Genomic DNA, 56,117 nt, shown 5'->3' with positions numbered 1-56,117 from the left:
CGCCGCCGCACTCAAGCGAAACGAATTACGGGTCGAATTTGCGCGCTTGCCGGTCGAGTATTTCCGCACTGTGTCTTGTCTAGCCTGTCAGTCGTTTGTCACTGGCCACCCTTGCCATTCGGGGGACCTCCCAAAGCGCGGACGGCGGCCTCGCGGGCCGCCGTTCTTCACGCCTTACCGATACGCTGCAACGCTCAAGCGTCGAGCAGGATCCGCAGCATGCGACGCAGCGGTTCGGCCGCGCCCCACAACAGTTGATCGCCCACCGTGAATGCCGACAGGTACTCCGGACCCATCGACATCTTGCGCAAGCGACCCACCGGGATCGTCATCGTGCCGGTCACGGCCGCAGGCGTCAAATCGGTCATCGACGCTTCGCGCGTGTTCGGCACCACCTTCACCCAGTCGTTCGCCTGGCCGATGATGTCGGTCAGTTCGTCTAACGGCACATCTTTCGTAAGCTTGATGGTCAGCGCCTGGCTATGGCAACGCATCGCACCGATACGCACGCACAGACCGTCGACCGGAATGGCGCGCGTGCCCGGGAAACCGTCGCCCAGGCCCAGAATCTTGTTGGTCTCGGCGCCGCCCTTCCACTCTTCCTTCGACTGGCCGTTGCCCAGATCCTTGTCGATCCAGGGGATCAGGTTGCCGCCCAGCGGCACGCCGAACTGCTTCGTTTCGTCAGCCGTGAGCGCGTGCTGTTTGGCGAGCACCTTGCGGTCGATCTCGAGAATGGCCGAATGCGGATCGTCCAGCAGCGCCTTGACTTCGGCGTTGATCGTGCCGAACTGCGTGAGCAGTTCACGCATGTGCTGCGCACCGCCGCCCGAGGCCGCCTGATAGGTCATCGACGTGAGCCAGTCGACCAGACCGTGCTGGAACAGGCCGCCCAGGCCCATCAGCATGCAACTGACCGTGCAGTTGCCGCCGACGAAGTTCTTCGTGCCCTTGGTGAGGGCGTTCTTGATCACGTCGAGGTTGACCGGGTCCAGAACGATGATCGCGTCATCCTTCATGCGCAGCGTCGAAGCCGCGTCGACCCAGTAACCGTTCCAACCCGCAGCGCGAAGCTTCGGGAAGATTTCCGTTGTGTAGTCACCGCCCTGGCAGGTAATGATGATGTCGCATTTTTTCAGCTCGTTGACATCATTGGCGTCTTTCAGCGAAGTTTCGTTCTTCGCCATCGACGGGGCTTTGCCGCCCGCGTTGCTGGTGCTGAAAAACACCGGCTCGATCAAAGCAAAGTCGTTCTCCTGCTGCATACGCTGCATCAGAACCGAACCGACCATGCCCCGCCAACCTACCAGACCTACGGTTTTCATTTATCCACTCTCTTATCGTTGCAATTGCGCCGAGGGGCGTCTCACGACGCCCCGTCAACGTTATAGTGCGGCCACCACTGCCGCACCCATTTCGCGCGTACCGACCTTGGTCGCGCCTTCCTGCCAGATGTCAGGCGTGCGCAGACCCTGCGCCAGCACCTTCTTCACTGCGTTCTCGATACGGTCGGCCTGTTCGGCACGACCCAGCGTGTAACGCAGCATCATGGCAGCCGACAGGATCGTCGCCAACGGATTGGCCACGCCCTTACCGGCGATATCGGGGGCCGAACCGTGCGACGGTTCGTACAACCCCTTGTTATTGGCATCCAGCGATGCCGACGGCAGCATGCCGATCGACCCCGTGAGCATGGCGGCCTCGTCCGACAGGATATCGCCGAACATGTTACCCGTCACCACCACGTCGAAGTTCTTCGGCGCCTTGACCAGTTGCATCGCGGCGTTGTCGACGTACATATGCGACAGTTCGACTTCCGGATACTGCTTGGCGACCTCGATCATCGTGTCGCGCCACAGTTGCGAAGTCTCCAGCACATTGGCCTTGTCGACCGAGCAAAGACGCTTGTCGCGCTTGGCTGCCGCCTGGAATGCCACATGCGCGATACGCTCCACTTCGGGCACGCTATAGCGCATGGTATCAAAACCTTCGCGCGCCCCTTCGAAAGCGCCGTCCGGCGACTGACGGAAGCCCTTCGGCTGACCGAAATAAATGTCGCCATTGAGCTCGCGAATGATGAGGATATCAAGCCCTGCCACGATCTCCGGCTTGAGGCTCGACGCATCCGCCAGTTCCTTGTAGAGGATGGCGGGACGGAAGTTGGCAAACAGCTGCAAATGTTTGCGCAGCCCCAGGATGGCTTGCTCGGGACGCAATGCCCGCTCGAGCGAATCGTACTTCCAGTCGCCCACGGCGCCGAACAGGATCGCATCGGCTTCCTTGGCCAGCTTCAGCGTGGCTTCCGGCAGCGGATGGCCCGAGGCCTCGTAACCTGCACCGCCGACGGGCGCCTCTTCCAGCTCGAACGTCTCGCCAAGTGCATTGAGCACGTTAACGGCTTCCGTCACGATTTCGGGACCAATGCCGTCACCCGGCAACACAGCGATTTTCATGCAATCTCCTTGGATGTGCCTTGCGCGCGCGGGCTCAGCCCGGCAAACGCGTTGCGAGCCACGGCTGCTTGGCGAGCCGCTCGGCCTCGTAGGCGCGAATTTTGTCGGCGTGACGCAGCGTGAGGCCGATGTCGTCGAAGCCGTTCAACAGGCAGTACTTGCGAAACGGTGCGATGTCGAATTCGTAAGCGCGGCCGTCCGCCGTGATCACCGCCTGCTTGTCCAGATCGATGGTCAGCTGGTAGCCATTGAATGCGGCCGTCTCGTTGAACAGATGATCCACCTGCATCTCGGAGAGCGCGATCGGCAGCAGTCCGTTCTTGTAGCAGTTGTTGAAGAAGATGTCGGCGAAGCTCGGCGCAATGACGGCACGAAAGCCATACTGCTGAAGCGCCCAGGGTGCGTGCTCACGCGAGCTGCCACAGCCGAAATTCTTGCGTGCGAGCAACACCGTCGCGCCCTGATACCGCGGCTGATTCAGCACGAAGTTCGGGTTGAGCGGACGCGTGCTGCAATCCTGGCCCGGCTGCCCCACGTCGAGATAACGCCATTCGTCGAACAGGTTGGGGCCAAAGCCCGTGCGCTTGATCGACTTCAGGAATTGCTTGGGGATGATCGCGTCGGTATCGACGTTTTCGCGATCCAGCGGCGCCACCAACCCCGTATGGACGGTAAATTTTTCCATCACGAACCACCTGATCAAAACAGTTCGGCCACGGCCTGCTGCATTCGCAACAACACGGCAACAGCGCCATGAAACCGGAAACCTCAAAGTTGCGCGAGCGAGGTTCTGGCCCCGTCACGCGCATCGTCGCCTCACTTCTTCGCGGCGTTCTCGAGCGCCGAGCCTGCGGCTTGGGTATCCCTGCCGAGGCCGGCCATCGTGTTGCAACCTGCCACGCCCAACAGCAGCACCGCACCGATTAGCATCCACAGTTTCTTCATGGTCTTGTCTCTATCAAAGAAATTGTCAAACGACGGATAAATCGATGCCTGCGCGTCAGACGAGACGGCGCACGTCCACGAAATGACCTTCGATGGCCGCCGCAGCCGCCATCGCCGGGCTCACCAGATGAGTACGCCCACCCGCGCCCTGACGGCCTTCGAAGTTACGGTTCGAGGTCGACGCGCAACGCTCGCCCGACTCCAGACGGTCAGCGTTCATCGCCAGACACATCGAGCAACCCGGCTCGCGCCATTCAAAGCCCGCCGCCTTGAAGACCTGATCCAGACCTTCCTGCTCCGCCTGCTGCTTCACGAGCCCCGAGCCCGGCACCACCATCGCCAGACGCACGTTCGACGCGACGCGTCGGCCAAGCTTCTTCACGACGTACGCCGCAGCACGGATGTCTTCGATACGTGAGTTCGTGCACGACCCGATGAACACCTTGTCGACGTTGATGCTCGCCATCGGCGTATCCGGCGTGAGCGCCATGTATTCGAGCGCGCGCTCCATGGCGCTGCGCTTGACCGGGTCCTTTTCCTTCTCGGGATCCGGCACGCGGTCTTCGATGCTGACCACCATTTCCGGCGACGTGCCCCAGCTCACTTGCGGGCGCAACGTGTTGGCGTCGATTTCGACCACGTGATCGAACGTCGCACCGGGGTCGGTATGGAACGTGCGCCAATAGGCTTCAGCCTGCTGGAACTCCACACCGCTCGGCGCGAACGGGCGCCCCTTCACGTAGTTGATCGTGGTGTCATCCACCGCGACGAGACCGGCGCGTGCGCCCGCTTCGATCGCCATGTTGCACACCGTCATGCGACCTTCCATCGTCAGCGAGCGGATCGCCGAGCCGGCGAACTCGATCGTGTAACCCGTACCGCCCGCCGTACCGATCTTGCCAATGACGGCCAGCACGATGTCCTTCGCGGAGCAACCGCGCGGCAACGTGCCTTCGACCTTCACGAGCATGTTCTTGCTCTTCTTCATGAGCAAGGTCTGCGTGGCGAGCGTGTGCTCGACTTCCGAGGTGCCAATGCCGAACGCCAACGCGCCGAAAGCTCCGTGCGTGGACGTGTGCGAGTCACCGCAAACCACCGTCATACCCGGCAGCGTGGCGCCCTGCTCAGGCCCGATCACGTGCACGATGCCCTGACGGACGTCGTTCATCTTGAATTGCGTAATGCCGAAGCTGTCGCAGTTCTCGTCGAGCGTATCGACTTGCAGACGCGACACCGGATCGGCAATGCCTTGCGTGCGGTCCGTGGTCGGCACGTTGTGGTCCGACACGGCAAGGTTGGCAGAGAGTCGCCAGACCGGACGCTGCGCGAGTTTTAGGCCCTCAAACGCCTGCGGACTGGTCACCTCGTGCAACAGATGACGGTCGATGTAAAGCACGGTCGTGCCATCGTCCTCGGTATGCACGACGTGTGCATCCCACAACTTGTCATACAGCGTCTTGGCCATGATAAAAACGCGGGGGCGAAATGTCGTTCTGAGAACGCGGAATATCGTTCTGTGAACTTTTGATTATGCCATAGCGCTTTCGCGCGGGCGGAATACGAAATCCCCGGAAAACCGGGCGATAAACGCACGATGAACCGGGGATTTGTGCGAATCACGGCAGCTTGTGCCGTGGATTCGAATATAACGCAACGAGGGCTCGTTGCGGGCCGCACCGCCTTGCCGTTTCGGCAAGGTTGCGGTGCCGGCACGGCAAGCGGGGGCCGCGCCGGACGCCTCGACGGCGCTTAGCGCTTGTCGATCGACACCACTTCGCGCGGCGTGTGGCCGATGAACAGCTGACGCGGACGACCGATCTTCTGATCCGGCTCGCCGATCATCTCGTTCCACTGCGCGATCCAACCCACGGTACGGGCCAGCGCGAAGATGCAGGTAAACATCGACGTCGGGATACCCAGTGCGCGCTGAACGATACCCGAGTAGAAGTCGACGTTCGGGTACAGCTTGCGCGACACGAAGTATTCGTCTTCCAGGGCGATCTTTTCGAGCTGCATGGCGAGCTTGAACAGCGGATCGTCGTGCAGGCCCAGTTCGTTGAGCACTTCGTAGCACGTCTCGCGCATCAGCTTGGCACGCGGGTCGTAGTTCTTGTACACGCGGTGACCGAAGCCCATGAGCTTCACGCCCGAGTTCTTGTCCTTCACCTGCTTGATGAATTCGGGGATCTTGTCCGGCGAACCGATCTGCTCGAGCATGTTCAGGGCAGCTTCGTTCGCACCGCCGTGCGCCGGGCCCCACAGACAGGCGATACCGGCAGCGATACAAGCGAACGGGTTGGCGCCCGACGAGCCGGCCAGACGCACGGTCGACGTCGAAGCGTTCTGCTCGTGATCGGCGTGCAGAATCAGAATACGGTCCAGCGCGCGCACCAGCACGTCGTTGACCTTGTACTCTTCGCACGGGTTGGCGAACATCATGCGCATGAAGTTCGCGCTGTACGACAGGTCGTTGCTCGGGTACACGAACGGCTGACCGATGCTGTACTTGTACGCCATGGCGACAAGCGTCGGCAGCTTGGCGATCAGACGAATCGCCGAGACTTCACGGTGATTCGGGTTATTGATGTCCAGCGAGTCGTGGTAGAACGCCGACAGGGCGCCGACCGAACCGGTCAGCACAGCCATCGGGTGCGCGTCGCGACGGAAGCCACGGAAGAAGAAGTTCATCTGCTCGTGAACCATCGTGTGACGGGTCACCGTGTCGACGAATTCCTTCTTCTGCTGCGCGTTCGGCAGTTCGCCCTTGAGCAGCAGGTAAGAGGTTTCGAGGAAGTCGCAGTGGGTCGCCAGCTGCTCGATCGGGTAGCCGCGGTACAGCAGCTCACCCTTGTCGCCATCGATGTAGGTGATGGCGGAATTGCACGATGCCGTCGACATAAAGCCGGGGTCATACGTGAATTTGCCGGTCTGGCCGTACAGCTTGCGGATGTCAATCACATCCGGGCCCATCGTGCCCTGATAAATCGGCAGCTCTACGCTGGGCGAATCGTCAGAGAAAGATAGGGTGGCTTTAACATCAGACGGAGTCATATCGCTTCCTCAAAAAAATTCCAAAACCCCTACACGGCACGCAAAAGCACCAGCAGGCGCTGCACGTCCGGCCCGTCCAGATCCGCCTCGGGCTCTTTACGCGCTAGCAGCAGATCCATCAAATCGTTATCGCTCAAATCGAGCAGCTTCGTGAGGGCGCCCACATCCTCGTCGGTCAGCGAGGCTTCGTACTTGGCGAAGAATCGTTCGAGAATGAGGTCGTTTTCCAGCAAACCGCGGCGTGCCCGCCAGCGCAGGCGGGCACGTTTTACCGGATCGGACTGGTGAGTGGTATCCGGCATGATCGTCGAATCAGACGGCGCGACGCACCATCAGCTCCTTGATCTTGCCGATGGCCTTCGTCGGGTTCAGACCCTTCGGGCACACATCCACACAGTTCATGATCGTGTGGCAACGGAACAGACGGTACGGGTCTTCCAGGTTGTCCAGACGCTCGTTGGTTGCCGTGTCACGGCTATCCGCGATGAAGCGGTAAGCCTGGAGCAGACCAGCCGGGCCGACGAACTTGTCCGGGTTCCACCAGAAGCTCGGGCACGACGTCGAGCACGATGCGCAAAGAATACACTCGTACAGACCGTCGAGCTCGTCACGTTGCTCGGGCGACTGCAGACGCTCCTTCTCCGGTGCCGGCTCGGGGTTGATCAGGTACGGCTTGATCGAGTGGTACTGGTTGAAGAAGTGCGTCATGTCGACGATCAGGTCGCGAATGACGGGCAGGCCCGGCAGCGGCTTGAGCACGATCTTGTTCGGCAGATCGTTCATGTTGGTCAGGCAGGCCAGACCATTCTTGCCGTTGATGTTCATCGCGTCCGAACCGCACACGCCTTCGCGGCACGAGCGGCGGAAAGCGATGCCTTCGTCGATCTTCTTGAGCTTGACCAGGGCGTCGAGCAGCATGCGCTCGTGACCGTCGAGTTCGACCTCGTAGGTCTGCATGTACGGTGCAGCGTCCTTGTCCGGATCGTAGCGGTAGACTTCGAAAATGCGTTTCATGATCTTGCGAATCCCTTAGAACGTACGCGCCTTGGGCGGCACGGAGTCGACGGTCAGCGGCTTCATCTGCACCGGCTTGTATTCCAGACGATTGCCTTCGCTGAAGAACAGCGAGTGGCGCATCCAGTTGGCGTCGTCGCGCTCCGGATAGTCGCTGTGTGCGTGCGCACCACGGCTTTCCTTACGGGCTTCCGCTGCAATCATGGTGGCCTTCGCCACTTCGATCAGGTTGTCAACTTCCAGCGCTTCCATACGCGCCGTGTTGAACACCTTCGACTTGTCCTTCAGGTGGACGTGCGACACGCGCTCGGCCACTTGCTTGATCTCGTCCACGCCTTCCTTGAGCAGGTCGGACGTACGGAACACGCCAGCGTGCTTCTGCATCGTCGCGCGAATGTCGTTCGCGATGTCCTGTGCATACTCGCCCGAGCTCGAACCTTCCAGACGACCCAGACGCGCCAGCGCGTTTTCGCCAGCGTCGGCGGGCAGCGGCTTGTGCTCGCCATGGTTCTTGACGAAGTCGACGATGTGGTTACCGGCAGCGCGGCCGAACACCACGAGGTCGAGCAGCGAGTTCGTGCCCAGACGGTTCGCACCGTGCACCGACACGCACGAGCACTCGCCCACGGCGTAGAAGCCGTTGACGGGCACCGACGAGCCGTCCTTTTGCAAGACAACCTGACCGTTGTAGTTCGTCGGAATACCACCCATCTGGTAGTGGATGGTCGGCACGACGGGGATCGGTTCCTTGATGGCGTCGACGTTGGCGAACTTCAAGGCGATTTCGCGAATCGACGGCAGGCGCTTCATGATCGTCTCGGCACCGATGTGCGAGAGGTCGAGCAGCACGTAGTCGCCGTTCGGGCCGCAACCACGGCCTTCCTTGATTTCCTGGTCCATCGAACGCGACACGAAGTCACGCGGCGCCAGGTCCTTCAGCGTCGGGGCATAGCGCTCCATGAAGCGCTCGCCGTTCGAGTTACGCAGAATCCCGCCTTCGCCGCGCACACCCTCGGTAATCAGCACGCCCGCACCGGCCACGCCGGTCGGGTGGAATTGCCAGAATTCCATGTCTTCGAGCGGAATGCCTGCACGCGCAGCCATGCCCAGACCGTCGCCGGTGTTGATGAACGCGTTGGTCGATGCCGCGTACACACGGCCGGCACCGCCGGTTGCGAACAACGTGCACTTGCCTTCGAGCAGGTAGACTTCGCCGGTCTCGAGCTCCAGCGCCGACACGCCGAGGACATCGCCCTCTTCGTTACGGATCAGGTCGAGCGCCATCCACTCCACGAAGAAGTGGGTCTTGGCAGCGACGTTTTGCTGGTACAGCGTGTGCAGCAGCGCGTGACCGGTACGGTCGGCAGCCGCGCAGGCGCGCTGAACCGGCTTCTCGCCGTAGTTGGCCGTGTGACCGCCGAACGGACGCTGGTAAATCGTGCCGTCCGGGTTACGGTCGAACGGCATGCCGAAGTGTTCCAGTTCGTAGACGGCGTTCGGCGCCTGACGGCACATGAACTCGATCGCATCCTGGTCGCCGAGCCAGTCGGAGCCCTTGATGGTGTCGTAGAAGTGGTAATGCCAGTTGTCTTCGCTCATGTTGCCGAGCGAAGCGCCAATGCCGCCCTGAGCGGCCACGGTATGCGAACGGGTGGGGAACACCTTGGACAGCACTGCCACCGACAGACCGGCCTTGGCCAGTTGCAGCGAAGCGCGCATGCCCGAACCACCTGCGCCCACGATGACGACGTCAAAGCGGCGGCGCGGCAGCGAATTTTTAATTGCAGCCATTCTTTACACTCTCCACAGAATCTGGGCGGCGTAGCCGGCACAAGCCAGCAGCCAGACGATCGTCAGCGCGTACAGCGCCAGTCGCACACCGACGGGCTTGACGTAGTCCATCCAGACGTCGCGCACACCGACCCACGCGTGATAGAACAGCGCGAGCAGCGTGACGAACGTGGCCAACTTCATCCACTGATGCGAGAAGATGCCGGCCCAGCCTTCGTAGGAGAAATCCTTGGCGGTAAAGAACCACACCAGCAGGATCACGGTGTACACGGCCATGATGACGGCCGTCATGCGCTGGGCGATCCAGTCGCGCAGACCGTAGTGGGCGCCAACGACGAGGCGCTTGGAACCGATATTGTTCTGTGCCATCTTAGAACGCTCCGAACAGCTTGAGGGCGACGGCCAGCGTCAGCACGAGCGACACGGCGAGCACGACCACAGCCGAGTTCTTGCCGCTTTCCTTGCTCACTGCGTCGTGATTGAAGTCCATGCGCAGGTGGCGCACGCCAGCACAGAAGTGCTGCAGGAAACCCCACGACAGTGCCAGGATGACGAGCTTGACAAACCAGTTGGAGGCGACGCTTCGAAGCGTGTCGAAGGTCAGTTCCGACGTGAGGCTCTGTTCGAACAGATACAGCGCGAACGGCAACAGAAGGAACAAGATGACACCGCTAATACGGTGCAGAATCGAAACGATACCAGCCGGCGGGAGACGGTACGAGACAATCTGTCCGATACCAATGTTCCTGTAGACTGGCCGCTCTTTTTTTACCACTTCAGCCATGCTAGACCCCATGTAGTTACATCAACTCCGAATTTTAGCGCCGATTCTAGTGCGTTGCACCATACCGGTTCCAGTGGTTCGGAAATTCCTGCCAACGGCGCACGACACGCCGCCCCCAAGCCTCGACTCTCAGGCACGCGCCGGCCACGACACCGGCACACTCCTGGGGAAGTCGCCCTACCCTCTCAATGCAAATGCAAACGCAAACCAGACGCCCACGCCTGATTTGCCAATTCGTTCAGCTCAGTTCGTTCTGATAATGATGTTCCGTGGTGACATACCAGCCCCGGCGCACTTCCACCGGTTTGTCGCCGTAGGTGAACGACACGCGCTCCACACTCAGCAACGGAAAGCCCTTGGGCACCTTGAGCAGGTCCGCCGTCATGTCGTCCGCCGCCACAGCGCGGACTTTCTCCACGGCGCGAATCATGCGGGTGCCGAATTCATCTTCGAACAGGCCGTACATCGGCCCTTTGTATTCATTGAGCTTTTCTGCGGTCAGCCCGCGAAACAGCGAGCCGGGCAGCCAGATTTCGTCGAGCACCGTCGGGCGATCCGAAAAATCCATCATCCGGCGAATCAGGATCACACCGTCGCCGGCACGCAATTCGAGCTGGCGCGCGATTTCCGCCGGTGCGCGCATACGGCGGCACTCGATCAGGCGACTGGGCGGATGATGGGGCTCGCCCGAATCGGGCGCGAGACGCAGAAACCGGAATTGCACCCGGTCTTCGTGATGGGTCGCGACGAAGGTGCCGCGCCCCTGCCGACGCACCAGCAGGTTCTCGGCGGCCAATTCGTCGATGGCTTTGCGCACCGTGCCCTGGCTCACCTTGTAACGGGAGGCCAGATCGACTTCGCTGGGGATGATTTCGCCGGGCTTCCACTCACCGGCTTGCAGGCTCTGGGTAATGAGCCCCTTGATCTGCTGATATAGCGGGCTGAAGGTCGGCGACGCTCCGGCAACCGCCGCCCCCGGCAAGGCCTGAGCGGCCGGTGCAGCGTCGCGCGCACCGTCGGATCGCTGTGCAGCGTCGACAGTCGGCGGGAGGTTGGATGTGTCGCGAACGTTCGCATTCATGGCGGGGATTTGACCACAAATCAACACCTTCGTCCATCGAATAACAGCAATAATCCTATGTCTTATATAAGACATAAGATAGAGTTGACATTCGTTGTGGCGACTCCTACACTGGCGCGGGCTAACAGGGGCCTGCGGGCCGCGACGGCTATCTTATAAGATAAGACAGTCCGGTGCTTCGCACATGTCGACGACAGCACACCCCGCGCAGCCCGCAAGCTTCCGTAGGTCAAGGAATTTTAGAAGCCTCATGTGACGCTGCGCTGTCAGCCTGGCGAGAGTTGCCACCCGGACGGCGAGCGCATCATGCGCTTCGCAGGAATTTGTACACGTCTGGAGAGATTCTCATGGCAAAAACCGCAATGCGTGTCGCCGTCACCGGCGCCGCTGGCCAAATCGGCTACTCCCTGCTGTTCCGCATCGCCAATGGCGACATGCTCGGCAAGGATCAGCCCGTCATCCTGCAACTGCTCGACCTCCCGCAAGCGCAAGCCGCCGTCAAGGGCGTCGTGATGGAGCTCGAAGACTGCGCATTCCCGCTGCTGCAAGGCGTGGTCGTGACCGACGACCCGAAGGTCGCCTTCAAGGATGCCGACGTCGCCCTGCTGGTTGGCGCCCGTCCGCGTTCGAAGGGCATGGAGCGTAAGGATCTGCTCGAAGCCAACGGCGCAATCTTCACGGTGCAGGGCAAGGCGCTGGACGAAGTCGCCAGCCGCAACGTCAAGGTGCTGGTCGTCGGCAACCCCGCCAACACCAACGCTTACATCGCCATGAAGTCGGCACCGAACCTGCCGAAGGAAAACTTCACCGCGATGCTGCGCCTGGACCACAACCGCGCCCTGTCGCAGATCGCCGCCAAGACCGGCAAGCCGGTCGCCAGCATCGAAAAGCTGGCCGTGTGGGGCAACCACTCGCCGACGATGTACGCCGACTACCGTTTCGCCACGATCGACGGCCAGAGCGTCAAGGCCCTGATCAACGACGACGTGTGGAACAACGACGTGTTCCTGCCGACCGTCGGCAAGCGCGGCGCCGCCATCATCGAAGCCCGCGGCCTCTCGTCGGCCGCGTCCGCTGCCAACGCCGCCATTGACCACATCCATGACTGGGTGCTCGGCTCGAACGGCAAGTGGGTCACCATGGGTATCCCGTCGGATGGCTCGTACGGCATTCCGGAAGACGTGATCTACGGCGTGCCGGTGATCTGCGAAAACGGCAAGTACAAGCGCGTGGAAGGCCTCGAAATCGACGCCTACTCGCGTGAAAAGATGGACTTCACGCTCAAGGAGCTCGAAGAAGAGCGCGCCGGCGTGTCACATCTGCTGGGCTAATCCCCCTGGGAGTCGGCCCGGCGCGACGTCAAAAGCGTCGTCATGGGCCGAAACTGCGCCGGCGGCTACCCCCAGTGCCGGCGCCACCTACCGCATCACCCCGAATTGCCAGTATCGAAGTCGTACCCGAACGTTCCTTGAATCCAGCGTGAGCCCATACCGTCGCTGACCCGCAAGCGCCCGTCAGTGCATGACGCTCCCGCCACTCCCTCACGTCTCATCGAGCGATTTCTTGGCCAAGCGAATGCAGCGTCCGATTGCCGCAAGCTACGCACCGAACCGGGCGACCGGGGACGTCGCAGTGCCCGCGACAAGCGTAGTTTGCCCCGCCCCTCTCGCCGCGACGCGCATCACATCGCGTTCGTTTCGCCAAGCACTCCGCCCGCCGCGCGCCCGACCATTTTTGGTGCCCCCTCCCGATAGCGTACCCGGTCCGAAGCGCCGCCCGATCCGGCAAGACGCCGAATTCTGCAACGCAACACAAATGATCGCGACGCCGGTTCACACCGCCGTCGCCGGTTGCGCTTGCGTGAAAGGAATTGAAAAAATTTGTGTGGTGACGTCGAACGACGCAGACTTCGTACGATAATCTGCGCTTTTACGAATCCCGGTTCTTACCCCTCTGGAGAGACTCACCATGAAGAAGCTTTGTCTGACCGCGCTGGTTGCCCTGTGCTCCGTGGCCGTCCTGCCGACGGCGTTTGCCGCCGAACCGACGAACAAGACCACCACGAAGAAGGCAACCCCGAAGAAGAAGGCGCCGGCCAAGAAGAACGCCGCAGCCGCCGCACCGGCGCAACCGGACGAAGGCTCGGAACTCTGGGCCTGCAAAGAGAACAACAAGTTGTACATCAAGGGTGACATGAAGCGTGACCAGATCCTGACGATGTTCTGGGAAGGTCGGAATTACCGCCTGCCGCGTCAGCAGACGACGACCGGCGCAGACCGCTTCTATGACGCCGCAAGCGGCATGGATCTGGTCGTGATCCCGGCCAAGGCCATGCTCTTCACCCACCGCGACGGCGGCAGCCGTCTGGCAGACGAGTGCATGACGCAGGCCATGGCAGATCAGAACAAGCTCGCCCCGACGCAATCGAACGAGCTCATCAAGGTGACGAACTGAGCGCGCGCTCAGTGGACACTGACTCGGTCGTGTAATGCGCCAGCCGCTTTCCTGCTGTAGCTTGTGCAAGTTTGGTAGTCCCCCGTGCGCCGGCGCTCCGGTGCACAGACATCGCAGCGAGTCCTCATGCAGGGGCTCGCGCGATGGCGCCCCCCGTTAATAGCATCACCACCGCTTTGTTTTTCTGTATCACTCAAGGAAAGATCATGGCCCACAACCTCCACAAAACGCTTAAAGAGTTCAAGCTCGGCGGCAACAAGAAAGGCAAGTTCTATTCGCTGCCCCAACTGGGCAAAGCCCTGGGTGTCAACGTCGATCGCCTGCCGGTGTCGATTCGCATCGTGCTCGAGTCCGTACTGCGCAACTGCGACGGCAAGAAGGTCACCGAAGAGCACGTCAGGCAACTGGCCAACTGGAAGCCGAACGCCGAGCGCACCGACGAAATTCCGTTCGTCGTGGCGCGCGTCGTGCTGCAGGACTTTACCGGCGTGCCGTTGCTGGCCGACCTGGCGGCAATGCGCAACGTTGCCGAGCGTCAGGGCGCGAACCCGAAGCGTATCGAGCCGCTCGTGCCTGTGGATCTGGTTGTCGACCACTCGGTCACGATCGACCATTTCCGCGAGAAGAAAGCGCTCGATCTGAACATGAAACTGGAATTCCAGCGCAACAACGAGCGCTATCAGTTCATGAAGTGGGGGATGCAGGCGTTCGACACGTTCGGCGTCGTGCAACCGGGCTTTGGCATCGTCCACCAGGTGAACCTGGAATATCTGGCACGCGGCGTTCACAAGAAGGACGACGTGTACTACCCGGACACCCTGGTCGGCACGGACAGCCACACGACCATGATCAACGGTATCGGCGTTGTGGGCTGGGGCGTGGGCGGTATCGAAGCCGAAGCCGGCATGCTGGGTCAGCCGGTGTATTTCCTGACGCCGGACGTCGTTGGCGTGGAACTGACCGGCCGTCTGCGCGAAGGCGTGACTGCAACCGACCTGGTGCTGACGATCACGGAAATGCTGCGTCGTGAAAAGGTGGTGGGCAAGTTCGTCGAGTTCTTCGGCGAAGGCACCGCCAGTCTTGCCCTGCCGGACCGCGCCACGATCGCCAACATGGCGCCGGAGTACGGCGCCACGATGGGCTTCTTCCCGGTCGACGAGAAGACGATCGATTACTTCGAGGGCACGGGTCGCACGAAGGCCGAAATCAACGCGTTCGAAGCGTACTTCAAGGCCCAGAATCTGTTCGGCGTGCCCAAGACCAACAGCATCGATTACACGAAGACGCTCAAGCTCGACCTCGGTACGGTCGCACCGTCGCTCGCAGGCCCGAAGCGTCCGCAGGACCGTATCGAAATCGGCAATGTGAAGGCGACCTTCCAGGACCTGTTCACCAAGCCGGTGTCCGAGAACGGTTTCAACCTCACGCAGGAACAACTCGACGCGACCTACAAGACGGCAGGCGGCATCGACGTGAAAAACGGCGATGTGCTCATTGCCGCCATCACGTCGTGCACGAACACGTCGAACCCGAGCGTGCTGCTCGCCGCCGGTCTGCTCGCGAAGAAGGCGGTCGAAGCCGGCCTGACGGTCGCACCGCACATCAAGACGTCGCTCGCGCCGGGAAGCCGCGTGGTCACGGAGTATCTGGAAGCTGCGGGCCTGCTGCCGTACCTGGAGAAGCTCGGCTTCGGCGTGACGGCCTACGGCTGCACGACCTGTATCGGCAACGCCGGCGACCTGACGGCCGAACTCAACGAGACGATCACGAAGAACGACATGGTGGCTGCGGCCGTCCTGTCGGGCAACCGTAACTTCGAAGCGCGTATTCACCCGAACATCCGCGCGAACTTCCTCGCATCGCCCCCGTTGGTCGTGGCTTACGCCATCGCGGGCAATGTGACGCGTGACCTGATGACCGAGCCGGTCGGCAAGGGCCGCGGCGGCCGCGACATCTTCCTGGGCGACATCTGGCCGACCAGCGAAGAGATCCAGAAGCTGATGAAGTTCGCCATGAACGCCAAGGTGTTCAAGGCCAACTACGATTCGGTCAAGGAACCGAGCCCACTGTGGGCGAAGGTCAAGGGGTCGACGGGTCAGGTCTACGACTGGCCGACGTCGACGTACATCGCCGAGCCGCCCTTCTTCGAGGGCTTCGCGATGGCGCCGAACGCCGACATCAAGCCGATTCAGGGCGCACGCGCGCTGGGCGTGTTCGGCGATTCGGTCACGACGGACCACATCAGCCCCGCAGGCTCGATCAAGGAAACGTCGCCGGCCGGCAAGTGGTTGCTCGAAAACGGCGTGCTCAAGGCCGATTTCAACAGCTACGGTTCGCGTCGCGGCAACCACGAGGTGATGATGCGCGGCACGTTTGCGAACGTCCGCATCAAGAACCTGATGATTCCGCCGAAGGCCGATGGATCGCGCGTGGAAGGCGGCCTGACGATCCACCAGCCGAGCGGCGAACAGCTCTCGATCTACGACGCGGCGATGAAGTACGTCGCCGAGAACACCCCGACGGTGGTGTTCGGTGGCGAAGAGTACGGCACGGGCTCGTCGCGTGACTGGGCGGCCAAGGGCACGCAACTGTTGGGCGTGAAGGCGGTCATTACCCGTTCGTTCGAACGCATCCACCGCTCGAACCTCGTCGGCATGGGCGTGTTGCCGCTGCAATTCAAGGGCACGGACAGCGTGGAATCGCTGGGTATCACGGGCGAAGAAACGTACGACATCGAAGGTCTGACGGCCGACATCAAGCCGCAGCAGGATGTCACGCTGGTGATCCATCGCAAGAACGGCGAGACGCAGAAGGTGCAGGTCCTGCTGCGTATCGACACGCCGATCGAAGTGGATTACTACAAGCACGGCGGCATTCTGCCGTTCGTGCTGCGCCAACTGCTCGCTGCCGCGTAAGGTCGGCACCTTCGCTTGAGCGCTCCGGCGCTCGGGCAGTTCAGCGCCCTGGCCCGCGGATGACGGTTTTGCGTCGTCCGCGGGTCACCAAAGCCCGGCCTCGCGCCGGGTTTTGTCGTTTCTGCTTTGTCGTTTCTGCTTTGTCGTTTCTGCTTTGTCGTTTCTGACCTGCCTCTTCGTTCGTCTCCCCTCCCTAAAACCATCCCGCCCACCACCCCGCCACCGTCCCACCACGCAGCGGGACAGGCGCAAGGGGGCACTTCCCGGCACTCCACCTAAAGTCGCACCGGCAAGCGCCCCCTTGCGCCTGCCTGTCTTGCCCAGGGCTTCCCCCTTTTGCCATGGCCTTCTCCGACCTTGTCATGTCCGAAAATGGCTAGCCGTGGCTACGGCGCGCGCGTAGAGTGGCAGCCATGTTCTTCACTGCGTCACACCCCATGAAGCTCGATCCGGAAGTCTGCTACAAAGCCGTCTCCGCCCGTGACCGGCGCTTCGACGGCTGGTTCTTCGTCGGCGTCTCCTCAACCGGCATTTATTGCCGACCCGTTTGCAACGTTCGTACGCCACGCTTCGAGAATTGCGCGTTCTACAGCAGCGCTGCCGCGGCGGAGAAGGCCGGATACCGACCGTGCCTGAAGTGCCGTCCCGAACTTGCCCCGGGCAGCGCCCGCTTCGACGCGTCGCGCGAGCTGGCCGACGCTGCCGCCGCCATGATCGACGAAGGCTTTCTCAACCACGCATCGTTGCCGGATCTGGCCGCCCGTATCGGCATCACCGAACGTCACCTGCGACGTATCTTCGCCGACGAATTCGGCGTCTCTCCGGTCGAATACGCCCAGACGCAACGACTGCTGCTCGCCAAGCGCTTGCTCACGGATACCGCACTGCCCGTCACGGAAGTCGCGCTGGCCGCCGGCTTCGGAAGCGTTCGACGCTTCAATGGACTGTTCAAGTCCCGCTACGGCTTCGCGCCCGGACGTTTGCGCCAGAGCACGCATACCGCACGCATGGCTGCCCTGCCCGACGGCGATCTGGTGTTCCAGCTCGCCTATCGCCCGCCGTTTGCCTGGCACGCCCTGCTCGACTTCCTCGGCGATCGCGCCATCGAAGGCGTGGAACGACGCGATGGCGACGTCTACACGCGTACGTTGAGCCTCGAGCGGCAGGACGGCCAGCCGACGCTCGGCTGGTGCCGCGTCTCGCCCCTGCCTGGCCGACACGCCTTGCAGGTGACCTTGCCCCCGTCATTGGCGGGTAGCGTGCCTCAGGTGCTCGGAAAACTCCGCCATCTGTTCGACCTGGGCGCTCGGCCGGACGTGATCGACGCGCATCTCGGCCCGCTCGCAAGCGCGACGCCGGGCCTGCGCGTGCCCGGCGCCGTCGACGGCTTCGAGATCGCCGTGCGCGCCATCGTCGGCCAGCAAATCACCGTCAAGGGCGCACGCCGCCTGCTCGGACGTCTGGCCCAACGCTTCGGTACGCCACTCGCCTCGCCCGCACACGGACTGACGCAGACCTTCCCCAGCGCCGCACAACTGCTCGCCGTCCCCGTCGACGCGCTCGGCGAAGCCGGTATCATTCGAAGTCGAATCGCCGCAATTCACGGTGTCGCGCAAGCGATCGTGGACGGCAGGCTGCGGCTCGATCCGCTTGCGCCCTTGGAAGCGACGATCGCGTCGCTGCTCGCGATTCGTGGCATCGGCCCGTGGACGGCGCAGTACATTGCAATGCGTGCCCTCGGCTCGCCCGACGCGATGCCGGTCGACGATCTGGTGCTTCGCCAGGCGCTTGGCGCTGCCGACGGACGCGCCGTCGCCCTGCGCGCCGCCCGCTGGGCGCCCTGGCGAGCCTATGCCGCGCTGCACGTATGGCGCGCCGCGGCGCAAGGACCGGCAGGCCAGCCGGTAGAGACTTTGCAAGAGGTTTTTGCATGACCCGTACGACATCCGCCGCCCTCGGCACGCGCGACCAGACGCGTTACGAAACGTATTTCGAGAGCCCGCTTGGCCAGATGCTGCTCGTCGCCAACGGCGAGGCGCTTACCGGCGTGTATTTCTCGCATCAGAAGTATTTCCCGCCGGACGAGCAGGCGCGTCGCGACGGTGACGGCCTCGCCGTGTTGCGCGCCGCCAGACAACAGCTCGACGAATATTTTCACGACGGCCGACGCCTTTTCGAGCTGGATCTCGCGCCGCAAGGCACGCCGTTCCAGAAAAGCGTCTGGGACGAACTGCGCCGCATCCCTTTTGGCGAAACACGCAGCTACGGCGATCTTGCGCACGCGCTTGGCGACGCGAACAAGTCCCGGGCGGTCGGGGCGGCCAACGGGCGAAATCCGATATCGATCATCGTGCCGTGTCACCGCGTGATCGGTGCGAACGGCACGCTGACAGGCTACGCGGGCGGCCTGGAGCGCAAGCTCACCCTGCTCTCGCTTGAAGGCGCCGCGCTGCCCTGCGTACCCGGCGCCAGCGCCCCCACCACGCGCCACACACGCCTGTCCGCCCCGGCGAATCTCGCCTTCGATTTCTGATTCGACACCAATGGCGCTCGACGCTGTCCCCTGCTGCGGCATGGGCGCACAGTGGCGTCGTGCCGCACCGTGGGTGTCGGCGCGGTGGTCGTGCGCGAGTGCCCGGGCGGCAGGCGTCGGCGCGATTGGTGACGGCGTCGCGTCTATCGCGTCCACGCATGCCGTACAATCGTGAGTTCATGTGTTTCTGCTTTGCATAACTATGCGCTCACGCACCGCCAAACGACTGACTCCCGACGCCGAAAAGCTGGTCGGCCACGCGCTCGCGCTGGCTGCCTCGGGAAGCCGCATCGAAGACCGTTTCTGGGAAGCCCAGCTCGACACGCTGCTCACGCGCGTGCTGCGCACGGGCAACCAGCCGGCCATCGACGCCGCCCTGGACCATCTTCAGGCCAACCATAGCGAAGCCTATGGCGCCCTCGCCGACCTGATCGAGTCGCAAAGCGAATCCGCCGAACCCGACGCCGACAATCAGGTCTGGGACGGTTTGCTCGTTGCCATTCCCATTCTCGCGTGGACACGCTACGCGATTCCCTCGGGTCCGGTAAAAGCCGATGCCCTGATGCCGGTGCGCGCGCATCTGCACGCCCACGTGCTGGCCGAATCGGCGCGCGTGGCGCTCTCCCCGTACCTCTACAGCATCGACCAGCTCCCGCGTACGCATTGCGAATCGTGGAAGGTCACGCAACAGCTCGTGCAGGCCGCCGTGAGCAACGCCGACGTTAAGCAGCCCGGCAGCGATCTGCCGGAGACCGCGCCGATCCTCGCCGATCCGCGCTTCCTGCTCGCAGCGGTGACGGTCCCCAAGGGCGCGCCGATGTTCCGTTGGCAGGAAGACGGTCCACGCCACGCCGAGCGCGGTCAATGCCAGGAGGCCTGGTCTGCGCAAGGCGGGCCGAACCTGAACGCCTTGCTGCCGGGCTGTGAAATCGAGTGCCTGCTGCCCGACGCCTACTATGCGAGTTGCCGCGAGGCCGACGAACGCATTCGCCCGCACACGATCCGCACCGCGCTGCGGTATCTGGAAGACGTGCTCTCGCTGACGCCGCAGGAACTGCGCGCGGTCGTGGCCGGGTTTGGTGAGCAGAATATCGACGAATACCGCATCGGCTTCACGCAGCGCGGCAGCAACGACGTGATTTACGGCGTCGTATGGCCGCTCTACGGTCGCGAGAATGGCGAAGTCGAAGGCGGCGCGCTCGACGAAGTCACCGATCTGCTCAAGGCCTGTGGCGTGAGCGACATCCGCAAGCATCCGGGACGTTTCGACCCCGAGTACTGCGACGACTGCGGCGTGCCGCTGTATCCGGACCCCGTGGGCGAAGTCGTGCATGCGGAAATGCCGGAAGACGCCGAACCGAGCCGTCCGCACTTCCACTGATCGCGGCCCGGCAACCGGGCGCGCGTGCGTCGTCTTCGACACGCACGCCGCAAGCCTCGAAAACAAGATCGGCCATGCAGATGATGTGCATGGCCGATTCGTTTTTGGCATACGCCCGGGGTGGCGGTCAACGTCAGTGCGACATCACCGCAATGCCACCGTAATAGCCAGGTCAAGCCAGTGGAGGCGGCAGCGGCAATGCCGGTGACAACGTCGCCACACAGCGATGCAGCCCATGCCCCGACGCGAGATACTTGCGCTCGAACGGTGTCATCGGCACGGTGCCATCCTGCGGCGCCCATGCCTCGACATGCGCTCGCACGCCACTGAGCCACTCGACGGCCAGCGCAAATTCGTCGATGTAGGTCGCCCAGTTGCTACGGCATTCCAGCACTCCGCCCAGTGCGACCACGGTGGGAAACACGGCATGGGCGTGCCATCGACGCGCCAATTGGCCGATCTTCGGCCATGGGTTCGGATACAGGACGTAATGACGTGCCGGGCGAATGCTTGCGGCGTGAAGTTGACGCCAGAAGTCGACGAGATCGGCGCGCACCCAGACGAAATTCTCGGGCCAGCTTCCCTCCCACCAATCCTTGCCTCGCACGATACGGCTCTCGGACTGGTCGATGCCGATAACGAAGTGATCGGGACACTGGCTCGCCAGGCGCAGCGTGCTCTCGCCCACACCGCACCCGGCATCGATGATCAGGGGCGCCGAGCCGGCATTGCGCCAGGCAGCGACAGCGGCATCGAACGCCGCAGCGCTGTAGGCAGCGAGCGGTTTGCGAAACGGGGCGGCGCGATGGCGCTCGACGAGCGCCGCAAGCTTGTCGTGCGGGCCGGTTTGCGCACTGGCGACCGTGCGTGAATTTGCGAACATGCCAAATAATGAAATCGTGGAGCCCGGCGACGCAGCGCGCCACGGCGAAGGACACAAACCGTGACGCCGACACCGTCGATCGGCTGCGGTGTGCGCGAAAATGCGAACGAGCACTGCGGCGCCTCGTCGCGCGGACAGGCCCGCATTGTAGCGCGCCATAAGGTTCGGCCAACGTTCGCCAAGGTCAATCAAGGCGCGGCGCGGTGCCCGAGGCTTATCCAGCGGGCTTGAGCGGTATTTTTTCGGTTAAGATGGATGCCGCTTCACCGCTGTCTTTCAAAATGCGGTCAAGCTTCTTCGCGAGCGGTGCATGATCGGCAACGCATCGAATACATGCTACGTGCCGAATGCCCGCATTGCTCTGCAATGCTCAGGGCCGCTTCATGCGAGCGGTCCTTACGCCCCCGAGAATACGTCAAGCAATGTCGAAACGATTTTTTCAACGCGCCGCAGGCGTCGTGATGCGAGCCGTGCGCCAGGTCGCCGGAATTGCAGGCGTCGCCGCCGTCGCTGCGCCGCTCAGCCTGTCGGCCTTCGTGGTCCCGGCTCAGGCGTTCACGCTCGAGCAGCATCGCACGCTGGTCGAGCAATTCATCAACACCCGTCACGCGGAGCCGCTGGTGGCCGATTGCGCCGCTCACGCGAGCTTCGTTGTCGCAACGCTACCGGGCTACGAGAGTGTCGAATACGGCGAGACAGCGCTCGACCCCGAGCACGCGAAAATCGCGCCGTGGAACGGACCATTCGACGATCGCAAGCAACGCGTCGATGTCACGCAGATGGTCGAACTCGATGGCGTCGGCAAACGCACGAGCGGTCAGACGGACAACATCCACATTCGCTGTGGATACGCCGACGGTCGCATGATGGGCTTCGATTACACCTCGCCGCTCTCGCAGGTGGAGCAACCGGTCAAGCGCACCTCGCGCGGCAAGGCGTCGCACGCCGGCGCGAAGTCGGGCAAGCGTGGCGCCACGGCCAAGGCGTCGGGCAGCAAGTCGACGGCAAAATCGTCGTCCTCGAAGTCGAGCAGCGCGAAGCAGAGCACGACGAAAAAGAAAAACTGATCGCAACAGCGCGCTCGGCGAAAAAGCGACGCACGACGCATTGCGCGTCGTGCTTTGTCACGTCTGCCACTACGCCGTTGCGTGACGGACCTGCCGACGCGTCGCTCTCACGCCTGATCGGCCTGCATTTGCGCCCAGATGGCCGTGAGCATCGACGCGCCAAGCGCAGCACTTCGCGCGCCGCTCCACCCGAATTGCGGGTCGGGACGATTGGCATTGTCCTTGAAAGGCATTTCGAGCGTGAGCGACAGACAGCCGAAGCGGTGCGCGACCCACTTCGATGCCAGCTTGAACGATTCCGGACCGTGCTTGCCTGGCGGATAGCCGAACTTGTCCTGGAAGTCCAGGCTGGCCGCTTTCAGTCGTTCGCCGAAGGCCTTTTCCCGGGCAAGCACGGCTTGCGTTGCGCCCTCGACGCCGTCGTTGCCGGCGAGAAACACGTACGGCAGCGCCTCGTCGCCATGGATGTCGAAGAACATGTCGCAGCCCGTCGACTCGATGGCGGCGCGCACGTGATGCACTTCCGGGCTGCGCACGGGGTCCGGCGTCAACCATTCGCGGTTGAGGTTCGCCCCCGTCGCATTGGTGCGCAGATTGCCGCGAGCCGAACCATCGGGGTTCATGTTGGGAACCACGTAAAACACGGCTTCGTCGAGCAGCGCCGCCGCCAGCGGATCGCCCGCCCAGTCCCCGGCACCGAGCAGCCGGCGCAGCATCCCTTCGACGAACCATTCGGCCATCGTCTCGCCAGGATGCTGACGCGCAATCACCCAGATGTGGCGCTTGCCGGCACGCGGTTCGCCGACCGTGAGCAACGTCATGTCCCGACCGTCGACGCTCTGGCCGAGCGAGCGCGAGCTCGCCAGCGGCGAATTCTGCGCCGTACCCAGCAGCGCCAGATGACGCTCGTCCGAATAGGGTTCGAAATACGCCAGATAGACACTGTCGTGCGCGGGGGTGAAGGCAACCGTCATGACTTGCCCATCATATGAGGTCGGCACGCGAAACCACGTCACCCGATCATAGGACGCCACCGCACGATAGTTTTCCCAGCCACGCGGATACGATGTCTGGCCCGCGTTGTCGAAGACGATACGGCATGGCACGCCGCCTATGCCCTGCACCCGGAAATGGAACCACTGCGCAAACTCGGCGGCGCCGTCTTTCGCGATGCGTACGTGAATGTCGTCGGCACGCGCAGCGCTCACCACCTCGATCGCGCCGCTGTCGAACTTGCTGCTGATGTGGACGGTCATGACTTGTCTCGCACACGGAAATGAAAAAGCCCCGGAACATGGTCCGGGGCGACGAACGGGTCGACGTCAGGCCACCCGGCGACGGAAGACCCACAGCGAATCGTTCGATACGCTGTCGTCGAACGCATAGCCCTCGGTGTCGAAGGCCTTGAGTTGCTGCACATCGGTCACACCACGTTCGATGGCGTAGCGCGCCATCAGACCGCGAGCGCGTTTGGCATAGAAGCTGATGATCTTGTACTTGCCGCCCTTCCAGTCCTCGAACACCGGCGTAATCACCGGCGCTTGCACCAGACGGCGTTTGACGACCTTGAAATACTCCTCCGAGGCAAGATTCACCAGCACCCGACGCGTTTCGGGATGCTCGGCGAGCGACGCGTTGATCGTCTGCGTGACGCGCTCGCCCCAGAAGGCGTAAAGGTCGCGTCCGCGCTTGTTCACGAAACGCGTTCCCATCTCGAGACGATACGGTTGCAGCAGATCGAGCGGACGCAGCACGCCGTAAAGTCCCGACAGAATGCGCAGATGCTTCTGGGCGAAGTCGAGCTGCGTGGCGTTGAGCGTACGGGCGGACAGCCCCTCGTAGACATCGCCGTTAAAGGCGAGCACGGCCTGCTTGGCGTTGGTGGTGTCGAAGCGCGGCGACCATTCGGCGTATCGTGCGGCATTGAGCGCGGCGAGCGGGTCGGAGATGCTCATGAGCGAGCCGACCTGCGCGGGGCTCAGTTCGCGCAGCCCCTCGATCAGTTCGGCTGCGTCGTCCACGAACTGAGGCACGGTGTGGGCGCTCACGTGAGGCGGCGTTTCGTAGTCGAGCGATTTGGCCGGCGAGAGAACAATTATCATATGGGGTGCAGCGTTCCTGCTTGATCAAGAAACTATCGAGAAACCGTCATTCTATCCAATGCTTCAAAACGCTGTTGCCACGCCCGCTGACCGGGCCTTCGCCGAGCACCTCAACGCCCTCGCCACACCGCCGCGCGTGGTGCTCGACACCAACGTCTGGATCGATCTGCTGGTGTTCGACGACCCGGTCGCCCGACCGGTGCGCGATGCGCTCGTCGAGCGCCGCCTCACGGCACTCATGGCCTCGCGCTGTCGCGACGAACTCGCGATCGTGCTCACCTACCCCCAGTTCGCCGCGCGCGAGATCGACAACGACGCCGCGCTCGACTGGGTCGACACCCACACCCACCGTATCGTCGTGCCGGAAGACGCCGCCCCGAGCGCACCGCTGCCGCTTTGCCGGGACCGCGACGACCAGAAGTTTCTGGAAGCCGCGCGCGACGGACACGCGCACTGGCTCGTCAGCAAGGACAAGGCGGTGCTCAAGCTGCGCAGTCGTGTGGCGCGCCAGTTCGGCTTCCGGATCGTGACGGCAAGTGCGTTCACATCACTGCTCATCACGGGCCGGTAACCGCGTCGCCGCCGTGAGCAGGTACGACGGCGCGACAGTGCCGTCCGGGCGATGGTGAGGGGCATCGTCAAGGCAACATTCCGAAAGCGATATCGGAAAACGCCGGTAATCGATGTTGTCGGCATCCGAAATGCGTCGGTCGTGACCGGGCGCCGTCCGCAGGCTTGGCGCGACGGCGTTAGAATGTCGGCCTGGTCACTGCATCGTCCCACGTCAACATGAACGCGCCTCACACTGGATCCACCACGCCTGCGCTGGTCGCCCCGCCGCTCGCGTCGCGCCTGCCGAATGTCGGCACCACCATTTTCACCGTCATGTCGGCGCTGGCTGCCGAGAAGCAGGCGGTCAATCTCGGTCAGGGCTTCCCCGATTTCTCGTGCGATCCGAAGATCGTCGACGCCGTCTCGCGCGCCATGCGCGAAGACCATAACCAGTACCCGCCGATGACTGGCGTGCCCGCGCTGCGTCAGGCGATTGCCGAGAAGATCGGCAAGCTCTACGGCCAGCATTACGACTGGAACACCGAAATTACCGTCACGGCCGGCGCCACGCAGGCGTTGCTCACCGCGATTCTGGCCACGGTGCACCCGGGTGACGAAGTGATCGTGTTCGAACCGACGTATGACAGCTACGTCCCGTCAATCGAACTGGCCGGCGGCAAGCCGGTATTCATCACGCTCGAAGCCCCGGAATTCCGCATCCCGTTCGACAAGCTGGCGGCTGCCATCACGCCGCGCACGCGTCTCATCCTGTTCAATACGCCGCACAACCCGAGCGGCACGGTATGGCATGAGCGCGATCTCGCGCAGTTGTCCGACATCGTGGCGGGCACCGACATTCTGCTGATCTCGGACGAGGTCTACGAACACATGGTGTACGACGGCAAGCGGCACGAAAGCGTGGCGCGCCACCCCGAACTCGCACGCCGCAGCTTCATCGTGTCGAGCTTCGGCAAGACGTACCACGTCACGGGCTGGAAAGTCGGTTTTGTCGCGGCGCCCGCCGCGCTGTCGGCGGAGTTCCGCAAGGTGCACCAGTTCAACGTGTTCACGGTCAACACGCCGATGCAGGTCGGTCTCGCCAACTATATGCGTGACCCTGCCCCGTACCTGGCGCTCTCGGGCTTCTATCAGAAGAAGCGCGATCTGTTTCGCGAAGGTCTTGCGAACACGCGCTTCAAGCTGCTGCCCTGTGAAGGCACGTACTTCCAGTGTGTGGACTACAGCGCGATCAGCGACATGAGCGAAGCCGACTTTGCGCTGTGGCTCACGGGAGAAATCGGCGTTGCGGCCATTCCGGTCTCGGCGTTCTACCACGAGCCGCATGAGTCCGGCGTGGTGCGCTTTTGCTTCGCCAAGCAGGACGACACGCTGCGCGAAGCGCTGGCGCGTCTGGCGAAGATCTGATTTTCACGCCTTGTCGCAGCACGCAGCAAAAAAACGGCCACAATGCTCAGGATCGCGGCCGATTTTTATTGTCGGGCACGCTCACCTGCGCATGCCCCTCGGATTTCCTCAGTCCCGAAGCCCGGCCAATTACCCCGCCTTCCTGGCTTGCTGGTAAGCCTTCTGTTCGGCGCGCATACGCTGGAACGACTCGCGCTCCGAGAGCCGCTTGCCGTAAGCCTTCCAGTCGATGCCCTCGGCGTTCAGGAAGTCCTCCCCATACACCGCCTGCGTGGCCATGCCGAGAATCGGCAAGTGGATACCGGCGGCGATGTCCACCATCGTGAAGGTCTCGCCCGCCACATACGGCGCGAACTTCGCAATGCGCTTGAACGCGACGATATTGCGGCGCAGCAACTTCTCGGTACGCTCACGGGTGTCTTCCGACACTGTTCCGCCGAAGAATGCCTGCTTGTAGACCTCGCGCACCACCAACTCCAGATGCAGCTCGATCATCGTGAGCAATTCGCGCTCCTTGGCCTGGCGCCACGGATCGGCCGAAAACAGGGCCGGTGCGGGATGCGCCGCTTCAAGGAAATCGCAAATGACCTGCGACTCGCACAAAAAGCCCTTCTCCGTTTGCAGATACGGCACCTTGCCCAGCGGCGAGCATTGCAGCACCGGTTCGTCCTGACAGGGAATCGATTCGGACTCCTCGAAGGACAAGCCCTTCTCGTACAGCACCACCTTGACCTTGTTGTAATAGTTGCTGACTGGAAAGCCGTACAGCTTCAACATGATGTCTCCCATGTGAGTGAGCCGGCGCTTGCGACCCGTTTGCGCGCGCCGGGTACCGGGAGTGTACCGTTACCACGCAACGATCCGTGAGCGGAATTCAACTTGAAACGTCTCGAATTCCGATGTCGGGTCCGTGCGCCATGCGCGCTCACGCGGTCGATGTGACGCGTCGAGCCGACCGCTGAGCGGAACAAGCGCTGGCAAGCAAGGCAAGATCAGCGACAATAGCCGCCATGTGATTTGGGCATCGGTTTGCATCGCACGATCATTCGTCAGGAAATTCATTTCCCGACCGACCGGTCGGACGATAGAATGACGTGTCACGTAGAAGACGCGGCACCGCCCCCGGCGCGTCGAAGCACCGATTTGCGCGCTTGCGTCGAAGCCGCGCCGACATGCCGCACCCCGTCACAACCACTGTCACAACGATACCGATCGACGACAATCGACACCAACCTCGAGACATTCCGAATGACCGCATCTCCCTCGTCCCCCTCCCCGGCCGCAGCCGGTAAAGCCATCGAAGTGCTGGGCATCGTCGGCGCCGGCGCGATGGGTCGTGGCATCGCCCAGATCGCCGCTCAGGCCGGTTTGCGTGTGAAGCTGTACGACACCAATGCGAAGGCCGTACAAGCCGCGCTGGACGCCCTGCGCGACACGCTGGACAAGCTCGCCGCGAAGGGCAAGATCGAGGCATCGAGCGTCGAGGCGACGATGGGCCGGTTGCAGGCCTGCAACGCGCTGGAAGATTTGGCCGATTGCCAACTGGTCGTCGAGGCGATCATCGAGAAGCTCGAGATCAAGCGCGACCTGTTTCGCTCGCTCGAAGGCATTGTGGCCGCCGACGCGATCCTCGCCTCCAACACGTCGTCGCTGTCGATTACGGCCATTGCGGCCGCATGCGAGCGTCCTGAGCGCGTGGCCGGTTACCACTTCTTCAATCCGGTCCCGCTCATGAAGGTGGTCGAAGTCATCGACGGTCTGCGCACGGCGCCGGAAGTCGGCGACGCCCTGCTCGCGCTTGGCCAGCGCATGGGCCACACGGCCGTGCGCTGCAAGGACATGCCCGGCTTCATCGTCAACCACGCCGGACGCGGCATGAATACCGAGGGGCTGCGCGTTGCCGGTGAAGGCATCGCGAGCTTCGCCGATATCGATCGCATCCTGCGCGAACAGGCCGGCTTTCGCCTCGGTACGTTCGAGTTGCTCGACCTCACGGCACTCGATGTCTCGCATCCGGTGATGGAATCGATCTATCACCAGTTTTATGAAGAAGCGCGTTTTCGTCCGTCGCCGATCACCGCCGTACGATTCGCCGGGGGACTGCTCGGGCGCAAGGTCGGCGAAGGCTTTTACCGCTATGTCGACGGCAAGCAGCAAGTGCCGCCCGAAGCGCCGGCGCCGGATACCCTGCCGGCGAGCGTCTGGGTCAGTCGTGCCGACACGCGCGGCTTTGCCGCCGTGGTCGAACTGCTCGGCGCGACGGGCGTGACCATCGAGAACGGCGACAAGCCCTCGGACACGGCGCTCATCGTCGTCACCCCGCTGGGTCTGGACGCCACGACCTGCGCCGTGGAGCAGGGGCTGGATGCTACCCGCACGGTCGCCATCGATACGCTGCTGCCGCTCGCGGGCGCGAAGCGTCATACGCTCATGACCACGCCCGTGACCCGTCGCGATGCCCGGGACGCCGCGCACGCGCTCTTTGCCCATGGGGGCACACCGGTGAGCGTGATCCGCGACTCGGCCGGTTTCGTCGCGCAACGCGTGATCGCCACGATCGTGAATATCGGCGCGGACATTGCGCAGCAGCGTATTGCAACGCCGGGCGACATCGACCGCGCGGTCACGCTCGGCCTCGGGTATGCCAAGGGCCCGCTGGCGCTCGGCGACGCCGTGGGCGCGCGCCAGTTGCTCACGGTGTTGCGCAATCTGCAATCGTTCTATGGCGACCCGCGTTATCGTCCGTCGCCGTGGCTCACGCGTCGCGCGCAACTTGGCGTGTCGCTGCTCACCGAAGAACAGTGATCCGGAGACCCGACTGATGGCCGCTGAACTGCTTGCCGAACGCGTCGACCATACCCTGGTGCTGACGCTGTCCAATCCCGGCGCCCGCAACGCCCTGCACCCCGACATGTACGCCGCCGGTGTCGAAGCGCTGGCGACCGCCGAGCGCGACGCCTCCGTGCGCGCCGTGGTGCTCACCGGCGCCGACAACTTTTTCTGCGCAGGCGGCAACCTGAACCGCCTGCTGGAAAATCGTCAGAAGGACCCGTCGGTGCAGGCCGCCAGCATCGATGCGCTGGCCGAGTGGATCGAAGCGCTGCGCGCCTGCCCGAAGCCGATCATCGCGGCCGTCGAGGGTGCAGCTGCCGGTGCCGGGTTCTCCCTCGCCCTGGCATGCGACCTGCTCGTTGCGGCCGATAACGCCAAGTTCGTGATGGCATACGTCAAGGTGGGACTGACCCCCGACGGCGGCGCCTCCTGGTTCCTGTCGCAGGCGCTGCCCCGCCCGCTCGCCACGGAAATCCTGATGGAGGGCAAACCGGTGTCGGCGGCACGTCTGGCCACGGCCGGGGTCGTCAATCGCGTGGTCGCCCCGGGACAGGCGCGTGCCGAAGCCCTGAACTGGGCGACGGATCTGGCGCAGCTCTCGCCGAACGCGGTCGGCCGCATCAAGTCGCTCATCGACTGCGGTGCGAGCCAGACGCTGACCTCACAACTCGGCGCCGAGCGCGATAACTTCGTAGCCTCGCTCCATCACGCCGACGGACTGGAAGGCATCAGTGCATTCCTCGAAAAACGTCCGGCAAAATACACCTGATCGTGTGAAAACATTCGGTGCACACGAACCATTGGCGTGCACCGACCCTCAACTTCCGACGGTCGAAGCCCGGTCGTCAGCGCCCCTTCGTAGACACCCGTCGTCGGTATTGGTCGTTGGCATCTGCGACGTTGTGGCCGACAGCCCGGCATCGATCAGGAGAATTTCCGCATGAGTTCCCCCGGCACCTCCAACCCCACCGGCCATAACCCTGGCACCGCGTCCGGCGCCGCAACGGGTCCTTTGACGTTCACCCCGCCGGGCCGCCGACGCATTTACCTGATGCGCCACGGCGACGTCACCTATTTCGACGACAGCGGCAAGCCCATCGACGCCGATACCGTGTCGCTCAACGCGCTGGGGCGCGAACAGGCCAGTGCGGCCGGGCGCGCGTTCGCCGCAGAGAATCTGCGCTTCGACCGCGTGATCGTGAGCGGACTGCCGCGCACGCGCGAGACGGCCGAGCGCGTGCTGGCCGAGACCGGGCAACACGTCGACATCGAGACGTGGACATGCTGGCAGGAGATCCGCGCCGGCAGCATCTCGGGTCTCGCGCCCGCCGACCTGGCGCAGGCGTTCCTCGGCGCGTTCGACGGCCTGGTGCCGGAAGCCACACGCTTTCTGAACGGCGAATCGGTGCGCGAGTTGCTCGATCGTGTGATTCCGCCGCTGGCCGAACTGCGCGCCGACAAATCATGGGATACCGTACTGCTCGTATTGCACGGCGGCGTCAATCGCGCGATCCTCTCGCATGCCCTGCATCCGCAGGGGCGTCTTTTCCTCGGCCAGCTTGCACAGGCGCCGGCATGCATCAATGCGCTGGACGTGGGCGACAAGCCGGACGACTGGGTCGTGCGTCTCACGAACTTCGCGCCACCGCAGCCGTTGCACGTGGGGAACCGACTCACCGTCATGGAAAAGATCTTCGCGTCGTTTCTGCGCTCACGGTAGTCGCGCTAAGACGGCACACGACCGCCCGGGAGCGCACTCGGAGCATTGCGCCCACGCATCAGAACGAGATCTGACGCATCAGTCTCGACGAACCAGTCTGGATCAACGCAGCACCGGAAATGCAGGAGACAGCATGGCCGATGAGCTTGTACAGGACTTTTCCGCGTTTGCAGGCGAGCGTGCATTAGGTGCACGTCTGCCCTTCGATGCCGGGGCGCTCGAGCGCTGGCTCGCCGCGCACATCGACGGCTTCGCCGGGCCGCTCGCCATCACGCAGTTCAATGGCGGCCAATCCAATCCGACCTATCGCCTGACGACGCCCACCGCCGCCTACGTGCTTCGCACCAAGCCGGCGCCTGCGGCAAAACTGCTGCCCTCGGCGCACGCCATCGAGCGCGAGTATCGCGTCATGCATGCCCTGGCCGCCACCGATGTCCCCGTCGCCCGCATGCGCGCGCTTTGCGAGGACGAAGGCGTGATCGGACTCGCGTTCTACGTCATGGATTTCGTGGAAGGACGCGTGTTGTGGGACCCGTCGCTGCCCGGCATGACGCCGGTCGAACGCGGCGCCATCTACGACGAAATGAATCGCGTCATTGCCGCGCTGCACCGGGTCGACTATCGTGCGATCGGTCTCGAGTCGTACGGGAAGCCGGGCGACTACATCGCACGCCAGATCGCGCGGTGGAGCAAGCAGTACCGCGCCTCGGAGACAGCGCCCATCGACGCCATGGACCGTCTCATCGACTGGCTGCCAGCGCATCTGCCGCCGCACACGCCCGAAGCGCCGGAGCGCACGACCATCGTGCATGGCGACTTCCGCCTCGATAACCTGATCTTCCATCCGAGCGAGCCGCGCGTGCTCGCCGTGCTCGACTGGGAGCTCTCCACCCTGGGCGATCCACTGGCCGACTTCAGCTATCACTGCATGGCGTGGCATGTGAGCCCGGGCGTGTTTCGCGGCATCGCGGGCCTCGACTGGCTCTCGCTCGGCATTCCTCCGGAAGATGTCTACATTCGCCGCTACAGCGAGCGCACAGGCATCGCGCCGCCCGCGCAGTGGCACTTCTATCTGGCCTACAACATGTTTCGCATCGCGGCGATTCTGCAAGGCATCATGAAACGCGTGAGCGACGGCACGGCCGCGAGTCAGCAAGCGATGGACGCCGGCCGACGCGCGCGTCCGATGGCCGAGCTGGCATGGGCGTACGCGCAACGCGCGCAACAATCTGAGCGCTAGTGGCAAGCGCCATCGCACGACAGCCACACCTCATCGAACGGAGACCCCATGGATTTCAGCTACAGCCCGAAAGTCGAAGCGCTGCGTGAACGTCTCTCGGCGTTCTTCGATGCGCACATCTTTCCGAACGAGCAACGTTATCTCGAGGAGATCGAAGTCGCCCGCCGCCATGGCGATGCGTGGCAGCCCTCCCAGGTGATCGAGCGTCTCAAGCCGCTCGCACAGCAGGCGGACCTGTGGAATCTGTTCCTGCCCGACTCGGGCCGCGGTGCGGGCCTCACCAACGTCGAATATGCGCCCTTGTGCGAAATCATGGGACAGGTGCCCTGGGCGCCGGAAGTGTTCAACTGCAATGCGCCCGACACCGGCAACATGGAGACGCTGGAGCGCTACGCCACCGATGCGCAAAAAGCGCAATGGCTCGAACCGCTGCTACGCGGCGAAATCCGCTCGGCGTTTCTGATGACGGAGCCGGACGTGGCGTCGAGCGATGCTACCAACGTGCAGTGCAGCATCCGGCGCGACGGCGACGACTATGTCGTCAACGGTCGCAAGTGGTGGTCGACGGGCGCGGGCGATCCGCGCTGCGCGTTATACATCGTGATGGGCAAGACCGACCCCGACGCGCCGAAACACGCCCAGCAGTCGATGATTCTGATCCCCGCCAACGCCAAAGGCGTCTCGCGCGTGCGCCCGCTCACCGTCTTCGGTTACGACGACGCCCCGCACGGCCACATGGAGATCGTGCTCGACAACGTGCGCGTGCCTGCGAGCAATATGCTGCTCGGTGAGGGCCGGGGCTTCGAAATCGCACAGGGTCGGCTTGGCCCCGGTCGGATCCATCACTGCATGCGTCTCATCGGTCTGGCCGAGCGCGCACTCTCGCTGATGTGCCAGCGCACGCTCTCGCGCGTGGCGTTCGGCAAGCCGGTTGCCGCTCAGGGTGTCACGCGCGAGCGCATCGGCGAGGCTCGCTGCCTGATAGAGCAGGCGCGGCTGCTCACGCTCAAGGCGGCGTACATGATGGATACGGTCGGCAACAAGGCGGCGCGCGCCGAGATCGCGATGATCAAGGCCATCGCCCCGAACATGGCGTGCCAGGTGATTGACTGGGCCATTCAGGCGCACGGCGCGGCGGGTCTGTCTGGCGACTTCCCGCTGGCGTACGCCTATGCCAGCGCCCGGACCTTGCGCTTCGCCGACGGCCCGGACGAGGTCCATCGCAATGCCATTGCGAAACTGGAACTGGCGAAATATGCGGTGGGGGACACGATGGGCGCGCCTCATGGGCGTACTGAGGGGTACTGAGGGGTACTGAGGGGTACTGAGGGGTCCGGAGCGCGGCCCCTGAGCGCGGTGCCGAGCGGGCGACCAACCCCATGGTCGGCAGGGAAAAACGTTCTGTGGTGTAATTTCCGGGCAGTTTTTCCGGTAGCTTTCCCGGCAGCGCTGTCTGCCGACCGATGCATCCACGAGGATCCACGAGGAGCCGCAAATTGATTCAGGTCTATTCCTGGGCCACGCCCAACGGCCACAAGGTCCACATCATGCTCGAAGAGTGTGGGCTCGCGTACCACGCCCATGCCGTCGATATCGGCGCGGGCGATCAGTTCAAGGACGAATTTCTCGCCATCTCGCCGAACAACAAGATACCCGCCATCGTTGACGAAGACGGGCCGGACGGCAAGCCGATCTCCCTGTTCGAATCGGGGGCGATTCTGCTGTATCTGGCGGGCAAGACCGGCCGTTTTCTCCCGGAAGACGTGCGCGGCAAATACGAAACGCTGCAATGGCTGATGTTCCAGATGGGAGGGGTCGGGCCGATGCTCGGTCAGGCACATCACTTCCGGATCTACGCCCCCGAGAAGATCGATTACGCGATCAAGCGCTACACCAACGAGGCGCGACGTCTGTACGGCGTGCTCGACAAGCGACTTGGCGACCATCCGTATGTTGCCGGCGACATGTACACGGTGGCCGACATCGCCATCTGGCCATGGTTGCGTTCGTGGAAGAATCAGGGCGTCGAGCTGTCCGACTTTCCTAACGTACAGAAGTGGTTCGAGGCGATCGAGGTGCGTCCGGCGGTCCAGCGCGGCGTCAAGGTACTGGCCGACGCCCGCAAGCCGTTGCAGGACGACAAGGCGCGCGAGATGCTGTTTGGCGCCACGCAGTACGCGCGGCGCTGATTCGTCGCCCCCGGAGGGCAGTCGTCATGGCGGCGGCCCTTCGGCGGTGCGGCGCGCAAAGTGGTTTACACTTCGAAACAAAGTGCGGTATCGCCGCAGACCGGGCGGTGCTAATCTAGGCGCATTCTCCGACGCGGCGCAACGCCGCCGTCACCTTGCAGTTCGCAGTCCCTCGCCGCTGGCCATTGGAAGATCCGGGAGATCCACATATGTCAGGCAAGTTCGAACTCAAGCGCAGCCCCAACGGTGAATTCCACTTTCACCTGCTGGGCGAGAGCGGCCACACCATTCTCTCCTCCGAGAGTTACAAAGCGCGCGCCTCCGCGCAGAACGGCATCGAGTCCGTTCGGAAGAACTCCGCCGAGGATCACCGTTTTGAGCGCAAGACCTCGACATCGGGCCGTCCCTACTTCGTGCTCAAGGCTCGCAACGGCGAGATCATCGGTCAGAGCCAGATGTTCTCCAACGCGGAACAGATGGAAGACGGCATCAAGCAGGTCAAGCACGACGCGCCGTCGGCATCGGTGAGCGATTTGTCGCACTGACGACGCGGCCGTTCGAGGGGGCGTCGGCGCCTTCGGGCGGGTAGCCACACGGGCGCCGCGAACGGCGCTCTCGATACGTCCGACGCCGCAACGACCGTCCTCCTGCGCTGCAACGTCGAGCGGCACTGCCGGTTGGCCTACACAGACGGTTGAGCAGTCCGCTTCAGATACAGTCCGGTGCCCCGGAAGCGGCAGACTTCTTCACCATGCTGATTCGTCGCCGTCCACAGTTGACGCACGATGCCGCGATCCGGACGACTCTTCGAGGCGCGCACTTCGAGCGTGCTGCTCGTGACCGTTACGGTATCGCCGGGGCGCACCGGCTTGAGCCACTCGATCTGCTCGACCCCGGGTGACCCCATGCTCGACGAGCGCGACAGCAACTTGTCGACGTTCATGCGCATCATGATGCTGCACGTGTGCCACCCGCTGGCCACCAGCCCGCCGAAATGCGACTCGCGCCCGGCGGCTTCGTCGATGTGAAAGGGTTGCGGATCGAACTGCCGCGCGAAATGGACGATTTCGTCCGCCGTGAACGTGTATTCGCCAAGATCGAAGGTGTCGCCGACGGCGAAGTCTTCAAAGTAATACTCAAGCGTTGCCATCCCAACCTCCCGGTGTGCGAGTGATCGATGTGCATGGCGCGATCGGAATCGGCATGCGTCTGATGAGCATTATGCATGACGCCACCCGGCCGTCGAGACCCAGTGTGTGTGTGGCGGGCGTGGTGTGCCTTGGAGGGCCCTGAATGGCTTGTAGCGCGCTTGGCGGGGGCGTCTGAGGGCATCCAGGAAGCGCCGCGCGCCTCAGGATCGCTATTGCAGCGTTTCCTTCACGCCGTCGGGTAGCGGCAGCGACATGATGTCGATGCCCTCGTCCGCGAGCGCCTCGGCTTCTTCACGCGACGTCGTACCGCGGATGTTGCGCTCCGGGGCTTCCTGATAGTGAATCTTGCGAGCCTCTTCGGCGAAGTTGTTGCCGACGTCCTCGGTATTGGCGATGACGTGCCGTATCGCCTTCATCCATAGCGTCTGCAACTGACGCTGTGCCTGGGCGGCTTCCGGCGACGGCGCATCCGCACGCGCCGGGCCGTGGCCCACGGGTGTCGCCGGCGCGTCCGCACGAGCGGTCGCCCCGGACAGATTCAGCCGGGGCGCAGACGGCGTGCGCACGATGGCCGTATCGCCGCACACCGGGCAGCTGACGAGCCCCCGCGCCTGCTGCGAGAGGTAATCGTCCTCCGAGCCGAACCAGCCCTCGAAGGTGTGCTCATGGGCACAACGCAGATCAAAAACCTTCATGATGCAACGTAGATGTCCTCGCCCCGGCCAACGCCGGGGTCAGGGATCGAAAAATGACCGTGTGACGGGAAATCAGCGCAACGGCGAACGTTCGCCGGGCTGCCAGACTCCCGATAATATCTTCTCCAGCCAAAACGCGCCGATGATCGTCTTGACGTCCGTGATCCGTCCGTCCCGCACCCACTGGATCAGTTCCGTCGCGGGCATCTTGAAGACATCGAGAAACTCTCCCTCGTCCAGACGCTGCTCGCCCTTCGTCAGATCGCGCGCCAACCAGATATCGATGAACTCGGTCGAATAGGAAATCACCGGGTGAATCCGCGTGAGATAGTCCCAGCGACTGGCCATGTAGCCGGTTTCTTCGAGCAGTTCGCGCTGCCCGCACACCAGTCCGCCTTCCGCTTCGTCGAGCTTGCCGGCCGGCAACTCCGTCATCACGCGCTGGAGCGGATAACGATATTGACGCTCCATAAGCACCTGTGCGTCTTCGAACAGCGGAATGACCATCACCGCCCCGGGGTGAGTCGTATACTCGCGGATCGCCGTCTTGCCGTCGGGCAGGCGCACACGATCGCGCTTGATGGTCAGGAACGCGCCTTCATAGACGGTATCGCTCTCGATACCCGTCTCGATCAGGTGCAGATCGTCGTTCTGAGGTTGGGTCATAAGCCCTCCACGGCTGAAAATTGGCGAACCCAAAATACAAAACGCCGCCCTCGGGGCGGCGTCTTGCGAAGCATCCATCTCACGCGGCAGCCGCCGGTCGATGGCGCCACAAATACCGGTAGACGAAGCCCGGAAACGCGAACACGACAAACAGGCTTGCGGTCACGGCGTAGAATTCCCAACCCTGCGAGAACACGTTACCGATCCCCGACTCGATCAGGTAGCCCAGCGCCCCCACAACGAAGTACGCCACCACCATCTCGATCAGACGCAGCCACAACGGCTTGACCGCCGCCTTGCGTGGGAGAAGGCCGATCAACCGCTGGTTCACGAACGGCAGGTTCGCGCCCAGCACGGCCAGCAGAATCACCAGCGTTCCTCCTGCCGACATGCCCATCGTTCGACTCTCCTTCCCTATTTCCGTATTACCGTGCTTCCGTATCGCCTCAGGCTGGACGAATCAACTCGCCAGCGTCAGCTTGATCGTGCGCAGGCACCAGTCCATCAGCGACCCCGGCATCAGGCCCAGATAGAGCATGGCCAGACCGTTGATCGACAGGACGAAGCGCATGGCGCCGCCACCTTGCAGCGCGTTGGTGTCTTCGGCCTTGTCGAAGTACATCAGCTTCACGACACGCAGGTAGTAGAACGCACCGATCAGCGAAGCGATCACGGCCACCACAGCCAGCCACACCATACCGGCGTTCACGACCGCTTGCAGCACGGCCAGCTTGGCGTAGAACCCGGCGAGCGGCGGAATGCCGGCCAGCGAGAACATCAGCATCAGCATGACGAACGCGAACCACGGGCTACGCTGGTTCAGACCCTTCAGGTCCGAGAGGTTCTCGGCCTCGAAGCCCTGACGCGAGAGCAGCAGCACGATACCGAACGTGCCCAGCGTGGTCAGCAGGTAGATCACGCTGTAGAACAGCGACGAGCCGTAGGCGTCGGCGATACCGTCGATCTTGCCGCCCACCACGCCCGAGAGCATGCCCAGCAGCACGAAGCCCATATGCGAGATCGTCGAGTAAGCCAGCAGACGCTTGACGTTGGTCTGCACGATGGCCGTCAGGTTACCGATCACCAGCGAGAGCACTGCCAGGATGATCAGCATCTGTTGCCAGTCGATCGCCAGCGGCAACATGCCTTCGACGAGCAAGCGCAGCAGCAGTGCAAAGGCGCCCAGCTTCGGTGCACCGCCGATGAGCAGCGTCACCGGGGTCGGCGCGCCCTGATAGACGTCCGGCACCCACATGTGGAACGGCGCGGCCCCCAGCTTGAACGCCAGACCGGCCACCACGAACACCACGCCGAACACCAGCACGATCTTGTTCACGGCGCCCGAGGCGATCACTTCGAAGACCTTCGCGAGTTCGAGCGAACCGGTTGCACCGTACATCATCGACATGCCGTACAGCAGGAAGCCCGACGCGAGCGCGCCCAGCACGTAGTACTTCATGGCCGACTCGGTCGCATTCGTCGAGTCGCGCCACACGGCAGCCAGGGCGTACAGCGACAGCGACATCAGTTCCAGACCCAGATAGAGCGTCAGGAAGCTGTTGCCGGAGATCATCACCGACAGGCCGAGCAGCGAGAACAGGCTGAGGACGTAGAAGTCGCCACGGGCGAGGCCGCGCGCTTCCAGATACTTCTGGCCGTAGATGAAGGTGACGAACGTTGCCAGGCCACCGAAGGCCTTGAGCAGGTTCGACATCGGGTCGGCGATGAACACGTTGCCGAACAGGTAATGCGACGTCGAGTCCCCGGCGTTGCACGCCCACAGCACGGAAACGACAGCCGACGTGATGAGCGCCAGCACGTAGTTGAGCTTGCGCGTCTGGCCGAGGAACGCGTCGCACATCATGATCACGAGGATCATGAGCAGCAGGATGGCCTCCGGCAATGCAGGCAGCAGATTAATGTTTTGCATGATCTAGATGTCCTCCCCGATTACGGCAGCTTGGTCTGCGCCACGTGGGCGAGGAGGTTAACCACGGAGGTGTGCATCAGGTCCGTAAAGGGCTTCGGATAGATACCCATGAACAGCGTGAGCGCTGCCAGTACCGCCAGCATGAAGAACTCGCGCTTGTTGATATCCACCAGTTCGCGCACGTGATCGTTGGCGATCGCGCCGAAAATCACACGCTTGTACATCCACAGCGAATACGCAGCGCCGGTGATCAGCGAGGTCGCAGCCAGCAGGCCCACCCAGAAGTTCAGCTTCACGGCACCGAGAATCACCAGGAATTCCCCCACGAAACCCGACGTTGCCGGCAGACCGCTGTTGGCCATTGCGAACAGCATGAGGAACGCGGCGAACTTCGGCATCGTGTTCACGACACCGCCGTAGTCGGCGATGTTGCGCGAATGCATGCGGTCATACAGCACGCCGATACACAGGAACATGGCGCCCGAGACGAAACCGTGCGAGATCATCTGCACCATCGCGCCCTGCATGCCGATTTCGCTGAACATGAAAAAGCCGAGGATCGCGAAGCCCATGTGAGCAATCGACGAATAGGCCACCAGCTTCTTCATGTCGGTCTGCACCAGTGCCACGAGACCGATGTAGACGATGGCGATCAGCGCGAGCGCCACCATCAGACCCGACAGGTAATGGCTGGCGTCCGGTGCGATCGGCAGCGAGAAGCGCAGGAAGCCATAGGCGCCGAGCTTGAGCATGATCGCCGCCAGAACGACCGAGCCGCCCGTCGGCGCTTCCACGTGCGCGTCCGGCAGCCAGGTGTGCACCGGCCACATCGGCACTTTCACGGCGAAGGCCATGAAGAAGGCCACGAACAGCAGTATCTGCACGTTCATCGGCAGCTTCGCGGCGTACCAGTCGGTCAGCGTGAACGAACCCGTCACGTTGTACAGATAGATCAGCGCGATGAGCATCAGCAGCGAGCCGAGCAGCGTGTACAGGAAGAACTTGAACGCTGCGTACACACGGTTCGGTCCGCCCCACACACCGATGATCAGATACATCGGGATCAGCGTGGCTTCGAAGAACACGTAGAACAGCATGCCGTCTTGCGCCGAGAACACGCCGATCATCAGGCCCGAGAGGATCAGGAAGGCGGCCATGTACTGCGCCACACGCTCCGTGATCACTTCCCAGCCCGCGATCACCACGATCACCGTGATGAGCGCCGTGAGCACGACCAGCCACAGCGAAATGCCGTCGATGCCGAGGAAGTAGTTGATGTGGAAGCGTTCGATCCAGCTCGATTTCTCGACGAACTGGAACGCAGACGCTTTGGCGTCGAAATTCGAGATCAGCGGCAGCGTGACCAGGAAGCTCAGCAGCGAACCGATGAGCGACAGCGCGCGTGCGCCGCCCGGATTGCGGTCGTTGCCCACCGCGAGGACGACGATCCCCGAGATGATGGGCAGCCAGATGGCCAGACTCAGAAGCGGTAGCGATTGCATTGTTATTGGCTCCCCCTGTTACTTGCCGTTCAACGTCACAAACAGCGTCAGGAGCCCGAGCATGCCGATGATCATGGCGAACGCGTAGTGATAGATGTAACCGGATTGGACGAAGCGGATGACGCCGGCGAACCAGCCCACCAGACGTGCGCTGCCATTCACGAGCGCGCCGTCGATCAGGCCCTGATCGCCCGCCTTCCACAGGCCGCGGCCAATCTTGAGCGCGCCCTTGGCGAAGACCACTTCGTTGATCTTGTCCATGTAGTACTTGTTATCGAGCAGCTTGTAGACGCCCGAGAACCTGTTCTTCAGCGCTTCCGGAATATCCGGGCGCTTGAGGTAGAAGAACGCTGCCAGGATGATGCCCAGCGCCGACAGCGCGATCGGCAGCGTGCCGAACGAGTGCAGCGCCATCGCCACCCAGCCGTGGAACTCGTGGCCGAGCTCTTCCATCGCCGGGTGATTTTCGCCGATGAAGATCACGTCCTTGAACGCCACGCCCTGCTTGAAGAACTCGCCGAAGAGCATCGGGGCGATCGCAATGGCACCGATGATGACCGACGGAATCGCCAGCAGGATCAGCGGAATCGTGACGACAGCCGGCGACTCGTGCGGCTTCTGGCCCGGGGCCAGACCGTGGTGCTCGTCGTGCGAATCCTCTTCTTCCTCGTGGTGCGCATCGTGATGATCATGCGCATGGGCCTGACCGAAACGCTCCTTGCCGTGGAAGACCAGGAAGTACATACGGAACGAGTAGAACGCCGTGACGAACACGCTGGCGACCACTGCGAAGTAGGCGAAGCCCGAACCCGGCAGATGCGAGGCAGCCACCGCTTCGATGATCGAGTCCTTCGAATAGAAACCCGAGAAGAACGGCGTGCCGATCAGGGCGAGCGAGCCCAGCAGCGACGTGATCCACGTGATCGGCATGTACTTCCACAGGCCGCCCATGTTGCGCATGTCCTGATCGTGATGCATGCCGATGATGACCGAGCCTGCGCCGAGGAACAGCAGCGCCTTGAAGAACGCGTGCGTCATCAGGTGGAAGATGGCGACCGGGTAGGCCGACACGCCGAGCGCGACCGTCATGTAACCGAGCTGCGAGAGCGTCGAATAGGCCACGACACGCTTGATGTCGTTCTGGATCATGCCCAGGAAGCCCATGAACAGCGCCGTGATCGCACCGATGATCGTGATGAACGACAGCGCAGTGTCCGACAGTTCGAACAGCGGCGACATGCGGCTCACCATGAAGATACCGGCCGTCACCATCGTTGCGGCGTGAATCAGCGCCGAGATCGGGGTCGGGCCTTCCATCGAGTCCGGCAGCCAGACGTGAAGCGGGAACTGCGCCGACTTACCCATCGCGCCGATGAACAGGCAGATACAGGCCACGGTGATCAGGCGCCAGTCGGTGCCCGGGAACGACAGGGCCGCGACATCGTTGGCCTTGGCGAACACTTCGCCGTAGTTCAGCGTGCCGGTGAAGGCGAGCAGCAGGCCGATACCGAGCAGGAAGCCGAAGTCGCCGACACGGTTGACCAGGAATGCCTTCATGTTGGCGTAGATCGCGGTCGGACGCGTGTACCAGAAACCGATCAGCAGGTACGAGACCAGACCCACCGCTTCCCAGCCGAAGAACAGTTGCAGGAAGTTGTTGCTCATCACGAGCATCAACATCGAGAACGTGAACAGCGAGATGTAGGAGAAGAAGCGCTGGTAGCCAGGATCTTCCGCCATGTAGCCGATGGTGTAGATGTGCACCATCAGCGACACGGAGGTGACCACGCACATCATCGTGACGGTGAGCGTGTCGACGAGGAAACCGATCTCGAGCTTGAGCTCGCCGATGCGCGCCCATTCGTAGACCGTGGCGTTGAAGCTCGCCCCGTTCAACACGTCGATGAAGGTCATGACCGACAGGACAAACGCGACCAGCACGCCGAGGATCGTGACCGTGTGGGCGCCCGCGCGTCCGACTTGCTTGCCGAACAGGCCGGCAATCATGGAGCCGACAAGCGGCGCCAGCGGAATCGCGAGCAGCAGGTTGGGATTCAATGTGGATGCCATAACAGCGTTCGCTTTTTAACCCTTGAGGCGGTCGAGATCTTCGACGTTGACCGTTTCGAGCTTACGGAACAGCGTGACCAGAATGGCCAGACCGATCGCAGCTTCTGCGGCGGCCACCGTAAGAATGAAGAACACGAATACCTGACCGGCGATGTCGCCCAGGTAATGTGAGAACGCGACGAAGTTCAGATTGACCGCGAGCAACATCAGCTCGATGGCCATGAGCAGCACAATCACGTTTCTGCGGTTGAGGAAGATACCGGTAATGCTGATCGCGAACAGAATCGCGCCCAACACCAGGTAATGCGCTAGCGACAACGACATCATGCTGTCTCCTTATTCCGCCGCCGGCTTGTCAGTGCCGGTGGATTGCTGCCGAGCTTCGGCGGGCATCGACACCAGACGCACGCGGTCGCGCTTCTTCACGCGCACCTGCTGGCTCGGGTCGGTCTGTTTGTGGTCCTTACGGGTACGCATCGTGAGCGCAACGGCTGCCACGACGGCCACCAGCAGGATCAGACCTGCCACTTCGAAGGCGAAGATGTAATCGGTGTAGAGCGCCACGCCGAGGGCCTTGGTGTTCGGTACGTCCGGCGCCGACACGGCCTTGACCGGGGCACGCGTGGCACCGTAGCCGCGCATCAGCACGAGCGCCGCTTCGACGATCATGATCGCGCCGACGGTACTCGCCAGCGGAATGAACTTGCCGAAGCCGCGACGCAGTTCGTCGAGATTGATGTCGATCATCATCACCACGAACAGGAACAGCACCATCACCGCGCCGACGTAGACGAGCACCAGCATGATTGCCAGAAACTCGGCTTCGAGCAGCATCCAGATCGCCGCAGCATTGAAGAACGCCAGCACCAGGAACAGTGCCGACTGTACGGGGTTGCGCGAGGTCACGACCTTGAGGCCGGAGATCACGAGGATCAGCGCAAACACGTAAAAAAGAAAAGTTGTGAATTCCATAATCACCGGGTGTGCCGAGAATTAGCCAACGTCTGTTGCCGTACCGGGCGCGCTACCCATGCACCGCGCCCTGCCCTGCTTTAACGGTACGGCGCATCGGCCGCCTTGGCCGCCGCGATTTCGTTTTCGTAACGATCGCCCACCGCGAGCAACATCTCCTTGGTGAAGTACAGATCGCCGCGCTTCTCGCCGTGATACTCGAGAATGTGCGTCTCGACGATCGAGTCCACCGGGCAGCTTTCTTCGCAGAAGCCGCAGAAAATGCACTTGGTCAGATCGATGTCGTAACGCGTGGTACGACGCGTGTTGTCTTCACGCACGTCCGATTCGATCGTGATGGCCATTGCCGGGCACACCGCTTCGCACAACTTGCAGGCGATGCAACGCTCTTCGCCGTTGGGATAACGACGCAGCGCATGCAGACCGCGAAAACGCGGCGACAGCGGCGTCTTCTCTTCCGGAAACTGCACCGTCACCTTGCGTGCGAACGTGTAGCGCCCCGTGAGCGCCATGCCCTTGAGCAGTTCCAACAACAGGAAACTGCCGAAAAAGTCCTTGATTGCCCTTACCATGGGATTCCTCTACTCCGTTCGCCTCAGCCCCAGATGTTCCAGGGCGACATGATCCAGCCCCCAACCACGATCACCCAGAGGATCGTCAACGGCAGGAACACCTTCCAGCCCAGACGCATGATCTGGTCGTAGCGGTAGCGCGGGAACGTCGCACGCACCCAGATGAACACCGACAGCAGCAGGAACACCTTGAACGCCAGCCAGAACACGCCCGGGATGAACGACAGGAAGCCGAACGGCGCACTCCAGCCACCCAGGAACAGCACCGACGCAAGCGCCGAGATGATGATCATGTTGATGTACTCGGCCAGGAAGAACAGGGCGAAGCCCATGCCCGAGTATTCGATCATGTGACCGGCCACGATTTCCGACTCGCCTTCCACCACGTCGAACGGGTGGCGGTTCGTCTCGGCAATGCCCGAGATGAAGTAGACGACGAACATCGGCAGCAGCGGCAGCCAGTTCCACGACAGCAGGTTCAGGCCCATGCCGGCGAACATGCCGTGCTCTTGCGAGCGGACGATGTCCGACAGGTTGAGCGAGCCGGCCGTCATCAGCACCGTGACCAGCGCAAAGCCCATCGCGATTTCATACGAAATCATCTGGGCCGATGCGCGCATCGCGCCGAGGAAAGCGTACTTCGAGTTCGACGCCCAGCCGGCGAGAATCACGCCGTACACGCCGATCGACGAAATGGCGATGGCGTAAAGCAGACCGGCGTTCACGTCGGCCAGCACAGCGCCCGGCTGGAACGGGATCACCGCCCAGATGGCGAACGCGGGCAGCACGGCCATCACCGGCGCGATGGCGTAAATGCCCTTGCTGACCTGCGACGGCGTGATCACTTCCTTGAGCAGCAGCTTCAACACGTCGGCGATCGGCTGGAGCAAACCGGCCGGGCCCACGCGGTTCGGACCGAGACGCACGTGCATCCAGCCGATGAGCTTGCGCTCCCACAGAATCAGATACGCCACGCACAGCAGCAGAATCACGGCGACGACGAGAATGCGGACCAGCGCCCACACCGTCGGCCAGGCAACGCCCAGCAATTGCGTGCCGTATTGATTGATGACTTCGTTCAGGCTCATTTACGCCTTCTCCACCGAAATTTCACCGAACATCGCGCCAAGCGCGGCGGACGCCGGCGTGGCTGCCGGTACGCGCACCACATTGGCGGGCAGCGTTTCCGAGCGAGCGGCCGGCAGCGTAACCACGGCGTCGCCCTGGCGCACGCGAACCGCGTCGCCCTTGGCGAGACCCAGGCTGTCGAACAGCGCCGCCGGCAGCGTGGCGCGCAGCGCAGCCTTGGCATCGTTGGTCAGTTGCAGCGACGGCGCGCGGCGCACGAGCCCGTCGGCAGCGTAAATGGGCACATCGGCCAGACGCTCCAGACCTTGCGTCGGTGCCTTCGGTGCTACCAGTGCAGCCTTCGCGCGGTTGTCGAGCGACGCCGCCGAGAAACCCGCCAGCGCTTCGTCGCGCACTTGTTCGGCCGTGTCCTGTTCGAAGCCTTGCAGCTTGAGCAGGTTGCCCAACACGCGCAGCACCTTCCAGCCCGGGCGGGTCTCACCCAGCGCACGCACCACGCCGTTGAAGTGTTGCGGCAGACCTTCGGCGTTGATGAACGTACCCGCCGTTTCCGTGAACGGGGCGATCGGCAGCAGCACGTCGGCGTATTCGAGACCGTGCTTGAACGGCGAGAGCGAAACGACCATCTTCGCGGCGCCCAGTGCCGTGAGGGCTTGCTTCGCATCGGCCGAATCGAATTCCGGCTCGGCGTTCAGCAGCAGATAAGCCTGACGCGGCTGTGCGAACAGCGCGGCAGCGCCCTTGGCATTCGTCGCCTTGACGGCATAGCCGCCAACCGTGTTGGCGCCTTCGGTCAGGAAGCCGAGCTTGGCGCCGGTCAGGTCGGCGATCACTTGCGCGATGGCATGCAGTTGCGCGAATTGCGGATGCTGAACTGCCGCGTTGCCCAACAGAATCGCACGACGCTCGCCGCTGACGAGCGAAGCGGCGATGGCCTTGGCAGCTTCGCTGGCATTCACACCGGCCAGCTCCGCAGGCGCGGCAACGCCCTTGGCAGCGGCGGCGGCCACGGCGATACCGGCCAGCTCGCTTACCCACGCGCTCGGTGCGGCAATGATCTTGTTGGCGAGTTTCACCAGCAGATCGTCGTCCGAGCCATGCAGGAGGTTCAGCTGAGCACCGGCCTTGACGGCCGAGCGCAGACGCGAGGCGAACAGCGGGTGATCCTTGCGCAGGAACGAACCGACGACCAGCGCGCTTTGCAGCGTGTCCAGTTCGGCGATCGGCAGGCCGAGCCAGGGCGCACCCTGCGTGCCGCCCGACACGTCGGTCTGACGCAGACGGAAATCGACGTTGTCGCTACCGAGTGCACGCACGAACTTTTGCAGCAGATGCAGTTCCTCGACGGTCGCATGCGGCGACGCCAGCGCGGCGACGGCGTCGGCGCCGAAGTCGCGGATGATGTCCGTCAGGCCATGGCCGACATACTCGAGCGCCGTTTGCCAGTCGACTTCATGCCATTCACCGCCCTGCTTGAGCATCGGCTTGGTGAGGCGCTCGTCGCTGTTCAGACCTTCGTACGAGAAACGATCCTTGTCCGAGATCCAGCATTCGTTGATCGCTTCGTTCTCGAGCGGCACAACGCGCATGACCTTGTTGTTCTTCACTTGCACCACGAGGTTCGCACCCACGCCGTCGTGAGGGCTCACCGACTTGCGGCGCGACAGTTCCCACGTACGGGCGCTGTAGCGGAACGGCTTCGAGGTCAGTGCACCGACCGGGCACAGGTCGATCATGTTGCCCGAGAGTTCGGAGTCGACCGTCTTGCCGACGAACGACGTGATTTCCGAGTGCTCGCCACGACCCAGCATGCCGAATTCCATGACCCCGGCCACTTCCTGGCCGAAGCGCACGCAGCGGGTGCAGTGGATGCAGCGCGACATCTCTTCCATCGAGATGAGCGGGCCCACGTTCTTGTGGAACACCACGCGCTTTTCTTCCTGATAGCGCGATGCCGACTTGCCGTAACCGACTGCCAGATCCTGCAGTTGGCACTCACCGCCCTGATCGCAGATCGGGCAGTCGAGCGGGTGGTTGATCAGCAGGAACTCCATGACCGATTGCTGTGCCTTCACAGCCTTCTCGGAGTTCGTACGCACGATCATGCCGTTGGCCACCGGCGTAGCACATGCCGGCACAGCCTTCGGGGCCTTCTCGACCTCGACCAGGCACATGCGGCAGTTCGCAGCGATGGACAACTTCTTGTGGTAACAGAAGTGGGGAATATAGGTGCCGTTCTTCTTGGCAGCCTGGATCACCATGCTGCCTTCGGGCACCTCGACCTTTTGGCCGTCAATTTCGATTTCAACCATAGCGGTTCAATGCCAAGCGTCAAAAGGGATTAGTGAGCGCCGACCAAGCAATGCTTGTGCTCGACGTGGTAGGCGAACTCGTCCCAGAAGTGTTTGAGCATGCCGCGCACCGGCATCGCTGCGGCGTCGCCCAGCGCGCAAATGGTACGGCCCATGATGTTCTCGGCCACCGAGTTGAGCAGGTCCAGATCTTCCTTGCGGCCTTCACCATGCTCGATACGATTGACCACGCGCCACAGCCAGCCCGTACCTTCACGGCAAGGCGTGCACTGACCGCACGATTCTTCGTAGTAGAAGTAGGACAGGCGCAGCAGCGACTTCACCATGCAGCGCGTCTCGTCCATGACGATCACGGCGCCCGAACCCAGCATCGAACCTGCCTTGGCGATGCTGTCGTAGTCCATCGTGGTTTCCATCATCAGCCCGGCCGGCACGACCGGTGCCGACGAACCGCCAGGAATCACGGCCTTCAACTTCTTGCCGCCGCGCATGCCGCCGGCCAGTTCGAGCAATTCGGAGAACGGCGTGCCCAGCGGCACTTCGTAGTTACCCGGCAGCTCGACGTCGCCCGACACCGAGAAAATCTTGGTGCCGCCGTTGTTCGGCTTGCCCAATTCCAGATACTGCTGCGGACCGGTGGCCAGCAGGAACGGAACGGCAGCGAACGTTTCGGTGTTGTTGATGGTCGTGGGCTTGCCGTACAGACCAAAGCTCGCCGGGAAAGGCGGCTTGAAACGCGGCTGTCCCTTCTTGCCTTCGAGCGACTCGAGCAATGCCGTTTCTTCACCGCAGATGTACGCGCCATAGCCATGGTGTGCGTGCAACTGGAACGAGAAGTCCGTGCCGAGAATGTTGTCGCCCAGATAGCCGGCAGCGCGCGCTTCTTCCAGCGCCTCTTCGAAGCGTTCGTACACTTCGTAGATTTCACCGTGGATGTAGTTGTAGCCGACGGTGATGCCCATGGCATAACCACCGATGGCCATCCCTTCGATCAGCGCGTGCGGGTTGTAGCGCAGAATGTCGCGGTCCTTGAACGTGCCCGGTTCGCCTTCGTCCGAATTACAGACGAGGTACTTCTGCCCCGGGAACGCGCGCGGCATGAAGCTCCACTTCAGCCCGGTCGGGAAGCCTGCGCCTCCACGACCACGCAGGCCGGACGCCTTGACGTCTGCAATGACCTGCTCGGGCGTGATGCCTTCCTTCAGAATACGGGCGAGCTGCTGGTACCCCCCGCGCTTGACGTAATCTTCGAGATGCCAGTTCTCGCCGTTCAGATCGGCAAGAATCAAGGGCTTGATGTGACGGTTGTGCAGCGACGTCATGCTTTCTCTCCTGCAGCGCCCTTGGCCTTGAGCTCATCGAGGAGCGCGTCGACCTTTTCTTCGTTCATGAAGCCGCACATGCGATGGTTGTTCACCAGCATGACGGGAGCATCGCCGCAAGCGCCCATGCACTCGCCTTCCTTGACCGTGAAGAGGCCGTCGGGCGTGATATCGCCATACTCGACGCCCAGCTTCTCCTTCAGGTACTTGGCCATTTCTTCGCCGCGCGTGAGCTGGCAAGGCAGGTTCGTGCACACGGTCAACTTGAACTTGCCCACCGGGCTCGTGTTGAACATGGTGTAGAAGGTTGCGACCTCTTGCACCGCGACGGCGGGCATTTCGAGGTAGTCCGCCACGAATTGCATCACTTCGGGCGACAACCAGCCTTTTTCGACCTGCGCAACGGCAAGCGCGTGCATCACCGCCGACTGCTTCTGCTCGGCAGGGTATTTGGCAACGGCACGGTCGATTTTCTTCAGGGCTTCGGGAGAAAGCATTTCCGATCCGACTGTTTTCTAAAACGTTATCCCCGCTCGTGCCAGCGCGGGCGCGCCGATTTTGTCGACTGCCCACGCACTACTGGCACGGCTACTGGAAACGGCAATGGTATCGACCTGCGAAACCCTGCCGAATAAAACTCGCGGGCGCCTGAGGCGCCCGCTGCGCATTTAGCGATCGATCTCGCCGAACACGATGTCCTGGGTTCCGATGATCGCGACAGCGTCTGCAATCATGTGACCCTTCGCCATCTCGTCGAGCGCGGAAAGGTGGGCAAAGCCCGGCGCACGAATCTTGAGGCGGTACGGCTTGTTCGCGCCGTCCGACACCAGATAGATGCCGAACTCGCCCTTCGGGTGCTCGACTGCGGCGTACGTCTCGCCCGCGGGCACGTGGAAGCCTTCCGTGAAGAGCTTGAAGTGGTGAATCAGCTCTTCCATGTTCGACTTCATCTCGACGCGCGAGGGCGGCGCCACCTTGTGGTTGTCGGTGATCACCGGACCCGGGTTCGCACGCAGCCACTTCACACACTGGCGGATCAGGCTGGCCGACTGGCGCATTTCTTCCACGCGCACCAGGTAACGGTCGTAGCAATCGCCTTCCTTGCCCACCGGAATCTCGAAATCCAGGCGGTCGTACACTTCGTACGGCTGCTTCTTGCGCAAGTCCCAGGCAATGCCCGAACCGCGCAGCATCGCGCCGGAGAAGCCGAGCTGCATGGCGCGCTCGGGCGACACCACACCGATACCGACCAGACGCTGCTTCCAGATACGGTTGTCGGTGAGCAGCGTTTCGTACTCGTCGACACACTTCGGGAAACGAATGGCGAAATCTTCGATGAAGTCGAGCAACGAGCCTTCTCGTGCTTCGTTCATCTTCTTGATGGCGCGCTCGTTGTGAATCTTCGACGCACGATATTTCGGCATCGTGTCCGGCAGATCGCGATACACGCCGCCCGGACGGTAGTAAGCCGCGTGCATACGGGCGCCCGAGACGGCTTCGTACACGTCGAACAGATCTTCGCGCTCACGGAAGGCGTACAGGAACACCGCCATCGCGCCCACGTCGAGCGCGTGCGAGCCGATCCACATCAGGTGGTTCAGCACGCGCGTGATCTCGTCGAACATTACACGGATGTATTGTGCGCGAATCGGCACGTCCACGCCGAGCAGCTTTTCGATCGCCATGACGTATGCGTGCTCATTGCACATCATCGACACATAATCGAGACGATCCATGTACGGCACGGACTGAAGGAACGTCTTCGATTCGGCGAGCTTTTCGGTCGCGCGGTGCAACAGGCCGATGTGTGGATCGGCGCGCTGGATCACTTCGCCGTCCAGCTCGAGCACCAGACGCAGCACGCCGTGTGCTGCCGGGTGCTGCGGACCGAAGTTCAGGGTGTAATTCTTGATGTCTGCCACAAGGCCACCTTAATGTTTCAGACCGGCGTAATGCTCTTCGCGGATGATGCGCGGCGTGATTTCGCGCGGCTCGATCGTCACCGGCTGGTAGATCACTCGCTTCTGCTCCGGGTCGTAACGCATCTCGACATAGCCCGACGTCGGGAAGTCCTTGCGGAACGGGTGACCGATGAAGCCGTAGTCCGTGAGGATACGGCGCAGGTCCGGGTGACCTTCAAATACGATACCAACCAGATCGAAGGCTTCGCGCTCGAACCAGTTCGCCGAGCTCCACAGATCGATCAGCGACGCCACGACCGGCAGATCGTCTTCCGGTGCGAACACACGCACGCGCAGGCGCCAGTTGTGGGTGAGCGAGAGCAGATGCGAGACGGCGGCGTAGCGCGGACCGTCGTAGGCGCCATCGCCATATGCCGAATAGTCGAGCCCGGCAACGTCCATCAATTGCTCGAACTTCAGCTCGGGATGATCGCGCAGGGTGCGCGCCACTTCGAGATAGTCGCTTGCCTTGACAGTGAGCGTGAGCTCGTCGAGGGCTTCCACCAACTGCTCGGCGCGGGCGCCAAGCACGTTTTGCAGGGTGGTCTTGAGTTGTTCTAGTTTAGACATGGGCGGTAGCGGTTATTTACGCGCGATCGTCGCAGTCCGCTTGATCTTCGACTGCAACTGGATGATGCCGTAGACCAGCGCCTCGGCCGTCGGCGGACAGCCCGGCACGTAGACATCGACCGGCACGATGCGATCGCAACCGCGCACCACCGAGTAGGAATAGTGATAGTAGCCGCCGCCGTTGGCGCACGACCCCATGGAGATCACCCAGCGCGGCTCGGCCATCTGGTCGTACACCTTGCGCAGCGCCGGCGCCATCTTGTTGCACAGCGTGCCGGCCACGATCATCACGTCCGACTGACGCGGGCTCGGGCGAAACACCACGCCAAACCGGTCCAGATCGTATCGCGCCGCGCCGGCGTGCATCATTTCGACGGCACAGCAGGCGAGACCGAACGTCATCGGCCACAGCGAACCCGTGCGCGTCCAGTTGATGAGTTTGTCAGCCGTGGTGGTGACGAACCCTTCGCGCAAAACCCCTTCGATGCTCATATGCTTACCCTGAATCCTTCTGCAATGCTGCCAATTACGTTGACGGTCTTATTCCCAGTCGAGCGCACCGCGCTTCCAAAGGAAAACGAAACCGACGAGCAGTTCAAGCAGGAAACCCATCATGGAGATAAAGCCCACCCAGCCGATATCGCGCAGGGCGACACCCCACGGAAACAGAAACGCGGTTTCGAGATCGAACAGGATGAAAAGGATGGCGACGAGATAGTAGCGCACATCAAACTTCATGCGCGCGTCTTCGAAAGCCTCGAAGCCGCACTCGTACGGAGAGAGTTTTTCGCTGTCGGGATTATTGGGGCCGAGGAATTTACCGACGCCAATCAGGACCGCCCCAAGACCGCCACCTACCAAGAGAAACAGCAGGACGGGATAATAGGTTCCGAGGTTCAACTCTACCCTCTTTCGGTTAGTTCAAAGAACCGCTCTCGTCGATGGTGTGGGGACCGGAAAGCGGATGAACGGTGAGCACAAAATAAAATGCCAGCCAAAGCATAAACGCAAGGCTGGCATCGTAGAACTGTGGTGCCGACGGCGAGACTCGAACTCGCACAGCTTTCGCCACTACCCCCTCAAGATAGCGTGTCTACCAATTTCACCACGTCGGCATTCATAGTCTGCAATCCGCTGTCACTTACGAATCGCTTCAAGACCGCTATAGTAGCGCTCTTCAGCATTTTGTTCAATGCACAACTCGATTTTTTTTCAACTTTCTTTACAACGTATTACTTGTCACAGACGTGTGCCGCGTGACTTCCGCGTTACTTCGGGACGTCCTGCGGATTCGCTGCCGACGCCGGCGCCGCAGCACTGGCAGCAGCAGGCGCAGACCCTGCCGCAGGCGCCGTCGCCGCAGGCAAATTACCAAGGACACCGATGTTTGATGCCGGCTTGTACGAACCGAGGTAAGTCAAGCCCAGCGTGGTCACGAAGAACACGGCGGCCAGCGCAGCCGTGGTGCGCGAGAGGAAGTTGGCAGACCCCGAAGCACCGAAAAGACTCCCCGAAGAACCGCTGCCGAATGCCGCCCCCATGTCGGCGCCCTTGCCATGCTGCAACAACACCAGACCGATGATGCCCAGCGCGGAAAGCACCTGCACCACGATCAACAACGTTTTCAACAACCCCATCTCATCACCCGTATAGAAGAATCCAATTCGCAGCGAATTTGATGCACTGCGTCATGACTTATTTCACGCCGTTACAGCAAACGGCATTGGCGTCAGCGCGACAGGCCCGCCTCGCAAATCGCCAGAAAATCGACCGCCTTCAATGCCGCCCCGCCGATCAGACCACCGTCGACGTCCGCCATCGAGAACAATTCCGCCGCGTTGTCCGGCTTCACACTGCCGCCGTACAACACCGCCACATCCGCCACCGCCTCGCCCTTCGCACGCAGCAGCGAACGCAGATGGGCGTGCACTTCCTGCGCCTGGGCCGACGTTGCCGTCTTGCCTGTGCCGATCGCCCACACAGGCTCGTAAGCCACGACGATCTGCGCAGCCTGCTCGACCGTCAGCGCAGCGAGGACCGCATCGAGCTGACGCGAAACCACCGCCATCGTCTCGCCCGCCTCACGTTCGGCGAGCGTTTCACCGATACACACGATCGGCGTCATGCCGGCTTCGAGCACGCGCAGCGTCTTCGCCGCCACGCCCGCATCGGTCTCTGCGTGATAAGCACGGCGCTCCGAGTGACCCACGATCACGAATCGCGCGCCGAACTCCGCAATCATCTGCGCGGCAACTTCACCGGTGAATGCGCCATTCACTTGCGCCGAGACATCCTGCGCACCGTAGCCCAACACCTGCCCCGAGAGGCGGGCCTGACATTGCGCGAGATAGGGGAACGGCACACAAACGGCCGCGGTCACGCCCGGTGCGCTCAGCACAGGCGACGCCAGCAGGTCGCCCAGCAGCGCCTCATTGCCGGCCAGACTGCCATGCAGTTTCCAATTGCCCACGACGAGCTTGCCAGCCTTTCGGCTGATGGTGCGAGCCGAAGCTGCGGTACCAGTTGTCACGCCTTATCCCCCAATGCGTATGGACGAAAAACCTCTCATTCTAGTGCGTCCGGGGCATGGGGGTCAATTTCGGCGACTTTGCACCGAGCAAAGCCGCATGAAACGACGATTTCACGCGGCGTGGCCCTGCAAATCCCGGAATGCGCGCTTACCAGGTCAGCACGATCTTGCCGACGTGCGTGCTCGTTTCCATCAACGCGTGGGCTTTGTCCGCCTGCTCGGCCGGGAACGTCTGATAAATCACCGGACGAATCTTGCCGGCGGCAAACAGCGGCCAGACCTTGTCATGCAGGTTCTGCGCGATGGCCGCCTTGAACGCCACGGAGCGCGGGCGCAGCGTGGAGCCCGTGACCGTGAGGCGGCGGCGCAGCAGCGCCCCCATGTCCAGCGTTGCCTTGCTGCCGCCGAGCAGCGCGATGATCGCAATGCGCCCGTCGAACGCGAGCGCCTGCACTTCACGCGGCAAATAGTCGCCGCCCACCATGTCGAGCACGACATCCACGCCGCGATCCCTGGTGAGTTCCTTCGTCACGGCGACGAAGTCTTCGGTCCGATAATTGATGCCGCGCTCAGCACCCAGCGCCTCGCAGGCGCGCGCCTTGTCTTCCGAGCCGGCCGTTGCGAACACGCGGTGCCCCAGCGCCGTGGCCAGTTGAATGGCCGTCACGCCGATACCGCTCGTGCCGCCCTGCACCAGCAGGGTTTCCTTCTCGCCCGACTCTGTCTCACCCAGGCGCGCCCGGTCGAACACATTGCTCCAGACGGTGAAGAATGTTTCGGGCAGCGAGGCCGCTTCCACGTCGGACAGCCCCTGCGGCACCGGCAACACCTGCGCGAGCGGCGCGGTGCAATACTCGGCATAGCCGCCGCCCTGAACGAGCGCGCACACACGCGAACCGATCTTCAGACCCCAGCGATTGTCGGCGCCGTCGAGCGCCCCTTCGACGATCTCGCCCGCCACTTCGAGCCCCGGCAGATCCGAGGCGCCCGGCGGCACAGGATATTGACCGATGCGCTGAAGCACATCCGGGCGATTCACGCCCGACGCGCTTACCTTGATGAGCACTTCGCCCGGCTTGAGTTCGGGACGCGCCCGTTCGGTGAGCTTGAGCACTTCAGGGGCGCCGTACTGGGTAATCTCGATGGCCTTCATCGTGTCTGTCCTCGGTTATCGGTTCTCGCGGCGACGTCGACGCCTTCACGCAGCGCCGCGCGCATTTCGTTGGGATCGTGATGGCGATGCCAACGAAATGCGGGCGCTCGCCACCATGAAAATGTTGTCGAGCCGGTACCTTATCACCGACTGCGCGATCGCGTCGGCCTTCAATGCGCACCGGCCCCATCGGCAAGGTCATTCGGAATTTTTCGGGACGGGCCGCGCGAATGGCATGCGGGATACAGAACCGGGCACCGCACGCACGCGGGCCTGTGACGGACACGTCGCCACGATCGGAATGCCCCCTGGCGACGTGCCGGATTGAACCGAAATGTGAGGACCCGCTCGCGCTGAAAATGCCCGCAAGACATCTCAGACGACGCCCTCGCCCCCTTCGTCGATCAGCCCATGCCTCACGGCGTAGCCGATCAGTTCCGCGCTGTCGCCGAGCGCGAGCTTATGCAGAATATGCGCAACGTGAGACTCGACCGTCCGCCCGCTCAGGTGCAGCGCGTGGGCGACCTCGTTGACGGCCAGGCCGTCGACCAGCATGTGAAACACTTCATTCTCACGCGCCGACAGGTTGCGATGTCTCGCCCCGTCGTTGTGAGCATCGGTGCGCGGCTCGCGCGGCTCCCGATGCGATGCACGCGGTGGATCATGGCGCTTCCCTTCACTTGCGCGACCTCCGTTGCGCCACCCTGCGTCGGAAGCCGCCCGCGTGACTGCACGGCCTCGTCCGCCTTCCAGTTTCATGCGTACCTCCTTTGAGAAGACTTCGGCACCTGCCCCATCGGCGAGACGGAAAACGGCGCGTCGCCAACGACAGGCGTCGACCATTGTGCGCCTGACAATGTGTGCTCGTATCTTCGGGGAAGATGATCGCGGCTGCGTTTCGATTGGTTGCGGCTAATAGCCGCCGACCCAGCGAGAAATCGTGGCAATGGGGGACGGGGCTCGGTGTCAGACGCGCCGCAGCCGGCTCCATCGGGCGTGCCACCGCGAACGCACGCCACCCCGGTGAGCGCCCGCTTACTGAAGGCGCCTTGCGTTACCGACAGCAGAGGATCTGGCGGAAGGATCCGCAGCGCCCTCGCTCAGCACGAAGCGCCCGCGCCCACCGTGCTTGGCGTCGTACAGCGCACGGTCCGCCGCCTCGAACAGCATGTCGGGCGTCCTGTCTTCGCCGCTTGCGACGATCGCCACC

Annotated in this window: 56 protein-coding genes and 1 tRNA gene (1 of these 57 cut by a window edge); 17 read left to right on the top strand and 40 right to left on the bottom strand. The window is 62.6% G+C overall.

Annotated elements, in window-relative coordinates; all coding sequences use genetic code 11:
* Window positions 1-194 precede the first annotated feature (194 nt).
* The 12 genes from asd to UC34_RS09320 form a co-directional block, all read right to left on the bottom strand.
* Window positions 195-1,325: an aspartate-semialdehyde dehydrogenase gene (gene asd / locus UC34_RS09375; RefSeq protein ID WP_072617453.1), complete on the bottom strand. Its 1,131-nt coding sequence runs from the start codon at window positions 1,323-1,325 to the stop codon at window positions 195-197.
* Between the two features lie 60 nt (window positions 1,326-1,385).
* Complete coding sequence (gene leuB / locus UC34_RS09370) at window positions 1,386-2,453, bottom strand: 3-isopropylmalate dehydrogenase (protein WP_044455332.1); 1,068 nt, start codon at window positions 2,451-2,453, stop codon at window positions 1,386-1,388.
* Between the two features lie 34 nt (window positions 2,454-2,487).
* Window positions 2,488-3,138 (bottom strand): 3-isopropylmalate dehydratase small subunit, encoded by a 651-nt coding sequence (gene leuD / locus UC34_RS09365; protein ID WP_044455331.1) that lies wholly within the window; start codon window positions 3,136-3,138, stop codon window positions 2,488-2,490.
* A gap of 131 nt (window positions 3,139-3,269) precedes the next feature.
* A complete protein-coding gene (locus UC34_RS09360; protein ID WP_044455330.1) occupies window positions 3,270-3,398 on the bottom strand; it encodes an entericidin A/B family lipoprotein in 129 nt (42 codons plus the stop codon).
* Window positions 3,399-3,453: 55 nt separating this feature from the next.
* Entirely contained in the window at window positions 3,454-4,863 is a 1,410-nt protein-coding gene (leuC, locus tag UC34_RS09355) for a 3-isopropylmalate dehydratase large subunit (protein ID WP_044455329.1), read from the bottom strand.
* Window positions 4,864-5,147: 284 nt separating this feature from the next.
* A complete protein-coding gene (gene gltA, locus UC34_RS09350; protein ID WP_044455328.1) occupies window positions 5,148-6,449 on the bottom strand; it encodes a citrate synthase in 1,302 nt (433 codons plus the stop codon).
* Between the two features lie 29 nt (window positions 6,450-6,478).
* Window positions 6,479-6,751: an FAD assembly factor SdhE gene (locus UC34_RS09345; RefSeq protein WP_044455327.1), complete on the bottom strand. Its 273-nt coding sequence runs from the start codon at window positions 6,749-6,751 to the stop codon at window positions 6,479-6,481.
* A gap of 10 nt (window positions 6,752-6,761) precedes the next feature.
* Window positions 6,762-7,466, bottom strand: a complete 705-nt coding sequence (locus tag UC34_RS09340; RefSeq protein ID WP_044455326.1) for a succinate dehydrogenase iron-sulfur subunit — start codon at window positions 7,464-7,466, stop codon at window positions 6,762-6,764.
* 12 nt (window positions 7,467-7,478) lie between these two features.
* Complete coding sequence (gene sdhA, locus UC34_RS09335; protein WP_044455325.1) at window positions 7,479-9,254, bottom strand: succinate dehydrogenase flavoprotein subunit; 1,776 nt, start codon at window positions 9,252-9,254, stop codon at window positions 7,479-7,481.
* A gap of 3 nt (window positions 9,255-9,257) precedes the next feature.
* Window positions 9,258-9,623 carry a succinate dehydrogenase, hydrophobic membrane anchor protein gene (gene sdhD / locus UC34_RS09330; RefSeq protein WP_044455324.1) on the bottom strand — a complete coding sequence of 122 codons (366 nt, stop codon included), beginning with the start codon at window positions 9,621-9,623 and terminating at the stop codon, window positions 9,258-9,260.
* A gap of 1 nt (window position 9,624) precedes the next feature.
* Complete coding sequence (gene sdhC, locus UC34_RS09325; RefSeq protein ID WP_044455323.1) at window positions 9,625-10,038, bottom strand: succinate dehydrogenase, cytochrome b556 subunit; 414 nt, start codon at window positions 10,036-10,038, stop codon at window positions 9,625-9,627.
* 238 nt (window positions 10,039-10,276) lie between these two features.
* A complete protein-coding gene (locus tag UC34_RS09320; RefSeq protein WP_044455322.1) occupies window positions 10,277-11,119 on the bottom strand; it encodes a GntR family transcriptional regulator in 843 nt (280 codons plus the stop codon).
* Window positions 11,120-11,466: 347 nt separating this feature from the next.
* On the opposite strand from UC34_RS09320, the gene UC34_RS09315 reads away from it, so the two are divergent.
* The 6 genes from UC34_RS09315 (at window position 11,467) to UC34_RS09290 (ending at window position 20,402) form a co-directional block, all read left to right on the top strand.
* Complete coding sequence (locus UC34_RS09315) at window positions 11,467-12,450, top strand: malate dehydrogenase (RefSeq protein ID WP_044455321.1); 984 nt, start codon at window positions 11,467-11,469, stop codon at window positions 12,448-12,450.
* Window positions 12,451-13,087: 637 nt separating this feature from the next.
* Entirely contained in the window at window positions 13,088-13,573 is a 486-nt protein-coding gene (locus UC34_RS09310; RefSeq protein ID WP_044455320.1) for a hypothetical protein, read from the top strand.
* A 206-nt stretch (window positions 13,574-13,779) separates the two neighbouring features.
* A complete protein-coding gene (acnA, locus tag UC34_RS09305; protein WP_044455319.1) occupies window positions 13,780-16,488 on the top strand; it encodes an aconitate hydratase AcnA in 2,709 nt (902 codons plus the stop codon).
* Window positions 16,489-16,925: 437 nt separating this feature from the next.
* Window positions 16,926-18,422, top strand: coding sequence for a DNA-3-methyladenine glycosylase 2 family protein (locus tag UC34_RS09300; RefSeq protein WP_044455318.1), 1,497 nt, complete (start codon window positions 16,926-16,928; stop codon window positions 18,420-18,422).
* Window positions 18,419-19,021 carry a methylated-DNA--[protein]-cysteine S-methyltransferase gene (locus UC34_RS09295; RefSeq protein WP_063389826.1) on the top strand — a complete coding sequence of 201 codons (603 nt, stop codon included), beginning with the start codon at window positions 18,419-18,421 and terminating at the stop codon, window positions 19,019-19,021. The genes UC34_RS09300 and UC34_RS09295 overlap by 4 nt, the downstream gene beginning before the upstream one ends.
* A gap of 202 nt (window positions 19,022-19,223) precedes the next feature.
* Window positions 19,224-20,402: a DUF2863 family protein gene (locus tag UC34_RS09290; protein WP_044455317.1), complete on the top strand. Its 1,179-nt coding sequence runs from the start codon at window positions 19,224-19,226 to the stop codon at window positions 20,400-20,402.
* Between the two features lie 172 nt (window positions 20,403-20,574).
* Here the strand turns inward: UC34_RS09290 and trmB are convergent, their stop codons facing one another.
* Complete coding sequence (trmB, locus tag UC34_RS09285) at window positions 20,575-21,285, bottom strand: tRNA (guanine(46)-N(7))-methyltransferase TrmB (RefSeq protein ID WP_044457946.1); 711 nt, start codon at window positions 21,283-21,285, stop codon at window positions 20,575-20,577.
* Window positions 21,286-21,707: 422 nt separating this feature from the next.
* Between trmB and UC34_RS09280 the strand changes: the two genes are divergently transcribed.
* A complete protein-coding gene (locus UC34_RS09280) occupies window positions 21,708-22,352 on the top strand; it encodes a BspC domain-containing protein (RefSeq protein WP_052810959.1) in 645 nt (214 codons plus the stop codon).
* A 107-nt stretch (window positions 22,353-22,459) separates the two neighbouring features.
* Here the strand turns inward: UC34_RS09280 and UC34_RS09275 are convergent, their stop codons facing one another.
* Both UC34_RS09275 and yaaA read right to left on the bottom strand, forming a co-directional pair.
* Window positions 22,460-23,608, bottom strand: coding sequence for a M14 family metallopeptidase (locus tag UC34_RS09275; protein ID WP_044455316.1), 1,149 nt, complete (start codon window positions 23,606-23,608; stop codon window positions 22,460-22,462).
* 66 nt (window positions 23,609-23,674) lie between these two features.
* Window positions 23,675-24,454 carry a peroxide stress protein YaaA gene (gene yaaA / locus UC34_RS09270; protein ID WP_044455315.1) on the bottom strand — a complete coding sequence of 260 codons (780 nt, stop codon included), beginning with the start codon at window positions 24,452-24,454 and terminating at the stop codon, window positions 23,675-23,677.
* A gap of 58 nt (window positions 24,455-24,512) precedes the next feature.
* Here yaaA and UC34_RS09265 point away from each other — a divergent pair, with 58 nt between their 5' ends.
* On the top strand, window positions 24,513-25,025 hold the full coding sequence (locus tag UC34_RS09265; RefSeq protein WP_084070484.1) for a putative toxin-antitoxin system toxin component, PIN family: 513 nt from the start codon (window positions 24,513-24,515) through the stop codon (window positions 25,023-25,025).
* A 218-nt stretch (window positions 25,026-25,243) separates the two neighbouring features.
* Entirely contained in the window at window positions 25,244-26,431 is a 1,188-nt protein-coding gene (locus tag UC34_RS09260) for a pyridoxal phosphate-dependent aminotransferase (protein ID WP_044455314.1), read from the top strand.
* 129 nt (window positions 26,432-26,560) lie between these two features.
* Here the strand turns inward: UC34_RS09260 and UC34_RS09255 are convergent, their stop codons facing one another.
* Window positions 26,561-27,208, bottom strand: coding sequence for a glutathione S-transferase family protein (locus UC34_RS09255; protein WP_044457943.1), 648 nt, complete (start codon window positions 27,206-27,208; stop codon window positions 26,561-26,563).
* Window positions 27,209-27,679: 471 nt separating this feature from the next.
* Between UC34_RS09255 and UC34_RS09245 the strand changes: the two genes are divergently transcribed.
* The 7 genes from UC34_RS09245 (at window position 27,680) to UC34_RS09215 (ending at window position 34,957) form a co-directional block, all read left to right on the top strand.
* Window positions 27,680-29,236, top strand: a complete 1,557-nt coding sequence (locus UC34_RS09245) for a 3-hydroxyacyl-CoA dehydrogenase (RefSeq protein WP_052810958.1) — start codon at window positions 27,680-27,682, stop codon at window positions 29,234-29,236.
* A gap of 16 nt (window positions 29,237-29,252) precedes the next feature.
* Complete coding sequence (locus UC34_RS09240; RefSeq protein WP_044455312.1) at window positions 29,253-30,032, top strand: oxepin-CoA hydrolase, alternative type; 780 nt, start codon at window positions 29,253-29,255, stop codon at window positions 30,030-30,032.
* A 282-nt stretch (window positions 30,033-30,314) separates the two neighbouring features.
* Window positions 30,315-30,983 (top strand): histidine phosphatase family protein, encoded by a 669-nt coding sequence (locus tag UC34_RS09235; RefSeq protein WP_044457941.1) that lies wholly within the window; start codon window positions 30,315-30,317, stop codon window positions 30,981-30,983.
* A gap of 133 nt (window positions 30,984-31,116) precedes the next feature.
* A complete protein-coding gene (locus UC34_RS09230) occupies window positions 31,117-32,223 on the top strand; it encodes a phosphotransferase (RefSeq protein WP_044455311.1) in 1,107 nt (368 codons plus the stop codon).
* A gap of 48 nt (window positions 32,224-32,271) precedes the next feature.
* Window positions 32,272-33,531 carry an acyl-CoA dehydrogenase family protein gene (locus UC34_RS09225; RefSeq protein WP_044455310.1) on the top strand — a complete coding sequence of 420 codons (1,260 nt, stop codon included), beginning with the start codon at window positions 32,272-32,274 and terminating at the stop codon, window positions 33,529-33,531.
* A 188-nt stretch (window positions 33,532-33,719) separates the two neighbouring features.
* Window positions 33,720-34,412 carry a glutathione S-transferase C-terminal domain-containing protein gene (locus UC34_RS09220; RefSeq protein ID WP_044455309.1) on the top strand — a complete coding sequence of 231 codons (693 nt, stop codon included), beginning with the start codon at window positions 33,720-33,722 and terminating at the stop codon, window positions 34,410-34,412.
* Window positions 34,413-34,621: 209 nt separating this feature from the next.
* A complete protein-coding gene (locus tag UC34_RS09215; protein WP_044455308.1) occupies window positions 34,622-34,957 on the top strand; it encodes a YegP family protein in 336 nt (111 codons plus the stop codon).
* 137 nt (window positions 34,958-35,094) lie between these two features.
* On the opposite strand, the gene UC34_RS09210 is transcribed toward UC34_RS09215, so the two are convergent.
* The 22 genes from UC34_RS09210 to UC34_RS09105 form a co-directional block, all read right to left on the bottom strand.
* Complete coding sequence (locus tag UC34_RS09210) at window positions 35,095-35,562, bottom strand: MaoC family dehydratase (protein ID WP_044455307.1); 468 nt, start codon at window positions 35,560-35,562, stop codon at window positions 35,095-35,097.
* 210 nt (window positions 35,563-35,772) lie between these two features.
* Window positions 35,773-36,258, bottom strand: coding sequence for a DUF1178 family protein (locus tag UC34_RS09205; RefSeq protein ID WP_044455306.1), 486 nt, complete (start codon window positions 36,256-36,258; stop codon window positions 35,773-35,775).
* 72 nt (window positions 36,259-36,330) lie between these two features.
* The gene (locus UC34_RS09200) at window positions 36,331-36,924 is read right to left on the bottom strand and encodes an NUDIX domain-containing protein (RefSeq protein ID WP_044455305.1); all 594 of its coding nucleotides are present in this window, start codon (window positions 36,922-36,924) and stop codon (window positions 36,331-36,333) included.
* Between the two features lie 79 nt (window positions 36,925-37,003).
* On the bottom strand, window positions 37,004-37,315 hold the full coding sequence (locus UC34_RS09195; protein WP_044457940.1) for a DUF2818 family protein: 312 nt from the start codon (window positions 37,313-37,315) through the stop codon (window positions 37,004-37,006).
* A 69-nt stretch (window positions 37,316-37,384) separates the two neighbouring features.
* Entirely contained in the window at window positions 37,385-38,854 is a 1,470-nt protein-coding gene (gene nuoN, locus UC34_RS09190) for an NADH-quinone oxidoreductase subunit NuoN (RefSeq protein WP_052810957.1), read from the bottom strand.
* 20 nt (window positions 38,855-38,874) lie between these two features.
* Window positions 38,875-40,356: an NADH-quinone oxidoreductase subunit M gene (locus UC34_RS09185; RefSeq protein ID WP_044455304.1), complete on the bottom strand. Its 1,482-nt coding sequence runs from the start codon at window positions 40,354-40,356 to the stop codon at window positions 38,875-38,877.
* Window positions 40,357-40,374: 18 nt separating this feature from the next.
* Complete coding sequence (nuoL, locus tag UC34_RS09180) at window positions 40,375-42,426, bottom strand: NADH-quinone oxidoreductase subunit L (protein WP_044455303.1); 2,052 nt, start codon at window positions 42,424-42,426, stop codon at window positions 40,375-40,377.
* A 15-nt stretch (window positions 42,427-42,441) separates the two neighbouring features.
* Window positions 42,442-42,753, bottom strand: a complete 312-nt coding sequence (nuoK, locus tag UC34_RS09175) for an NADH-quinone oxidoreductase subunit NuoK (protein WP_023596640.1) — start codon at window positions 42,751-42,753, stop codon at window positions 42,442-42,444.
* A 9-nt stretch (window positions 42,754-42,762) separates the two neighbouring features.
* Entirely contained in the window at window positions 42,763-43,398 is a 636-nt protein-coding gene (locus UC34_RS09170) for an NADH-quinone oxidoreductase subunit J (protein WP_044455302.1), read from the bottom strand.
* An 80-nt stretch (window positions 43,399-43,478) separates the two neighbouring features.
* Window positions 43,479-43,970, bottom strand: a complete 492-nt coding sequence (gene nuoI, locus UC34_RS09165) for an NADH-quinone oxidoreductase subunit NuoI (protein ID WP_039399235.1) — start codon at window positions 43,968-43,970, stop codon at window positions 43,479-43,481.
* Window positions 43,971-43,993: 23 nt separating this feature from the next.
* Window positions 43,994-45,058: an NADH-quinone oxidoreductase subunit NuoH gene (gene nuoH, locus UC34_RS09160; protein WP_044455301.1), complete on the bottom strand. Its 1,065-nt coding sequence runs from the start codon at window positions 45,056-45,058 to the stop codon at window positions 43,994-43,996.
* Complete coding sequence (gene nuoG / locus UC34_RS09155; protein WP_044455300.1) at window positions 45,059-47,371, bottom strand: NADH-quinone oxidoreductase subunit NuoG; 2,313 nt, start codon at window positions 47,369-47,371, stop codon at window positions 45,059-45,061.
* Between the two features lie 29 nt (window positions 47,372-47,400).
* Entirely contained in the window at window positions 47,401-48,693 is a 1,293-nt protein-coding gene (nuoF, locus tag UC34_RS09150; RefSeq protein ID WP_044455299.1) for an NADH-quinone oxidoreductase subunit NuoF, read from the bottom strand.
* The gene (gene nuoE, locus UC34_RS09145; RefSeq protein ID WP_044455298.1) at window positions 48,690-49,190 is read right to left on the bottom strand and encodes an NADH-quinone oxidoreductase subunit NuoE; all 501 of its coding nucleotides are present in this window, start codon (window positions 49,188-49,190) and stop codon (window positions 48,690-48,692) included. The genes nuoF and nuoE overlap by 4 nt, the downstream gene beginning before the upstream one ends.
* A 171-nt stretch (window positions 49,191-49,361) precedes the next feature.
* Window positions 49,362-50,615, bottom strand: coding sequence for an NADH-quinone oxidoreductase subunit D (locus UC34_RS09140; RefSeq protein ID WP_044455297.1), 1,254 nt, complete (start codon window positions 50,613-50,615; stop codon window positions 49,362-49,364).
* Window positions 50,616-50,624: 9 nt separating this feature from the next.
* A complete protein-coding gene (locus tag UC34_RS09135; protein ID WP_044455296.1) occupies window positions 50,625-51,224 on the bottom strand; it encodes an NADH-quinone oxidoreductase subunit C in 600 nt (199 codons plus the stop codon).
* 12 nt (window positions 51,225-51,236) lie between these two features.
* A complete protein-coding gene (locus UC34_RS09130) occupies window positions 51,237-51,716 on the bottom strand; it encodes a NuoB/complex I 20 kDa subunit family protein (RefSeq protein ID WP_010807413.1) in 480 nt (159 codons plus the stop codon).
* A 48-nt stretch (window positions 51,717-51,764) separates the two neighbouring features.
* Window positions 51,765-52,124, bottom strand: a complete 360-nt coding sequence (locus UC34_RS09125) for an NADH-quinone oxidoreductase subunit A (RefSeq protein WP_039368621.1) — start codon at window positions 52,122-52,124, stop codon at window positions 51,765-51,767.
* Between the two features lie 130 nt (window positions 52,125-52,254).
* Window positions 52,255-52,339 (bottom strand) — tRNA-Leu (locus tag UC34_RS09120).
* Between the two features lie 153 nt (window positions 52,340-52,492).
* Window positions 52,493-52,861 carry a preprotein translocase subunit SecG gene (gene secG, locus UC34_RS09115; RefSeq protein ID WP_044455295.1) on the bottom strand — a complete coding sequence of 123 codons (369 nt, stop codon included), beginning with the start codon at window positions 52,859-52,861 and terminating at the stop codon, window positions 52,493-52,495.
* 92 nt (window positions 52,862-52,953) lie between these two features.
* A complete protein-coding gene (gene tpiA, locus UC34_RS09110; RefSeq protein WP_044457938.1) occupies window positions 52,954-53,721 on the bottom strand; it encodes a triose-phosphate isomerase in 768 nt (255 codons plus the stop codon).
* Between the two features lie 181 nt (window positions 53,722-53,902).
* A complete protein-coding gene (locus UC34_RS09105) occupies window positions 53,903-54,907 on the bottom strand; it encodes an NAD(P)H-quinone oxidoreductase (RefSeq protein WP_044455294.1) in 1,005 nt (334 codons plus the stop codon).
* Here UC34_RS09105 and UC34_RS09100 point away from each other — a divergent pair.
* Window positions 54,897-55,235 carry a hypothetical protein gene (locus tag UC34_RS09100; protein ID WP_157123110.1) on the top strand — a complete coding sequence of 113 codons (339 nt, stop codon included), beginning with the start codon at window positions 54,897-54,899 and terminating at the stop codon, window positions 55,233-55,235. The two genes, UC34_RS09105 and UC34_RS09100, sit on opposite strands and share 11 nt — an antisense overlap.
* 47 nt (window positions 55,236-55,282) lie before the next feature.
* Here the strand turns inward: UC34_RS09100 and UC34_RS25625 are convergent, their stop codons facing one another.
* Both UC34_RS25625 and UC34_RS09090 read right to left on the bottom strand, forming a co-directional pair.
* On the bottom strand, window positions 55,283-55,462 hold the full coding sequence (locus UC34_RS25625) for a response regulator transcription factor (RefSeq protein ID WP_167370649.1): 180 nt from the start codon (window positions 55,460-55,462) through the stop codon (window positions 55,283-55,285).
* 480 nt (window positions 55,463-55,942) lie between these two features.
* Window positions 55,943-56,117 carry the end of a sensor domain-containing diguanylate cyclase gene (locus tag UC34_RS09090; RefSeq protein ID WP_167370648.1) on the bottom strand. The gene runs 1,784 nt beyond the window's last position, so only the last 175 of its 1,959 coding nucleotides appear in the window; the start codon falls outside the window, past its right edge; it ends in the stop codon at window positions 55,943-55,945.

Origin of the sequence: Pandoraea vervacti, from assembly GCF_000934605.2 — a bacterium.
Lineage (GTDB): Bacteria > Pseudomonadota > Gammaproteobacteria > Burkholderiales > Burkholderiaceae > Pandoraea > Pandoraea vervacti.
This window is presented reverse-complemented; position numbering and strand designations above follow the sequence as displayed.

What these genes read in the sequence shown, in the direction of transcription:
- asd (WP_072617453.1), bottom strand. Translation starts at nt 1,325, where the DNA reads ATGAAAACCGTAGGTCTGGTAGGTTGGCGGGGCATGGTCGGTTCGGTT.
- leuB (WP_044455332.1), bottom strand. Translation starts at nt 2,453, where the DNA reads ATGAAAATCGCTGTGTTGCCGGGTGACGGCATTGGTCCCGAAATCGTG.
- leuD (WP_044455331.1), bottom strand. Translation starts at nt 3,138, where the DNA reads ATGGAAAAATTTACCGTCCATACGGGGTTGGTGGCGCCGCTGGATCGC.
- UC34_RS09360 (WP_044455330.1), bottom strand. Translation starts at nt 3,398, where the DNA reads ATGAAGAAACTGTGGATGCTAATCGGTGCGGTGCTGCTGTTGGGCGTG.
- leuC (WP_044455329.1), bottom strand. Translation starts at nt 4,863, where the DNA reads ATGGCCAAGACGCTGTATGACAAGTTGTGGGATGCACACGTCGTGCAT.
- gltA (WP_044455328.1), bottom strand. Translation starts at nt 6,449, where the DNA reads ATGACTCCGTCTGATGTTAAAGCCACCCTATCTTTCTCTGACGATTCG.
- UC34_RS09345 (WP_044455327.1), bottom strand. Translation starts at nt 6,751, where the DNA reads ATGCCGGATACCACTCACCAGTCCGATCCGGTAAAACGTGCCCGCCTG.
- sdhA (WP_044455325.1), bottom strand. Translation starts at nt 9,254, where the DNA reads ATGGCTGCAATTAAAAATTCGCTGCCGCGCCGCCGCTTTGACGTCGTC.
- sdhD (WP_044455324.1), bottom strand. Translation starts at nt 9,623, where the DNA reads ATGGCACAGAACAATATCGGTTCCAAGCGCCTCGTCGTTGGCGCCCAC.
- sdhC (WP_044455323.1), bottom strand. Translation starts at nt 10,038, where the DNA reads ATGGCTGAAGTGGTAAAAAAAGAGCGGCCAGTCTACAGGAACATTGGT.
- UC34_RS09320 (WP_044455322.1), bottom strand. Translation starts at nt 11,119, where the DNA reads ATGAATGCGAACGTTCGCGACACATCCAACCTCCCGCCGACTGTCGAC.
- UC34_RS09315 (WP_044455321.1), top strand. Translation starts at nt 11,467, where the DNA reads ATGGCAAAAACCGCAATGCGTGTCGCCGTCACCGGCGCCGCTGGCCAA.
- UC34_RS09310 (WP_044455320.1), top strand. Translation starts at nt 13,088, where the DNA reads ATGAAGAAGCTTTGTCTGACCGCGCTGGTTGCCCTGTGCTCCGTGGCC.
- acnA (WP_044455319.1), top strand. Translation starts at nt 13,780, where the DNA reads ATGGCCCACAACCTCCACAAAACGCTTAAAGAGTTCAAGCTCGGCGGC.
- UC34_RS09300 (WP_044455318.1), top strand. Translation starts at nt 16,926, where the DNA reads ATGAAGCTCGATCCGGAAGTCTGCTACAAAGCCGTCTCCGCCCGTGAC.
- UC34_RS09295 (WP_063389826.1), top strand. Translation starts at nt 18,419, where the DNA reads ATGACCCGTACGACATCCGCCGCCCTCGGCACGCGCGACCAGACGCGT.
- UC34_RS09290 (WP_044455317.1), top strand. Translation starts at nt 19,224, where the DNA reads ATGCGCTCACGCACCGCCAAACGACTGACTCCCGACGCCGAAAAGCTG.
- trmB (WP_044457946.1), bottom strand. Translation starts at nt 21,285, where the DNA reads ATGTTCGCAAATTCACGCACGGTCGCCAGTGCGCAAACCGGCCCGCAC.
- UC34_RS09280 (WP_052810959.1), top strand. Translation starts at nt 21,708, where the DNA reads ATGTCGAAACGATTTTTTCAACGCGCCGCAGGCGTCGTGATGCGAGCC.
- UC34_RS09275 (WP_044455316.1), bottom strand. Translation starts at nt 23,608, where the DNA reads ATGACCGTCCACATCAGCAGCAAGTTCGACAGCGGCGCGATCGAGGTG.
- yaaA (WP_044455315.1), bottom strand. Translation starts at nt 24,454, where the DNA reads ATGATAATTGTTCTCTCGCCGGCCAAATCGCTCGACTACGAAACGCCG.
- UC34_RS09265 (WP_084070484.1), top strand. Translation starts at nt 24,513, where the DNA reads ATGCTTCAAAACGCTGTTGCCACGCCCGCTGACCGGGCCTTCGCCGAG.
- UC34_RS09260 (WP_044455314.1), top strand. Translation starts at nt 25,244, where the DNA reads ATGAACGCGCCTCACACTGGATCCACCACGCCTGCGCTGGTCGCCCCG.
- UC34_RS09255 (WP_044457943.1), bottom strand. Translation starts at nt 27,208, where the DNA reads ATGTTGAAGCTGTACGGCTTTCCAGTCAGCAACTATTACAACAAGGTC.
- UC34_RS09245 (WP_052810958.1), top strand. Translation starts at nt 27,680, where the DNA reads ATGACCGCATCTCCCTCGTCCCCCTCCCCGGCCGCAGCCGGTAAAGCC.
- UC34_RS09240 (WP_044455312.1), top strand. Translation starts at nt 29,253, where the DNA reads ATGGCCGCTGAACTGCTTGCCGAACGCGTCGACCATACCCTGGTGCTG.
- UC34_RS09235 (WP_044457941.1), top strand. Translation starts at nt 30,315, where the DNA reads ATGCGCCACGGCGACGTCACCTATTTCGACGACAGCGGCAAGCCCATC.
- UC34_RS09230 (WP_044455311.1), top strand. Translation starts at nt 31,117, where the DNA reads ATGGCCGATGAGCTTGTACAGGACTTTTCCGCGTTTGCAGGCGAGCGT.
- UC34_RS09225 (WP_044455310.1), top strand. Translation starts at nt 32,272, where the DNA reads ATGGATTTCAGCTACAGCCCGAAAGTCGAAGCGCTGCGTGAACGTCTC.
- UC34_RS09215 (WP_044455308.1), top strand. Translation starts at nt 34,622, where the DNA reads ATGTCAGGCAAGTTCGAACTCAAGCGCAGCCCCAACGGTGAATTCCAC.
- UC34_RS09210 (WP_044455307.1), bottom strand. Translation starts at nt 35,562, where the DNA reads ATGGCAACGCTTGAGTATTACTTTGAAGACTTCGCCGTCGGCGACACC.
- UC34_RS09205 (WP_044455306.1), bottom strand. Translation starts at nt 36,258, where the DNA reads ATGAAGGTTTTTGATCTGCGTTGTGCCCATGAGCACACCTTCGAGGGC.
- UC34_RS09200 (WP_044455305.1), bottom strand. Translation starts at nt 36,924, where the DNA reads ATGACCCAACCTCAGAACGACGATCTGCACCTGATCGAGACGGGTATC.
- UC34_RS09195 (WP_044457940.1), bottom strand. Translation starts at nt 37,315, where the DNA reads ATGTCGGCAGGAGGAACGCTGGTGATTCTGCTGGCCGTGCTGGGCGCG.
- nuoN (WP_052810957.1), bottom strand. Translation starts at nt 38,854, where the DNA reads ATGCAAAACATTAATCTGCTGCCTGCATTGCCGGAGGCCATCCTGCTG.
- UC34_RS09185 (WP_044455304.1), bottom strand. Translation starts at nt 40,356, where the DNA reads ATGCAATCGCTACCGCTTCTGAGTCTGGCCATCTGGCTGCCCATCATC.
- nuoL (WP_044455303.1), bottom strand. Translation starts at nt 42,426, where the DNA reads ATGGCATCCACATTGAATCCCAACCTGCTGCTCGCGATTCCGCTGGCG.
- nuoK (WP_023596640.1), bottom strand. Translation starts at nt 42,753, where the DNA reads ATGATGTCGTTGTCGCTAGCGCATTACCTGGTGTTGGGCGCGATTCTG.
- UC34_RS09170 (WP_044455302.1), bottom strand. Translation starts at nt 43,398, where the DNA reads ATGGAATTCACAACTTTTCTTTTTTACGTGTTTGCGCTGATCCTCGTG.
- nuoI (WP_039399235.1), bottom strand. Translation starts at nt 43,970, where the DNA reads ATGGTAAGGGCAATCAAGGACTTTTTCGGCAGTTTCCTGTTGTTGGAA.
- nuoH (WP_044455301.1), bottom strand. Translation starts at nt 45,058, where the DNA reads ATGAGCCTGAACGAAGTCATCAATCAATACGGCACGCAATTGCTGGGC.
- nuoG (WP_044455300.1), bottom strand. Translation starts at nt 47,371, where the DNA reads ATGGTTGAAATCGAAATTGACGGCCAAAAGGTCGAGGTGCCCGAAGGC.
- nuoF (WP_044455299.1), bottom strand. Translation starts at nt 48,693, where the DNA reads ATGACGTCGCTGCACAACCGTCACATCAAGCCCTTGATTCTTGCCGAT.
- nuoE (WP_044455298.1), bottom strand. Translation starts at nt 49,190, where the DNA reads ATGCTTTCTCCCGAAGCCCTGAAGAAAATCGACCGTGCCGTTGCCAAA.
- UC34_RS09135 (WP_044455296.1), bottom strand. Translation starts at nt 51,224, where the DNA reads ATGTCTAAACTAGAACAACTCAAGACCACCCTGCAAAACGTGCTTGGC.
- UC34_RS09130 (WP_010807413.1), bottom strand. Translation starts at nt 51,716, where the DNA reads ATGAGCATCGAAGGGGTTTTGCGCGAAGGGTTCGTCACCACCACGGCT.
- secG (WP_044455295.1), bottom strand. Translation starts at nt 52,861, where the DNA reads ATGGGGTTGTTGAAAACGTTGTTGATCGTGGTGCAGGTGCTTTCCGCG.
- UC34_RS09100 (WP_157123110.1), top strand. Translation starts at nt 54,897, where the DNA reads ATGGCCTTCATCGTGTCTGTCCTCGGTTATCGGTTCTCGCGGCGACGT.
- UC34_RS09105 (WP_044455294.1), bottom strand. Translation starts at nt 54,907, where the DNA reads ATGAAGGCCATCGAGATTACCCAGTACGGCGCCCCTGAAGTGCTCAAG.
- UC34_RS25625 (WP_167370649.1), bottom strand. Translation starts at nt 55,462, where the DNA reads ATGCTGGTCGACGGCCTGGCCGTCAACGAGGTCGCCCACGCGCTGCAC.